41 protein-coding genes, 1 tRNA gene and 1 pseudogene are annotated in these 54,565 nt (G+C 37.0%); 35 read left to right on the forward strand and 8 right to left on the reverse strand.

What is annotated here, in order from left to right; genetic code table 11:
- Positions 1 to 149: 149 nt before the first annotated feature.
- The 5 genes from BANA01_RS22750 to BANA01_RS22770 all read left to right on the forward strand — a co-directional run bounded on the left by BANA01_RS22750 (position 150) and on the right by BANA01_RS22770 (position 6,881).
- Positions 150 to 1,094, forward strand: a complete 945-nt coding sequence (locus BANA01_RS22750; RefSeq protein WP_052106390.1) for a carbohydrate ABC transporter permease — start codon at positions 150 to 152, stop codon at positions 1,092 to 1,094.
- A 15-nt stretch (positions 1,095 to 1,109) separates the two neighbouring features.
- The gene (locus BANA01_RS22755) at positions 1,110 to 1,943 is read left to right on the forward strand and encodes a carbohydrate ABC transporter permease (protein WP_034675606.1); all 834 of its coding nucleotides are present in this window, start codon (positions 1,110 to 1,112) and stop codon (positions 1,941 to 1,943) included.
- A 123-nt stretch (positions 1,944 to 2,066) separates the two neighbouring features.
- Positions 2,067 to 3,410: an ABC transporter substrate-binding protein gene (locus tag BANA01_RS22760; protein WP_052106389.1), complete on the forward strand. Its 1,344-nt coding sequence runs from the start codon at positions 2,067 to 2,069 to the stop codon at positions 3,408 to 3,410.
- Between the two features lie 159 nt (positions 3,411 to 3,569).
- The gene (locus BANA01_RS22765) at positions 3,570 to 5,294 is read left to right on the forward strand and encodes a sensor histidine kinase (protein ID WP_034675600.1); all 1,725 of its coding nucleotides are present in this window, start codon (positions 3,570 to 3,572) and stop codon (positions 5,292 to 5,294) included.
- Positions 5,295 to 6,881 (forward strand): response regulator transcription factor, encoded by a 1,587-nt coding sequence (locus tag BANA01_RS22770; protein ID WP_063254854.1) that lies wholly within the window; start codon positions 5,295 to 5,297, stop codon positions 6,879 to 6,881.
- Between the two features lie 112 nt (positions 6,882 to 6,993).
- On the opposite strand, the gene BANA01_RS22775 is transcribed toward BANA01_RS22770, so the two are convergent.
- The gene (locus BANA01_RS22775) at positions 6,994 to 9,684 is read right to left on the reverse strand and encodes a polysaccharide lyase family 8 super-sandwich domain-containing protein (protein WP_052106387.1); all 2,691 of its coding nucleotides are present in this window, start codon (positions 9,682 to 9,684) and stop codon (positions 6,994 to 6,996) included.
- Positions 9,685 to 9,711: 27 nt separating this feature from the next.
- Positions 9,712 to 10,491 carry a hypothetical protein gene (locus BANA01_RS22780; RefSeq protein WP_052106386.1) on the reverse strand — a complete coding sequence of 260 codons (780 nt, stop codon included), beginning with the start codon at positions 10,489 to 10,491 and terminating at the stop codon, positions 9,712 to 9,714.
- A gap of 408 nt (positions 10,492 to 10,899) precedes the next feature.
- On the opposite strand from BANA01_RS22780, the gene BANA01_RS22785 reads away from it, so the two are divergent.
- The 7 genes from BANA01_RS22785 to BANA01_RS22815 all read left to right on the forward strand — a co-directional run bounded on the left by BANA01_RS22785 (position 10,900) and on the right by BANA01_RS22815 (position 19,551).
- The gene (locus tag BANA01_RS22785; protein ID WP_034675585.1) at positions 10,900 to 12,024 is read left to right on the forward strand and encodes a glycoside hydrolase family 88 protein; all 1,125 of its coding nucleotides are present in this window, start codon (positions 10,900 to 10,902) and stop codon (positions 12,022 to 12,024) included.
- Positions 12,025 to 12,053: 29 nt separating this feature from the next.
- The gene (locus BANA01_RS22790) at positions 12,054 to 12,416 is read left to right on the forward strand and encodes a heparinase II/III family protein (RefSeq protein WP_052106385.1); all 363 of its coding nucleotides are present in this window, start codon (positions 12,054 to 12,056) and stop codon (positions 12,414 to 12,416) included.
- The gene (locus BANA01_RS22795; protein ID WP_052106384.1) at positions 12,398 to 14,185 is read left to right on the forward strand and encodes an alginate lyase family protein; all 1,788 of its coding nucleotides are present in this window, start codon (positions 12,398 to 12,400) and stop codon (positions 14,183 to 14,185) included. The genes BANA01_RS22790 and BANA01_RS22795 overlap by 19 nt, the downstream gene beginning before the upstream one ends.
- Before the next feature lie 43 nt (positions 14,186 to 14,228).
- Positions 14,229 to 14,897: a YesL family protein gene (locus tag BANA01_RS22800; protein ID WP_034675582.1), complete on the forward strand. Its 669-nt coding sequence runs from the start codon at positions 14,229 to 14,231 to the stop codon at positions 14,895 to 14,897.
- Positions 14,878 to 17,466 carry a beta-galactosidase gene (locus BANA01_RS22805; RefSeq protein WP_034675580.1) on the forward strand — a complete coding sequence of 863 codons (2,589 nt, stop codon included), beginning with the start codon at positions 14,878 to 14,880 and terminating at the stop codon, positions 17,464 to 17,466. Before BANA01_RS22800 ends, BANA01_RS22805 begins: the two co-directional genes overlap by 20 nt.
- Before the next feature lie 47 nt (positions 17,467 to 17,513).
- Positions 17,514 to 17,909, forward strand: a complete 396-nt coding sequence (locus tag BANA01_RS29265) for an MMPL family transporter (protein WP_268875109.1) — start codon at positions 17,514 to 17,516, stop codon at positions 17,907 to 17,909.
- A gap of 403 nt (positions 17,910 to 18,312) precedes the next feature.
- Positions 18,313 to 19,551 (forward strand): multidrug effflux MFS transporter, encoded by a 1,239-nt coding sequence (locus tag BANA01_RS22815; protein WP_034676945.1) that lies wholly within the window; start codon positions 18,313 to 18,315, stop codon positions 19,549 to 19,551.
- Positions 19,552 to 19,767: 216 nt separating this feature from the next.
- On the opposite strand, the gene BANA01_RS22820 is transcribed toward BANA01_RS22815, so the two are convergent.
- On the reverse strand, positions 19,768 to 21,501 hold the full coding sequence (locus BANA01_RS22820; RefSeq protein ID WP_052106435.1) for a sigma-54 interaction domain-containing protein: 1,734 nt from the start codon (positions 21,499 to 21,501) through the stop codon (positions 19,768 to 19,770).
- A 349-nt stretch (positions 21,502 to 21,850) separates the two neighbouring features.
- Between BANA01_RS22820 and hutU the strand changes: the two genes are divergently transcribed.
- The 11 genes from hutU to BANA01_RS22875 all read left to right on the forward strand — a co-directional run bounded on the left by hutU (position 21,851) and on the right by BANA01_RS22875 (position 34,412).
- Positions 21,851 to 23,572 (forward strand): urocanate hydratase, encoded by a 1,722-nt coding sequence (gene hutU, locus BANA01_RS22825; RefSeq protein ID WP_082799642.1) that lies wholly within the window; start codon positions 21,851 to 21,853, stop codon positions 23,570 to 23,572.
- Positions 23,573 to 23,959: 387 nt separating this feature from the next.
- Positions 23,960 to 25,216 (forward strand): imidazolonepropionase, encoded by a 1,257-nt coding sequence (gene hutI, locus BANA01_RS22830; protein WP_034676951.1) that lies wholly within the window; start codon positions 23,960 to 23,962, stop codon positions 25,214 to 25,216.
- Between the two features lie 22 nt (positions 25,217 to 25,238).
- Positions 25,239 to 26,402: a M20/M25/M40 family metallo-hydrolase gene (locus BANA01_RS22835; protein ID WP_052106437.1), complete on the forward strand. Its 1,164-nt coding sequence runs from the start codon at positions 25,239 to 25,241 to the stop codon at positions 26,400 to 26,402.
- 137 nt (positions 26,403 to 26,539) lie between these two features.
- On the forward strand, positions 26,540 to 27,856 hold the full coding sequence (locus BANA01_RS22840) for a Na+/H+ antiporter NhaC family protein (RefSeq protein WP_034676954.1): 1,317 nt from the start codon (positions 26,540 to 26,542) through the stop codon (positions 27,854 to 27,856).
- Between the two features lie 55 nt (positions 27,857 to 27,911).
- A complete protein-coding gene (hutH, locus tag BANA01_RS22845) occupies positions 27,912 to 29,432 on the forward strand; it encodes a histidine ammonia-lyase (RefSeq protein WP_034676958.1) in 1,521 nt (506 codons plus the stop codon).
- 479 nt (positions 29,433 to 29,911) lie between these two features.
- Positions 29,912 to 30,106, forward strand: a complete 195-nt coding sequence (locus BANA01_RS22850; RefSeq protein ID WP_034676960.1) for a hypothetical protein — start codon at positions 29,912 to 29,914, stop codon at positions 30,104 to 30,106.
- Between the two features lie 210 nt (positions 30,107 to 30,316).
- A complete protein-coding gene (locus tag BANA01_RS22855; protein WP_034676962.1) occupies positions 30,317 to 30,730 on the forward strand; it encodes a hypothetical protein in 414 nt (137 codons plus the stop codon).
- A 314-nt stretch (positions 30,731 to 31,044) separates the two neighbouring features.
- Positions 31,045 to 31,989: a PIN domain-containing protein gene (locus tag BANA01_RS22860; RefSeq protein ID WP_063254855.1), complete on the forward strand. Its 945-nt coding sequence runs from the start codon at positions 31,045 to 31,047 to the stop codon at positions 31,987 to 31,989.
- Between the two features lie 170 nt (positions 31,990 to 32,159).
- Entirely contained in the window at positions 32,160 to 32,786 is a 627-nt protein-coding gene (locus BANA01_RS22865) for a Cap15 family cyclic dinucleotide receptor domain-containing protein (protein WP_063254856.1), read from the forward strand.
- Positions 32,783 to 33,151, forward strand: coding sequence for a mCpol domain-containing protein (locus BANA01_RS22870; RefSeq protein ID WP_063254857.1), 369 nt, complete (start codon positions 32,783 to 32,785; stop codon positions 33,149 to 33,151). The genes BANA01_RS22865 and BANA01_RS22870 overlap by 4 nt, the downstream gene beginning before the upstream one ends.
- 331 nt (positions 33,152 to 33,482) lie before the next feature.
- Positions 33,483 to 34,412 (forward strand): PIN domain-containing protein, encoded by a 930-nt coding sequence (locus BANA01_RS22875; protein ID WP_169803739.1) that lies wholly within the window; start codon positions 33,483 to 33,485, stop codon positions 34,410 to 34,412.
- A gap of 117 nt (positions 34,413 to 34,529) precedes the next feature.
- Here the strand turns inward: BANA01_RS22875 and BANA01_RS22880 are convergent, their stop codons facing one another.
- Positions 34,530 to 35,087 carry a recombinase family protein gene (locus tag BANA01_RS22880; protein ID WP_034672890.1) on the reverse strand — a complete coding sequence of 186 codons (558 nt, stop codon included), beginning with the start codon at positions 35,085 to 35,087 and terminating at the stop codon, positions 34,530 to 34,532.
- 345 nt (positions 35,088 to 35,432) lie between these two features.
- Here BANA01_RS22880 and BANA01_RS22885 point away from each other — a divergent pair, with 345 nt between their 5' ends.
- From BANA01_RS22885 to BANA01_RS22905, 5 genes are all read left to right on the forward strand, one after another.
- Positions 35,433 to 35,759 carry a DUF4357 domain-containing protein gene (locus BANA01_RS22885; RefSeq protein ID WP_052106273.1) on the forward strand — a complete coding sequence of 109 codons (327 nt, stop codon included), beginning with the start codon at positions 35,433 to 35,435 and terminating at the stop codon, positions 35,757 to 35,759.
- Positions 35,760 to 36,101: 342 nt separating this feature from the next.
- Positions 36,102 to 37,583: a type I restriction-modification system subunit M gene (locus tag BANA01_RS22890; protein WP_034672892.1), complete on the forward strand. Its 1,482-nt coding sequence runs from the start codon at positions 36,102 to 36,104 to the stop codon at positions 37,581 to 37,583.
- Positions 37,576 to 38,886 carry a restriction endonuclease subunit S gene (locus BANA01_RS22895; protein ID WP_063254859.1) on the forward strand — a complete coding sequence of 437 codons (1,311 nt, stop codon included), beginning with the start codon at positions 37,576 to 37,578 and terminating at the stop codon, positions 38,884 to 38,886. Before BANA01_RS22890 ends, BANA01_RS22895 begins: the two co-directional genes overlap by 8 nt.
- Positions 38,883 to 41,822: a type I restriction endonuclease subunit R gene (locus BANA01_RS22900; protein WP_034672881.1), complete on the forward strand. Its 2,940-nt coding sequence runs from the start codon at positions 38,883 to 38,885 to the stop codon at positions 41,820 to 41,822. The genes BANA01_RS22895 and BANA01_RS22900 overlap by 4 nt, the downstream gene beginning before the upstream one ends.
- 25 nt (positions 41,823 to 41,847) lie before the next feature.
- Positions 41,848 to 42,234, forward strand: a complete 387-nt coding sequence (locus BANA01_RS22905; protein ID WP_034672885.1) for a hypothetical protein — start codon at positions 41,848 to 41,850, stop codon at positions 42,232 to 42,234.
- 46 nt (positions 42,235 to 42,280) lie between these two features.
- On the opposite strand, the gene BANA01_RS22910 is transcribed toward BANA01_RS22905, so the two are convergent.
- Complete coding sequence (locus tag BANA01_RS22910; protein ID WP_034672887.1) at positions 42,281 to 43,012, reverse strand: M48 family metallopeptidase; 732 nt, start codon at positions 43,010 to 43,012, stop codon at positions 42,281 to 42,283.
- A 1,107-nt stretch (positions 43,013 to 44,119) separates the two neighbouring features.
- Here BANA01_RS22910 and BANA01_RS22915 point away from each other — a divergent pair.
- The 5 genes and pseudogenes from BANA01_RS22915 to BANA01_RS22935 all read left to right on the forward strand — a co-directional run bounded on the left by BANA01_RS22915 (position 44,120) and on the right by BANA01_RS22935 (position 47,621).
- On the forward strand, positions 44,120 to 44,359 hold the full coding sequence (locus tag BANA01_RS22915) for a helix-turn-helix domain-containing protein (protein ID WP_034672870.1): 240 nt from the start codon (positions 44,120 to 44,122) through the stop codon (positions 44,357 to 44,359).
- Positions 44,360 to 44,451: 92 nt separating this feature from the next.
- A pseudogene (locus BANA01_RS30860) lies at positions 44,452 to 44,697 on the forward strand (CHC2 zinc finger domain-containing protein); the annotation flags it as partial.
- Positions 44,698 to 45,053: 356 nt separating this feature from the next.
- Positions 45,054 to 46,394, forward strand: coding sequence for a virulence-associated E family protein (locus tag BANA01_RS22925; protein ID WP_052106272.1), 1,341 nt, complete (start codon positions 45,054 to 45,056; stop codon positions 46,392 to 46,394).
- A 265-nt stretch (positions 46,395 to 46,659) separates the two neighbouring features.
- Positions 46,660 to 47,196, forward strand: a complete 537-nt coding sequence (locus BANA01_RS22930) for an ERCC4 domain-containing protein (protein ID WP_034672904.1) — start codon at positions 46,660 to 46,662, stop codon at positions 47,194 to 47,196.
- Between the two features lie 29 nt (positions 47,197 to 47,225).
- Positions 47,226 to 47,621, forward strand: a complete 396-nt coding sequence (locus tag BANA01_RS22935; RefSeq protein WP_034672875.1) for a terminase small subunit — start codon at positions 47,226 to 47,228, stop codon at positions 47,619 to 47,621.
- 55 nt (positions 47,622 to 47,676) lie between these two features.
- On the opposite strand, the gene BANA01_RS22940 is transcribed toward BANA01_RS22935, so the two are convergent.
- The 3 genes from BANA01_RS22940 to BANA01_RS22950 all read right to left on the reverse strand — a co-directional run bounded on the left by BANA01_RS22940 (position 47,677) and on the right by BANA01_RS22950 (position 49,745).
- Positions 47,677 to 48,729, reverse strand: a complete 1,053-nt coding sequence (locus BANA01_RS22940) for a tyrosine-type recombinase/integrase (protein ID WP_034672877.1) — start codon at positions 48,727 to 48,729, stop codon at positions 47,677 to 47,679.
- 166 nt (positions 48,730 to 48,895) lie between these two features.
- A tRNA-Arg gene (locus BANA01_RS22945) sits at positions 48,896 to 48,969 on the reverse strand.
- A gap of 68 nt (positions 48,970 to 49,037) precedes the next feature.
- On the reverse strand, positions 49,038 to 49,745 hold the full coding sequence (locus BANA01_RS22950) for a YwaF family protein (protein WP_063254860.1): 708 nt from the start codon (positions 49,743 to 49,745) through the stop codon (positions 49,038 to 49,040).
- Positions 49,746 to 49,907: 162 nt separating this feature from the next.
- Between BANA01_RS22950 and mutS the strand changes: the two genes are divergently transcribed.
- Together mutS and mutL are read left to right on the forward strand one after the other, a co-directional pair.
- Positions 49,908 to 52,511 (forward strand): DNA mismatch repair protein MutS, encoded by a 2,604-nt coding sequence (gene mutS, locus BANA01_RS22955; protein WP_174524440.1) that lies wholly within the window; start codon positions 49,908 to 49,910, stop codon positions 52,509 to 52,511.
- A 12-nt stretch (positions 52,512 to 52,523) separates the two neighbouring features.
- Complete coding sequence (mutL, locus tag BANA01_RS22960) at positions 52,524 to 54,410, forward strand: DNA mismatch repair endonuclease MutL (protein ID WP_034672866.1); 1,887 nt, start codon at positions 52,524 to 52,526, stop codon at positions 54,408 to 54,410.
- Positions 54,411 to 54,565: the final 155 nt, after the last annotated feature.

Below are 54,565 nucleotides of genomic sequence, written 5' to 3' on the forward strand. Positions count from 1 at the left end.
GTGAACTAATTTCACTTGGGTTTTCATTTTGGTTGCTTTTGAAATCCAGAGAGGTAAAAATATTGCACATTTTTGTCAGAATCGTTAATTAATCAAAGAACGCTTAACCATTATAGTTGAAACATAAATAAAAAAAGGAGGCAACGTTCGTGGAACATAAAGTCATCAAATCGAGTGTACCAGTAAATTATGTTCACAAAAAAATATTTTGGACAGGCCGGAGAAAAGAAAGTTTATTTGGGTGGCTGTTCCTATTACCAGAGATTATTGGAATCTTGTTACTTTATTTATTTCCACTTATATTTTCACTTGTTCTCAGCTTTTCTGAATGGAATCTAGTTGGTGGCTTGTCATCCATACACTTTGCTGGATTCGATAATTTCCTTAAATTATTTCAAGATGAAAAAGTTATTATGGCATTAAGGAATAATTTTTTATTTACCATTTTCACTGTTCCAATTGGAATGTTTCTTGCGATTATATTAGCGGTCATTATTCATACCAAAGTCTACATGTCTAGTTATTTTAAAATTGCGTTTTTTATTCCTTATATTTCATCAATTATAGCAATTGGTGCTGTATGGAGTGCACTATTCCATCCGTCCCTTGGTCCTATTAATCAATTTTTAGCCGGATTAGGGGTCGAAAATCCACCGATGTGGTTAGCAAGTCCGAAAACCTCTTTAATTTCAATCATCATTATTACGATTTGGGCGGGAATTGGTTATCAAATAATTATCTACCTTTCTTCATTATCAAGTATTCCAGAAGAATTATATGAAGCTGCAAGTATCGATGGCGCCTCACAACTTCAACAATTCTTTAAAATAACACTTCCATTGCTTGGACCAACAAATGTCTTTTTATTTATCACATTATTGATTGGTTCGTTTAAGGTATTTGATTTGATTGCCTTTTTAACCCAAGGAGGGCCAAATAACTCTTCAACCGTAATTGTATTCCGTATTTATGAAGAAGGATTCCAACAATTTAATATGGGATATGCATCAGCGATCTCATGGTTACTGTTTATCATAGTAGGAATCATTACATTAATTAGCTGGAAACTGCAAAAACGATTTGTACATTATTAATGGGGGGGAATTAAAATGAAAAAAAAGCTTGATTTTAGTAAGATTTTATTCACAATTGGTATGTTAGTATTATCATTCTTTTTCCTCGTTCCATTAATTTGGATGATGTCGGCAGCATTTAAATTTGAAAAAGATGTAATGGTATTTCCTATTCAGTGGATTCCGAAAGATTGGAATCTAGTTGAAAACTTCAAAGCGGTTTGGATGGCTGAAATTCCTTTTTATAAGTTTTATTTTAACTCTATAAAACTAGCTACCATACAAACATTGTCGACACTAATTTTTTCTTCTATGGCTGCGTTTGCCTTTAGTAAGCTGCAATTTAAAGGCAGGGATTTCGTTTTTGCACTTGTTCTTAGTTTCATGATTATACCGGAACAAGCAACATTGGTACCAAGGTTTCTTTTGATAAAATGGCTTGGACTTTATAATACTCATGAAGGTCTAATCTTGATGGGGTTATTCTCAATCTACTTTACCTTTTTAATGAGGCAATACATGCTTGGAATTTCCAATGAATATATTGAAGCGGCAAAATTAGATGGTGCAGGATACTTTACGATTTATTGGAAATTAATTCTGCCGTTATGCAAACCAATTTTAGCAACAGCTGGTATTATCAAGTTTATTTGGATTTGGAATGACTATCAGGGTCCACTGATCTTCTTAATTAATAAAGAGCTTTATCCAATTACCTTAGGACTGCAATTATTTAAGGATGACTATGCGGATAACTTTGCGGTTCTAATGATGGCTTCATTATCTGCTATTATTCCACTTGTTATTATTTTTATCATTATGCAAAAGCAAGTGATTAAAGGGATTGCTCTTGGCGGTGTAAAAGGTTAAGAAGTGAGAATGAAACTAGTAAAAAAAGTGCACAAACTGTATCAAATTGTGCACGTAAAGAAAAAAGAGCAAGAAGTATAATTTGAAATGTAAACGGTTTTATAAAAATAGAGGGGGATCCAAATGAAATTAAAAAAGAAAGCCACTTTAGCTTTAAGTACCGCATTTCTAGCAATGACTCTACTATCAGCGTGTTCAGGCAGTTCAGAGTCAAATTCAAGTACGAGTGAAAAACCTAAAGACGAAAAAGTAACCATTAAGTATTACAACTGGGATAATGAGGTAATGCAGGCTTCAACGGAAAAATATATTGAACAGTTTGAAAAAGAGAACCCAAATATTGATGTGGAACATGTCTCGCTTGTCCCGGGGAATTCTCTTGAAACGCTAAAAAAGCTGGATGTATTAATGGCCTCAGGTGAATCTATTGATGTCTTTATGACTCCACACATCGACGCGATTTACCAACGTGCTGCGCAAGGTGTAGTTGCACCACTTGATGACCTATATAAAGAAAATAAGCTAAATCCAGAAGAAGAATATTATGTTAATCCTAAGTATGATGGAAAGTATTATGGAATTTTAAACAATATATCAACCAATTTTGTCCTACTTAATAAGGAAGCTTTAGATGAGGCGGGTCTTGAAGTCCCTAAAGCAGGTTGGACATGGGATGAATTTAGTGAATATGCTAAAAAATTAACAAAGGGTGAAGGCACTGAAAAACAGTATGGAGCATACTTCCATAATTGGGGATTATATGCGAATCCAATTGCTCAGGTGCACCTAAAGCATCCATTTATGACCGAAGATGGTAAAACTAATTTCACTGATCCTTCCTATGAATATTTCTTTAATCTAAGACGTCAAATGGAGAAAACAGATAAATCTATTAAACCTTACGCAGATGTAATCGGGGCGAAATTAAACTACCGGACAGAATATTTTAATGGCGACGCAGCAATGCTGTTAACTGGTACATGGATGATTGCAGATACCGGTAATACGGGGCAGTTTCCTCATGAATTCAAAACCGCTTTTGCACCAGTGCCAGTTCATTCAAAAGGTGATAAAAACGAAATTTATATGGGCGGTAACTATTTAGCCATTGGTCAAAGTTCAAAAAACAAAGAAGCTGCATTTAAATTTGCCCGTTTTATTTCTACAAACTTAACAGACGCAAGAACAGAGTTACCAGGTTGGAAAAAAGAAGATGCGAAACCATTAGTTGAAAAATGGATTGCAGGTAAAGAAGATTATTATGATGTAGATTCGCTAATGTCTACTTTATTTGACAGTACGGAAGCTTTACCGGCATCTGATGTTTCCATCACATACGCAGCAGAATTAGATAAAATTTTAGGTGATGGATTTAGTCAGTTTATCCTTGAAGATAAATCTGCAAAAGAAGTTCAAAAGTGGATGGCAGATGAAGCAAATAAAGTAATAAAAGAAAACGAAAAATAAATGTATTTACAAAAGGCTCTCAGGTGGAGGGCCTTTTCTTCCATTTAAAAACTAAATTGAGGTTAATAATGGTTAACCCGATTTTTTAACTAATTTGTTGTAAAATAATAATTGTAAACGTTTTTAATCTTAGTCTATTAAAAGGGTGGCAGGAATGATATGAACAAATTAAGCTATTATCAAAAAATACAGTCATCATTTATTATATTAATCCTGCTCCCAGTATTGGTTATTGCAATTTTGTCTTATAAAACAACAAAGGATAATGTAATAGAAAAAATACAACTATCCAATCGTTCTGTATTGAATTTAGTTTCCAAAGATATCACAAAAATAGTTGATGATTTAAATTATGTTACTCATTTTTATGTAAAAAATGATGAAACTATCCGGACTCTTAGTGATTTTAGCGAAACAGAAAAAATAGAGAGGTATCGGGACTATGATAACTATCAGAAGGTTGTCACTTCCTTTGATTATATATCTATTAAAATGTTAAATTCGGATATTCATATGTTTTTAGTTAATAATAAAGAATTTATCGTTCCTTATTCTGATGGTATCTCAGGTAAAATCGCTTCTTTAACAGTTTTGAAAGATCATTGGAATCGGTTTCAAAGTCGAATAGATGTTAATCAGACCAGTCATTTACAATCCTTGGGTTCGGTTAGTTATTTGAATGAAGATTTTGACTCTTATTACTACTTTAGTCGTGTTATTAAACATCCCCAAAATGGTGCACCTTTAGCGACATTAAATATAGGCATCTCGAATGAATATTTTAAACGACTATTTCAATCCGCCAAGACTGGTAAACTAGCATTATTTGATGAGAATGGAGAGTTGATTGAAGGGGACCCTGCAATATCATATAAGGGCGGGGAACAGAAAAGCGGAGACATTCGAGACGAAATTCTAATACCGATTTCAAAATGGAAGCTTATTCATGAGACCTCTGCTGAAGAAGTAACAGGACAAATTACCAAAAACTTTTTACTAAGTTCGGTTTTAATTGCTCTTTTCTTTTTTATCTTTTTATTCATTTCACTATTAATTGCTAGAAGACTTAATCGTCCTATTCAGAGATTGTCTTTTGTTGCTACCCAGTTTGGTCAGGGAAAACACGATGTCCGGTACATCCCTGACGGCAGAGATGAAATCAACCAATTGGGCAATACCATTAATCATATGTTAGATGAAATAAAAGGGTTAATTGAAAAGATTGAAAAAGAACAAGAAGAAAAAAGGAACATAGAACTTCAGGCATTATTCGCTCAAATACGGCCGCATTTTTTGATTAACACCTTAAATTCTATCAAATGCAGCTTATTTATAAATAATGACAATGAACATGCTGAAAAAATAAACGCCTTAATGAGTTTATTAAGAGCTTATATGAAAATAGATGAACCATCTACGATTGAAAGTGAATGCAAACTGTTATTTTATTATATAGAAATCATGAAGATGAGAACAGAAGTGAATGTACAATTGAAAGTTGAAGTGGAGGATCAAGTTAAAGATAGTAGCTTACCGAAATTATTACTTCAACCCTTTATAGAAAATGCCATTGTTCATGGATTTTCAGAAAAAACAGATGGAGAAATAACCATCCGAGCCAGCAAAAAGGATCAATGGATTTTAATCATGATAAGTGATAATGGAAAAGGGATGAGTGAAAATCAACTTTTAGAGTTAAATAAAATGTTAAAGATTGATGAGGAAGAAACTTCATATAATCGAGTTGGTTTGATGAATATTGCTAAGAGACTAAAGCTTTATTATGGTTCCAATACCGATATTGAACTGCAGCAAAATGAAAATGGAGGTATATCGATTGTTATTCAAATTCCGTTTGGTACAGATAAGGAAGGTGAGAAATAGATGATTAATATTATGCTGGTTGATGATGATGTACCAATGATTAAATATCTGCAACAACTAATCGATTGGGACGAACATGGCTTAAATGTTGTAGGCACTTCCTATTCAAGTGTAAAAGCCTTAGAAATGTTTAAACAGTATAAACCTGATTTGGTGATTTCGGATATTGGATTACCACAAATGAATGGTCTTGAACTAGCTGCGGAATTTAAACAAATCAAACCAGATGTTAGAATGATTTTTTTAACCTGCCATGAGGATTTCCATTATGCGCAAAAAGCCATTCAGTTAAATGCCGATCATTATTTGATTAAGGATGAGTTAACGAAAGAGCAGCTCGAAGAAAGCTTGAAAAATTCTATTAATAAAATTATAGAATCGTCTGTTAGTGTAGAAGGTTTATCCTATAAGGAGATACTCAACCGGAACATTGAAATATTGAAACATTCGTTATTCGACCGTCTTATTAAAAGAGATGCACCGGAAATGTTAATCCAGTTTGCAAACAAACTTGATATTAGTTGGCAATATCCTTCGTTTATTTTAGGGACGGGCCACTTATCCTTATCAACATTTATGGAAAAGTATTCCTTCCAAGATCTGTCGATAATTAAATATGGATTTTATAATATCGCTTGTGATATTGCGAAAAAATATCATGGTTTCACATTCTTTAATGAGGAAGAATCCATTGTTTTTGTTTACAACTTTCGCCAAAATATAAAATTTGATCATCATCGGTATATTCAATCTTTATTAATGGAGATACAAGAGAAAATAATTGAATTGTTAGGTCTGGAGATTTCTTTTATCTATTACCGTCAATCGTATGAGATAAAAAATGTTGGATTAGTTTTCCAACAGATGATTCACAATCGATATCGTTTTTTTTATAATACTATACCGATTTTGAATTGGGATAAGGAGACCAAACAACGTGCTTTTTGCCCCATCAGCCGGCTGCTGGATAATGAAATGAATGAACTTGTTATTGCTGTAAAAGAAAAAGACAGTAATAAAGTTAATGAAATTCTTTCAAATATCACTGAAACCGCCTTAGAAAAACAACTTGACCCTGAAGAGTTGAAAAAGGTAATGGCACGGAGAATCCGTTTAATTGAATTACAGTTTACTGAAACGGGAAATGAAGAGTTTTATTCGTTTCTTGAGGAGTGCATTAGACTAAGTGATGTAGTAAGACTTATAGAAAACAAGCTTACACAGCTTATACTATCGAATAGTAACAAAGGTAGAGCACGCAGCAGCGAGCCAAAGTTACAAGAGATTGACCAATATATTGTTCAGAATCTTTCGGAAAATGTTACCTCTACAGATGTGGCCGCCCATTTATATTTGAATCCGAGTTACTTCTCCCGTTATTTTAAACGATTAACCGGCGAAAACTTTACAGATTATGCTCATCGATTTAAAATCGGTGTTGCCGCGAAAATCCTTGAACAAACGGGAGAATCAGTAGAAGAGGTTGCCATAAAATGCGGCTATTCAGATCGAACCTATTTTTCGAAAGTATTTAAAAAGTATACGAAAATGACACCGAGAGAGTATCGAGCAAAGATACATTATTAATATATTAACAGGCAACTCCCTTTGGGAAGTTGCCTGTTTTTTCTGTAATGATTAACCAAGTAGAATGTGCGTGCGGGTGTTAAGTAAAATTAATGTGAGGTGCCACATCTTTTCAGTCCCAAGGTTTATTATTTAGGCTGAACCCTGCTGTTATACTTTGACCCATTGCTCCTCTAACATCAATCACCAGCTTGGTTTTAGCTGGACTGATTTTCTGTATTTGAATTCTAGGGTCTACAAAGATAGAAGACTTAATATTATAATCTAATTCTATCTCGATAATATCCTGCTTATGAGTAGGGTCACTTACCGCTATTTGAATCATATTACCCGGTATTTCTTTGAACATGACTGATGCTTTCTGATAGCTAGTAAGTTTATCAATGGTTATTTTTTCGTTTTCCCAAAAGTTAACACCAATGATGTTTAATTTCTTTTCTTTTACAGCCTGAACTTTTTCACTATTAGCTAAAACCTTAATGTCTGGATTCTCTGAGTATTTCGCCGTCTCTTCTTTTGATTTGTTTGGCAGAAGAACGTAGGAGTAGGTTCCGTTATTAGGATTTACTCCGTGATTGATGCTCATTTTCATATAGTTTCTTGTGATCAATTGTTCTGAGCCAGTTGTATTAATGTCTTTCCAAGAGCCGGTTCTAGCTTCTCTATGGAATTTTACGTCAGCGGTTTCTGGGAAGTAATAGCCAATATCGCTTCCTTTTGCATTTCCACTTAAATGTGCCCAGTTAACGCCTTCTTTTTCTTCCGTCCAGCCCAGTTTAGATGGCATTTGTTGATGATCGACATACAGTGCATTATTTCCATTGTCTAGTAACTTTCTATTTTCGACAATGGTTTCAATTGGACGTCCGTCATTACTCTGAATATCCGACCCAAGTGCAACGATTTCATTATCAAACATAAACCATGATTTTTTCCCTTTTAAGGTCATACCGTAAATACTTTGGTCTAGGAACATTCCGTTTGTCCCATATAGCCCTTCGATTGTACTGCCGCCAACCCAGGATTGAGGGGAAGTCTTTCCTGTACCTGCGCCTACGGGCAGTTGTTTTGTTGCATCAACCGTAGTACCTGGCAAACGATAGGAATCAACGGTTGGCCAGAAATCACCGCTATATTGCTGTAAATCATTATTGTATATATAGGTCATGCCTGAACCGGTATAAAACCCTTTTGTGTTTTCACCATTCATATTTCCTTCATAGGCACCAATCCGGTTAGAGTACATACTAATTCCAAAAACATATCCCGGTCTTCTATGAACGACCCTGTCCATGTTCGCAAAGTTATAGTGGCCGATTAGTTCTCCTCTTGGCTGAATACTAGAATCATTCATAATCTTATTTGCCATGGTAATAACAGGAATACGACTGAAGCGTTCAATCAGGTTGACGGAATCATTGGAAGATATCCAATATTTCACCATGCTTTCAAACTTTGACTTATACTCCTTTGGTGCAAATTCCATATACTGAATGATTCTCTCCATTGCCCCGGTGCCATGGCCGATATCTTGGACATTTCCTCTTGAGATGGCACGGCCATTTACCATATCCATCATTAGTCCGCGATAAATAACCGGTTGAAATGCATCCAAAATCATGTCGTATATATTGTTTAAATCTTCTTCATTTAATGTAAACGAACTATTGTCCAACAAATAAATCATATCTACCATAGATCCTATCAGTACAACACCATATGTTCCTGTATAGGCGATATTGTTATGGTCCACAAATGAACCATCAGAATAGAGTCCGTTTCCTGTCCCTGATTTTTTTATTTCAATCAATGGGAAATGATTCCGGCCGGCGATAACTCTTGCTTTTTCTTTCGAAATAATACCTTGGACTGCTGCGACTTTTGTTAAATCAACAAGATTTGCCCCTGTTGCTTCAACAATCCAGGTTGCTCCGCCTACTCCATAATAATGGGTTGGTCTTGGAACATAAGTTTTGATGGAATTCATATATTCGGCTAATTGTTCATCGCTTAAATATTCATATAATACGGCTGTAATATCATTGAGAAGTTGTGGCGAACCAATTTGCCAATCCCACCAATTGTTATAGTGGTTACCGTTATAACGGTTTTCGACCATCCAATCCAATGCCTTGATGATATCTTTCAAAAGTTCCGGATTACCTTGCAGTTCGGAACCTTTCGTGGAATAGGCACTAGTTAATGTCTTTAAATTTCTAAAATTGGTTGTTACATCTGCAGAATTTGTATTACTGGATGCATTCTCCCAGATGTATGTCCGGTCTGCACTATTATTCATATTCGCCCATAGTACTTTCGCATCTTCTGACAGTTTGTCAATTTTATGTTTTATCAGAGGGTTAGCTAAATCAATATAGGTATTCTGAATAACATAGTTAGCCCATTTCTTTCTCATCTGATCGTATTCGTCTTCTTCATACTGATCTACTACTATAGTAGCGGAGGCTTGATGGTTTCCATCCACTGTTGTTGCTGTAATGACAGCACTCCCCGGCTGCAAAGCCTGTATTACTCCACCATTGACTTTTACAATGTTTTCATTCGAAGAACTCCAGACTACCTGATGGTTGCTTGCATAAGAAGGTGATATGGTTGGAGTTAAAATTGTCCCATTGCCCTCATTTAGACGAACCTGACTGTGATCTAAAGAGATTCCTGTTACAGGGATATCTCCTTCAAAGATTGTAACGGTGGCTGTGGCATTAATGGTGGGATCGTTCTTAGAACGAACCGTAATTACGGCATCACCACTGGAAAGGCCAGTAACCTTTCCATTCTCCACACTTGCTACCGCTTCATTACTTGAGGACTATTCAACTTCTTGGAAGGTTGTGTTCTTAGGATTAAGGGTATAGTTAAGTTCAGAACTCTCTCCCTTAGGAATAGCGAGAGATTCAGGGGCCATGGTAATACTTTCGAGTGAAACAACTTCAGGTTTCATGCTCAAAGAATCCACCCAAATGGTTCCTGTTGAGCCATTACCTGCTGATACTTGTCCCGTAATAAGAATCACTCTGACATGATTCGTATCACTGCGTGTCGTGATGGATCCGGATAAGTTCACCCAATCAGATTCCCCGCTGTGATTTTTAATAAATGCAAGATCATTTCTTGCCAAAACGGTACTATCCTTTAATTGTTCTACCCGAAGAGTAACTGCGTTTTTCGAGCTATGAGGTGTTTGAATATCCTTTGTTTTGACTTTGGCATTAAAATGATAGATACTGTTTGGATTTACAGGGATGGAACTATAATATTGGAAAAAACCTACGGTCTTATTTAAATCTATTTGAACCATATTTTTTTCCTGGTCTTGGATGAGTTTTGCCTGTGGGTTTGCGCCCCCTGAGTTTGCCCAATTACGCAAATCCCAATTGGCTGGCTTTTGTCCATTTTCCCACATAGAAGCAAAGTTCCCTGCAGCTTCACTTTCGTCTAACTCATTATTTTTTAAGAGTTCTTCAAGGCTGACATCGGAATTTAGATTAGAAGGTGTTTCACTGTTTGCGATGGCAGCGTTTTCAATAAGTGGTATAGATAAAGGTACGATTAAGCAGATAACCAATACTAAATTTAATATTTTCCTCATTAATTCCTCTCCTCGAAAAAAATTAATACTGCTCCTATTAACTCTTTTTATCAACACAAGTCAATGTAACATCCAGTTTTTTTATCTGCCTCCTTTGCAAAAAGCTTTGGTGTAAAACAAATTAAAATTTCATGACCCCCTCCTAGTAACCGGTTAATAACTAATGTTAGTACTTAATCTAGTAACATATGGATGAAAATTTTTACCCATAAGAGAAGAATTTTGACAGAATCTTTTGACACCAAACATGTTGGTAGAACCTAAATGAAATTTCGAGGTAAAAATTGTGCACATTTTACTGTAAATCAGACATATTTCTTTGTTTCTTTTTCTTTTAGACTAAAAACAAAAGGCTAGTAGATATAGTTTAGGAATTGATTAAGGCTAAAAGATTAGGAGAATGTATTCATGTGGAAATTAGCGATTGAAGATGCAGTTAAAAAAACAAGAAAGAATATTGACCGTTTCGGTGAGTTATTCCCGCATGTCAGCATGGATGGTAAAAAATATGAGTTAAACGATAATGACGATTGGACAGATGGCTTTTGGTCAGGCATGCTGTGGATGTGCTATGAATATTCTAATGATCCAATATTTAATGTCAAGGCACAAAAAACGGTTGAAAGCTTTCAAAAACGCTTAAATAACAATATTGTTCTCAATCATCACGACATTGGGTTTTTGTATTCGCTTTCTTCCAAAGCCCAATGGATGATACAAAAAAATGAATCAGCGAGAGAACTAACTTTGCAGGCTGCAGATAAGCTGCTTAGCCGTTGGCGTGAGAAAGGTCAGTATTTGCAGGCGTGGGGGCTAAAAAACGATGAAATAGAAGGCGGACGAATCATTATTGATTGTCTGCTTAATCTCCCAATTCTCTATTGGGCTAGTGAACAAACAGGGGATCCTAAATATCGTGATGTTGCGGAAGCTCAAGCGGAAAAAAGCAGAACCTATCTTGTTCGCGGTGATGATAGTTCTTATCATACGTTTTTCTTTAATCAAGAAACAGGTGAGCCTATCGGAGGAGCAACCCACCAAGGATATACAAATGGGTCGACTTGGACACGCGGCCAGGCTTGGGGAATCTATGGATTTGCCCTTTCCTATCACTCTACAAAAAAATTAGTTTATTTAGAAACAGCAAAAAGAATGGCGAAATATTTTATTGAACATTTACCAGAAGATTATGTTCCCTATTGGGACTTTTATGCGCCTATTAATGACAATACACCTCGTGATAGTTCAGCCGCATCCATTGCTGTGTGTGGTCTTATCGAAATAATCCGTTATTTAAAGGAAGACGATCCAAACGCAGCATATTTTGAAGCAGCGATTCAAAGGATGATGAAATCACTTGTAGAAAACTACTCAACGATTAATGAAAAAGATGCGGAAGGGCTCCTAAAACATGGTTCCTATCATGTTCGGGGGAATCTCGCAATCGATGATTATATGATATGGGGAGATTACTTTTATCTTGAGGCTTTAATGCGTTTAGAGAAGAATCATAAAGGATATTGGTACGAATAACTATCCACAAACAGAGGGGGATAAATCGAATGAGCACACTGATAAACTTACTCAATTTAGACAATCCTATTCTTCTGCCTGTAAAGCAGGCGTTTAAGGAGTACAAACTCAGGGACTCTCTTCGTTTCTATCATAGTTATTTTCTAAATAGAGTCAATCCCAAGCTTTATTTTCACCATCATGAAATAGAAGGTCTTGTGAAACAGGTAAACAAGCATTATCCAGAAGCCGTTGAACGGGTATGGGCTGTAGCTGAACAAGTAGTCAATCGGGTGATTGTATTTCAAGAAGCATGGGATATGGAACGGTCAAATATTCCTGTCACATTCAAAGGAAAAATCGATTGGACCTATATCCCATCTGAAGATCCTGAATGGACGTATATGTGTTAAATAGGCATCGTTTTTTTATTCCGCTTGGTCAAGCATACCTATTAACAGGGGATGAACGGTATGCTAAAAGCTTCTGTGAACTGCTCTCGGACTGGATTGATTCCAATCCTAAACAATCAAATTTGACTACCCTGACATGGCGAACCATTGATGCAGGCATAAGGAGCGGCAACTGGATAAAAGCCTATGATTATTTTAAAAATAGTCCCCATTTTACTACCGAGATTTTTGAAAAAATGCTTCTTTCTCTATATGAACATGCTGAATATCTTGCCGATGAATTTTCGAATTGGAAAGCGATTAGTAACTGGGGTGTCATTGAGAACAAAGCTTTATTTGAACTATCAATTTTTTTACACGAATTAAATCAGGCAAGCATTTGGCAAAATCTAAGTTTAGAGCGATTAAAGGAGACTGCACGTCTCCAAATTATGAAAGATGGTATGCATTGGGAGCAGTCACCAATGTATCATAACGAAGTTCTTTTATGTTATTTAAAAACGGTTCACCTTAGTAAAAACAATGGAATTGATATCGATCCATTAATAATAGAGGCAGCAAGAAAAATGGCTTATGCAGATGTTTTCATGGCTAAACCTAATCATCATCAGCCGATGAAGGGGGATAGTGACAGTTTCGACCTGAGGGATATTCTTACTCGGGCGGCTATCCTATTAAGGGATCCCTTTTTAAAGTTCAGAGGTTTCCCAGCAATCGATTTTGAGAACTTTTGGGAGTTTGGGTTAGAGGGTATAGACATTTACGATAAGCTTCCTGCTGAGAAACCAACAGATCTTTCCGTTGGATTTGAGGATTCTGGGAACTTTTTTATGCGCTCCGGTTGGGAAGAAGATGCCCTATATTTGTATTTTCACTGTGGACAGTTAGGTGGCGGCCATGGACACTCGGATCTTTTTCATATAGACGTTCATGCCTACGGAAAAGAATTTTTAACAGACCCCGGCAGATTTAATTATAGCGATCGTTATCCCTTAAGAAGGGAATTAAATAGTGCCAAGGCTCATAATACCTCTCTCGTGGATGGAGTAGAATTTACGGAATGTAAGGACACTTGGGGCTTTGGTAGGATTGCAGTCCCGCTCATGACGAAGTGGACTAGCAATGAACAGTTTGATTATGTAGAAGGCAGTCATGATGGTTACCTTCATTTAGACGACCCGGTTTATACCCGAAGAAGAATTGTTTTTGTAAAGCCGTATTACTGGCTGCTGGTGGATGAGTTTGACTGTAAAGGTGAACATATCTTTTCCCAGAGCTTTCAATTTTCACCTGGTGAAATCGAGTTGAAAAAATCCACAAAAAGCTGTTTTACAGTAAATAGAGATGAAGCAAATCTCCATCTCATTCCGATTAGCCCAACTACAGTTACAGCTGTAATGAAGGAGGGGAATATCTCGTATGAATACAATCAGTTTGAAAAAAACATCAGTGTTCACTATGAAACCAAATCAACTGGCCCGACGGCTTTGATGCAGCTTATATATCCACAAAGACCAGCCGAAAAAGATATCCCATCTGTGAAAACAGTTGAAGTTTATGATTTGTTTGGAGACATCGTTGATCGGAAAGATGCACAAGCATTTAGAATTTTTTTACCTCATCTGGAAGAGGAGCATTTAATTATCGTATGTCATAAAAAGCCTTCCCTACACCGAATGTCTTATTGTATTGACGGGACTCAGATATTTGGCGAGATTGTTCTCATCAAAAGAAAAGGTATAGAGGAAGAAGTGATTCTCATTAAATAGTACTAGCATGAGGGAAAGATTTAACCGAAAAGGAGGAGTGGTAATGATGGAAATGAAGGGAATGCTTTCAGGGATATATCGAGTTTCAGAAAAAGTCATGCTGATTGCCTATACAAACATTTTATGGATCTTGTTTTCACTGCTCGGGTTTGTGCTAATTGGTATCATGCCTGCAACAGCTGCTATGTTTGCCGTCATGAGGAAGATGATTATGGAAGAGGAAGAGGAACAGATACCAATTTTTAGTTTGTTTTGGAATAAATATAAGCAAGAATTTGTGAATGCAAATCTTTACGGTTACTTATTTTTACTTATTGTTGTTGTTTTTTTACTGGATGTAATGTTATTTCAATCCTTAGATGGATGGGTATTTATCTTTCTGACAATCTTAGCTGCCGGATTATTGCTGGTATGTTTAGCCATTGTCCTTTATTTCATACCACTTTATGTTCATTATGACTTATCATTCTTTCAATATATAAAAACAGCATTCTTATTAACTTTTACACACCCAATCCAAACATTTATCATGATTGCTTCCGGTGCGGTCATCGGATTCATCTTATTGATGCTTCCTGGCTCATTATTTTTCTTTAGCGGAAGCTTGTTTTGTTTTATTTTAACGAAGATAGCTTTGAAGGTATTTGCTCAGGTAGAAGAACAAAAAAAGCTATTAGGAAGGGAGAGCGAGTATGGCCAGTATTCAATTTGATAAAAACAGCTGGATCATTGATGGGAATCGCGTTTTTATCAAATCGGCAGCAGTTCACTATTTCCGCCTGCCGCGTGCAGAGTGGGATGAACTGTTAAATAAAGTAAAAAAAGCAGGCTGTAATTGTATTGAAACCTATATTCCTTGGAATTGGTATGAGGAAGCTGAGGGTGTATGGGACTTTTCAGACGATAAAGATTTGGGAACTTTTCTAAAGAAGTGTGAAGAAAGAAATCTGTATGTCATTCTGCGGCCGGGGCCATACATTTGTGCGGAATGGGATTTTGGTGGTCTGCCATGGTGGCTGAGTTCCAAGGAAAACATGAAATACCGCTGTTATTATGAACCATTTTTACATTATGTAGATCGGTATTTTGACGAATTAGTACCGCGGGTCCTTCCCCATTTGATCACGAATGCAGGTACAGTCATTATGGTTCAAGTCGAAAATGAGTTTCAAGCACTTGGAAAACCTGATAAAAAGTATATGGAATATTTACGAGACGGACTCATTACAAGAGGAATTAATGTTCCATTAGTAACTTGTTATGGCGGTGTTGAAGGCGCAGTTGAGTTTCGGAACTTTTGGTCTCATGTAGAGGAACATGCAAAAATGTTAGATGAAAGATTTGATGGCCAGCCAAAAGGAGTTCTTGAATTTTGGGTCGGTTGGTTTGAACAATGGGGCGGGCCGAAAGCAAATCAAAAGACAGCAGGTATGTTAGAAAAAACGTTATATGAATTGCTGCGTGAAGGGTTTACAGCAATCAATTATTATATGTTTTTCGGAGGAACGAATTTCGATCATTGGGGCGGGCGTACGATTGGTGAACATACATTTATGATTACATCGTACGATTATGCTGCCCCCCTAACGGAGTTTTTGCAAGAAACACCAAAGTATCAGGTAATTAAACGAGTTCACAGCTTTATTGATTGGGTCGAACCGGTATTAACAAATCCTGGGAGTGTTGAAGAGTGTACCGCACTGCCTAAAGGGCTGCAAGGCAAAACAGTACAGAGTAAAGCTGGGAGTATTACATTTCTTACCAATTTGAAATCTGAACGTGCAATTCACAAAGTCTATAACCCAGAGGACCAATATCAACTAACTATTACTATTGAGCCAGATGCAATTTTACCTGTCATAAAGAATATAAAAGCAGGACGATTAGCAGGCAAAACAGTAAAGATTTTAGCACTTTCTGGATATACAACTGGTTTTTCAAATAATATCGGTACGGTCTATCATGAAACGGGGCAGCAATCCTCACTGGCTTTACAAGTTAAAAATGATGATGAACTTTCAATTTCCTGCCCATATCCGCAGCGTTACGAAAAGCTAGGCAGTGGAAAATTGCAATTTACATTCTTTCATGGGTCAAAACCGCAGGTGGTTTCAATTAAGAATGGTAAGAATGAGTGTTTTGAAATCGTCGTGAATGATCGAAAGACGGTGGAGGAGAATGACGAAATCTTTGCTGATAAAGGGGAGGTTACATTTGCATTTACAGATTGGTACCAGGCCCCAGAAAAAATCGATGAGTCTTTAGGAAGGGATTCAAATAAACCGCTGGACTTTAGTTCATTTGGACAATGGAGTGGATATTTATCGTACACAGCACAATTTGAATCTAAGGAAACTTGTCAAAAAACATTAATCCTACCGAGAATTGAAGATCCAGCACGAGTATTCCTTAATAATCAATATATAGGACTTGTGAATGATTTAGGGGCTGCCTCTATCGAACTTCCTGTTGAAAAAGGTATTAATAGTATCCGCTTTATGGTTCAAAATATGGGTCGTTACAATTTCACCCAGGCTTTAGGGGAACCGAAGGGAATAAGTGAGTCACCAAGTCTTGATGGACGGGTTGTTGACTTATTAGATGGCTGGAAAGTGGAGGGGATCGGTAAGACACATTCATTAAGAAATGTTCCGGAAATTGAGGGGAGAATTTCTTTTTTGAAGGAATTTGTCAATGATCAAGGCTACGATAAAGCCGTCCTTGTTGGAGAGGGTCTTCAAAGGTTGCGCTTGAATGACGGAATGCCAGTCATGCTCATAACGAACGAAACTGCATGGAATCGTTTCGATGCACCATATGGTGTGGCTGATGTAGGTCATCTTTTACATGATGGCTTTAACGAATTTGAATTTGATGGGCAGGGGCTCAAAGGAATTTCGAAATTAAAGCTTTATTTATACAATGAAGAAAAACAGATAAATCATTGGAAAATACAAAGCACTGCTCTTTTAAACGAACCAAAAGAATGGAAAAGGATTGATCATTTACTAAATCATGACCAGGTCAGACCATGTTGGTATAAAAACACCTTTACAACATCACTGCAATCTAGTGATAAGGATGTAAAAGTGAAGATACGTCTAGATGGGTTATCAAAAGGGACTTTCTGGGTGAATGGTTTTTGTTTAGGACGATATTGGCAAATCGGACCTCAGGAAGAATATAAAATCCCTGCTAGTATTTTAAAACAGGAAAACGAATTGATTATCTTTGATGAGGAAGGCTGCTCACCACATTTAGTAAATTTGGAAGCTTTCTAATTGATAGGAATAATGTTGATAAAACCGATGATTTAACTAACGGAATAATAGTTGCCTTTGCATGTTTAACAAACTTTGATCCATTTTTCTCCTTTATCTTTATTCTAGCCTTGGGAGTAGACTATAGTATAATCTTGATGATGTGTTTTAGGGAATACACACATATGCCACAGAGTGAGGCCATTGTGCTAGCTTCTAAACATGTAGGCGGTGTCATTATAGCAGCAGTCATCATCCTTGGAGGCACATTTGCCACACTTATGCCTTCTGGATTGTTACTGTTATCTGAATTGGCGTTAGCAGTTATTACAGGACTGGTTGTGCTATGCTTTGTACTTCTGCCAATCTTTTTACCAGCAATGATTGCTCTGCCAAGTGCGTTAACAAATTTATCATCTAGAAAAAAGGAAGCACAAGTAAGAATGGAGAATAACGTAATATAAATAACCTTTTTCAAAAAAAGATGTTAGGTAAGCCCGACAGAATTGGTCTGTCGGGCTACTTTTATAGGAGAACATTAAAATCAAATATTCATAAGTTTTCATTTATTAGACCATTGGTGTTTTTTTACCGACGTTAAATGATTATATTGAGAAATAGTTAAAATAAAAGGAAATTATTTAAAAGAGAAGGATTCATTCTGTTCTTGTGCTAAATCATGAATACCCGATTTGTATACCAAACATCTTTATAAAAATATTTCGCTTGACGAAGTAATTTGTCTTGTGCTATTTTTGTATGCATGTTGCATTCTTTAAACCAGTTATTCACAAATCGCTTTTTTTAATGCTGCTGAACTTTTTTTAAAAATATATATCAATGGTTTTATAGAAAGGAGAGTAATAGTTGAATACTTTAACAGGCGCGAAACGATTACAACTTGCTTTACTATTAGGGTCACTTGGTCTATTGGGTCCCTTTACGATCGATACGTACTTGCCATCATTTCCTACGATTGTGAACGACTATGATACAACAGCATCTCTCGTGCAAGTTAGTTTAACGACTTGCTTGCTTGGATTAGGATTGGGTCAATTAATTATTGGACCGATGAGTGATGTGCAAGGCCGCCGGAAACCGCTCAGGACTTTCCTCTTTTTGTATTTAATCGCTTCTATCATTTGTGCATTTGCACCTAATATTTACATTTTTATTGCTGCCCGTTTCATTCAAGGCTTTGCGGCAGCAGGCGGTCTCGTTATTTCTAGGGCAATCGTTCGCGATCTCTACAGTGGAAGAGAACTGACTAAGTTTTTCTCTATATTGATGTTAGTGGGTAATCTTGGACCAATCGTCGCACCGATTGCGGGAGCTATCATCCTGGCGTTTACAGACTGGTCAGGAGTTTTTCTAGTTTTATCTTGTATTGGAATTGTCTTAGTTTTAATGGTCTCATGGAAACTAGATGAAACCTTACCTGAGGAAAAGCGTGTCCCAAGTGATTTTTCACAGATCGTTAAGAATTTTGGTTCTTTGTTCAGGGATCGCGAGTTTACAGGGTATGCCTTTACACAAGGATTAATAGTTGCAGGAATATTTGCTTATGTTTCAGGTATTCCGTTTGTTTACCAAAATATTTACGGTGTATCTCCTCAAGTATTCAGTCTATTATTTGGTGTGAATGGTGTAGCACTGATAATTGGAAGTCAATTAGTTGGACGTTTAGCAGATTTTATATCTGAAACGACCTTCTTAAAGATCGGGTTATTTACGGCTAACATAGCGGGTGCTGTGTTACTTGCCGCTCTTCTGTTGAAGGCGCCACTAATTGCCGTTGCGATTCCTATCTTCTTGTTTATTGGATCATTAGCCATCATTTCTTCCACTTCATTCACATTAGCTATGGAGAAACAAGGCCATATAGCGGGAAGTGCCTCTGCGCTATTAGGTCTATTGCCATTTGTTCTGGGGTCTTTAACATCTCCACTTGTTGGAATCGCAGGAGAGTATTCAGCCATTCCAATGGGGGTTATTATGTTGGCAACTAGCTTCATCGCTTTATTGATTTATTTTGGAGTTGTCCGAAAATCCTTTAATGTTCAGCCAAGAAGAAAGCTTAAGGGGAATTTTCAAATTAAGGGATAATAGTATCGCCTGACTGATCATAGTCAGGCGTTTTCCATCCTGGAGAGTAAGACCAGGATTTAGGAATAATCTAAGTTGATTTCACAATAAATACCAAAGGATGCATTTGAGCAGCACAAAGAAAAAGCGTAATTATATTGCTTATCGTATACCTCCGACCTACGGTTTAGGAAACATTTACTATATCCTGCTAAGCTAAAATTTGGTATTCCTTTTTTAATTTTCTTTCTTCGCACCTTTGCCTTTACTTTTCAACTCATGTTTTTTGATATGATACTGTAAACTTTGTCGGGTAATCCCTAGAATTTTAGCTGATTTTGATATATTCCAGTCGTTTTGGTCTAAAACTCTCAGTATATAATGCTCTTGGGAGTTACTAAAAATAGATTTAAATGGGTTTTTCTCCATTTCTTTTTGTTTCCTGTTATTTGATGAACCTTTTGATACCAGTTTATTTCGCATGTATGCAGGAAGATGCTCATTATTTAATTCGCTTTCCGATCCACTAGTTTGTATGATAATATTTTCAATTAAATGCTCCAATTCCCTAGTGTTTCCAGGCCAAGGGTATTGAAGGAGTGTAGATTGTAATGTTTTTGAAAGCAAAGGCACAGTTTTGTTGAATTTTTTTTGATATTTTTCAATAAAGTGATTGATAAAAAATATGATATCCTCAGTACGTTCTCTTAAAGGCGGAATTAAAAGACTCGTATGAGCGATTCGATAAAATAAATCAAGACGCATCTTTTTTTCTTCTATCAGTTTAATTGGGTCCTCATTTGATGCACTAATAACTGTACATTCTACTGGGGAAACGGCATTCGAACCGACCCTTCGAACCATACGTTCTTGCAAAACTCTCATTAGTTTCGATTGAAGTGTAAGCGGCATAGAGTTAATTTCGTCAAGAAAAAGTGTACCATTTTTTGCATATTCGAATAGCCCAATTTGATTTGCTGCTCCAGTAAAAGCCCCTTTTACAGTTCCAAACAGCGTACTTTCCAATAAGGTTTCAGGAATGGCTGCACAGTTAACTGCTACAAATGGATTTTCTGCCCTTGGACTATGGTTGTGCATACTTTGTGCAAACAGTTCCTTCCCTGTTCCAGTTTCTCCCACAATTAACACATCGGTATTATGTAATGCAATATTTTGGGCTTCTAAAATGAGATTTTTTAAGGTGAAACTTTTGCCCTTAATATTTTCAAATGTAAAGGAGGTACCATTGTTAAATTGCCGGGAATCAGATTCAGAGGATTGGATAGTTTGCCTTTTTTGCTCGATTGCTTGGTGTAAGCGATTTTTAAGCTGTGATTCATTTGTACTTATTGAAAAGACAGCGATTGTATCTCCATCTCTTTGAATAGGGAAAGTACTATAATTCACATATCGGGGTACTCCGTTTACGGTTGAGTGAGCGCGGTATCGAGAAAATATGGGCTTTCCTGTATTGAAGGTATGTTTATGCTCGGAATATTGTGGATTATAATTATAGGCAGACCAAAGGTGCTTGCCCATAATTTCCTGGCTGTCTAATCCCTCAAGCTTTTCCTGTGCATGATTATATAAGACAATCCTGCCCTCATGGTCGCTCATCATGATTCCTTCATCTAAAAATTCCATTATTTTCTCAAGGCAGTATAATCGTGCTGTTTGATTTTCTATTAAATTCGTAATGTCCTCGATACAAAGGATAATGTAATCACTTTCCGCAGAAAATTTTTTAACCTCAATAGTGAGCTTTTTTTGATTCAAGGTTAGGGTAAACCTTTCATTCTCAACTAATTTTTCCCGCTTACAGGGCAAATGTTCTAAAATATGCTGCCTTTCAATTAGATCCAATTCAAGATCTGGAGGGAGATCGTACCATAAAATTTGGAAGGTGTCATTTAGGACAATCACCCCGTCAACAAAACTTTTAATTATAGAACCTATCGATTGTGCAATCATATTCTTTGCCTCCTATAAAAAATGATATTCGTTTATCAGAATATAACATTTATTTAGAATTTTATTAATAGTCTGCATGCAAATAATATCTGCACTTAGAAAAAGCAACCGTTTTCCATGTTGAATTATACTTTTATGGTGCTTAATGTCAATTGCACTGCAAAATCTATCTGCAGTACTTTTGAATATATTTCCATTTCTCTATTTGCTCTATCGAAAAATTAAGTTACCATACAGGCTTTTTGTAGAGGTTTTAAAAAATTCAGGGAATTTTAAAAGCTGGCACGCAACTTGCAATATCTAAAGTGAGTAGAGTTAATTCTATATTATTTTTTAGGAGGAAATGTATATGTCAAAGCCAGAAATTTTATATTCCGTTAAAGCACAAAGAGGAAATGTACTCCGTTGTAAAGGTTGGAGACAAGAGTCAATCCTTAGAATGCTTGAAAATAACATGGAAAATGCTGAGAAACCAGAAGAACTCGTTATTTACGGCGGGATTGGAAAGGCTGCACGTAACTGGGAGTCCTACCATGCGATTGTAAAATCGTTAAAAGAGCTTGAAGATGATGAAACACTTGTAGTTCAATCAGGTATGCCTGTTGCCGTCTTCAAAACTTATAAATATGCACCAACCGTTGTTATGGCAACAACCAATATTATGAAAGCTGACTGGCCAACTTTCTATGATCTCCAAGATAAGAACTTAACAATGTATGCTAACTATACAGCTGCTCCATGGGAGTACATCGGTACACAAGGCGTTATCCAAGGTACTTTTGAAACATTATCAGCTATTGCCCGTCTTCACTATAATGATTCCCTTGTTGGGAAGATCCTTTTAACTGCCGGTGCTGGGGGAATGGGAGGCAACCAAACAAGAGCAATGACCATGCATGGCGGGGTTGCGATTCTATGTGACTCTAACATTGACATTATTAATCGCAGAATTGAAAAAGGATTTATTGATTGTATCGCAGACACATTGGATGAGGCAATTTCAATGGCAAAGCAATATGCGGCAGAAGGAAAGCCGCTTGGTGTCGCGGTGGTAGGAAACGCTGCAGATATATTCGAGGAAGTTCTTCAAACAGGCTGGTTACCAGACATCTCAACATCAATGACACCAGCACATGACCCAATCTCTTACTTACCATCCGGTTACACTGTTCAAGAAGCAGAAGAACTTCGCGACACAAATCGTGATCTTTATTTAGAAAAAGCCCGCGAAACAATGGTCCGTGAGCTTAAGGCATTAATTAAATTATTGGATCTTGGCGTACACTCCTTCGAGTACGGCACGAGTATCCGTAAGGAATGTATCGATGCTGGGTTTGAAGCAAAAGAAGCAAAGCGTCTTCCAGGATTTGTTGCTGAATACATTCGTCCACTATTCTGCGAAGGACGCGGACCTTTCCGCTGGATCTGTTTATCAGGTGAAGCTGAAGATTTACGCAAAATTGATGAAATGATTCTTGAAGAATTTAGTGATGACCTGCTGGTAACCCGCTGGATTAAACTGGCAATGAAACATATCCCGATCGAAGCTTTACCTGCGCGTATTTGTTACATGGGCTTTGGGCAGCGGAAGAAATTCGCCTTAAAAGTAAATGACATGATTAAGAAAGGTGAACTTTCAGGACCAGTGGCATTCTCCCGTGACAATCTTGACTCTGGTTCCATCGTAAACCCAACATTCGAGTCTGAGAATATGAAAGATGGCGGTGACTTAATCTCTGACTGGCCGGTGTTGAATGGTCTATTAAATGCAGTTGGTATGTGTGATTTAATCGCATTACAAGCTAATTACTCGATGGGTGAAGCGGTTCATACGGGTGTAACGATGATTGCTGATGGAACTGCAGAATCTGATATGAGACTTGAAGTAGCAATGACAGTTGACTCAGGTATTGGAGTTGTACGCCATGCCCAGGCTGGTTACGAAACTGCCCGTGATGTAGCCAACGGAAAAGGAAAACTGACTGATGAAAGCATTAAGATTCCGCTATGGTGGTCACCGAAGGCAACATTTGGTCCAAAGGATCTTGAAAAGGAAAATGTAAAGGCTTAATTTTACTGATACTGTGAAATAAAGGCTGTCCCTAACGTAAAGGGGGATGAACCTGCCATTCAAAATCATCTTGATAAAATCGGTATGATCTTAGACTGGAATAGAACGTAAGGGACAGCCTTTCTTTTCATTAAAGAATCCCAAAAAACTCCGGTTAATTATTGAAAGAAGTGAACATATGAGTAAACTTCAAGAATCCGTTGAAACTTATCAGCCAGGGCTCAATCAAAATTCAGATTTTCTGGCGCCCATTCATTCCATTTCAAACATTATAAATTTGCTTTGCTGTTTTAATAAATTGCAAGTTTGTGATTTTGTATTAATGGGGGGAATATCACCTCTAGTACAACTAGACATGTTAAAAAAATTATGGAGGTATGGCTAAAAATGTCGAATACCAAAGTAAAGATAAAGGTAGATTTAGTAATCGCACAGGCAGCAGAAGCTTTAACCTGTGTTGGAGAGAGCATGGAAGACATTGGTATCATCACAACTGCCTGGATTGCGATTAAAGATGACAAAATAGTCGGAGTTGGCTCCGAAGAAGAGATCAAAGCCCAATTTGAATTTGAGCCGGGCAGTTTAATTGATGCTGCAGGCAAAGTTGTTGTTCCAGGCTTTGTTGACTCCCATACCCATTTAGTGTTTTATGGCACAAGGGTGGAAGAATATGCGGCTAAGATGACAGGAAAGCCGGAGCAGCTTGAAAAGCTTTCGATGACAAAAGGGCCGAATCGAACGATTGAGCTTACACGGAATACCTCTGCGGATGAATTATTTGAACAATCAAAGAAACGCATGCTGACAATGCTCGAGCATGGAATTACAACGGTGGAGAGTAAAAGCGGATACGGTCTAACGACAGAAAGTGAAATTAAAATTCTTGAAGTTAGCAGAAGACTCGGAGAAGAAACACCGCTTGATGTAATTAATACATTTTTAGGAGCGCATGGAATTCCTGAAAACCTGTCGAGAGAGGAATACGTGGAAGTCATTATTAACGATATGATTCCAAAAGTTGCTGAACGAAAACTGGCTGAGTTTTGCGATGTATGGTGTGATGATGGTTATTTTACAGCGGAGGAATCGGAAAGGATTCTTAAGGCTGGATTAGAGTATGGAATGAAATCAAAAATTCATGCAGATGCCTACTCTTATATAGGTGGCTCTGACCTTGCGGCTGAAATGAAAATGGTTTCCATTGATCATCTAAATTACACGCCAGTAGGAGTAATGAAAAAGCTTGCAGAGGCAAAAGTAACAGCTGTTTTAATGCCGGCCCTTGATTTTGCTGTAGGTCATAAGCGACCATTTGATGCTAGACAGATGCTCGATTTGGGAATGGACATCGCGCTGGCTACAGACCTTTGCCCGGCATCCTATACGCAATCAATGCAGTTTGTCATCACTCTAGCTTGCCGTTTGTATAAGTTTTCCGTGGAGGAAGCAATTAAAGCAGCCACAATTGCGGGTGCGAGGGCACTCAACCTCTATGACCGTGGAGTCATTCAGGAAGGAAAATTAGCAGATTTACAGATTTGGGATGTTCCAACCTATAAGCATGTGGCATATGAACTCGGAACTAATATCGTAGAAACGGTTATAAAAAACGGTAAAGTGGTTGTTAACCGCAAATCTAAATGAAGAGAAGTATGGAGGGATTCAAATGCAAACTAAACTTAAATCGAGAGCAGCTGAGCATGTAAATGGAGATCGTCTTTTAGATTTATTTTTGGAATTAGCCAAATTAAACGCACCGAGCACAAAGGAGCAGCAGGTCGCTGATTACTTAATTAAGGCTTTACCAGAGCTTGGGTTTACTCTTGAGTTTGACGAAGCACATAAAAATTTTAATGGGGAAGTAGGCAATCTGTTTGCTTGGCATGAAGGATCTGATCCAACAATTCCGCCATTATTCTTCTCTACACACATGGATACCGTTTTACCAACAGAGGGTTTGAATCCGGTAATTAAAGATGGTGTCATCCATTCTGACGGGACAACGATTTTAGGGGCAGACGACAGAGCGGCATTAGCGGCCTATCTTGAGGCCGTTAGAGCCATCATTGAGGGTGGTATTCCGCATGGTCCAATTGAATTTATTTTAACCGTAAATGAACAGCCGGGATTAGTTGGTGCCACCTATATGGATTACTCTAAAGCAAAAAGTAAAACAGGCTATATTTTTGATAGCAGCGGTGATGTCGGTCAAATCATTCTTAAAGGCCCTTATAGCAGTCGGATTTGGATTGAGGTTCAGGGTAATTCCTCCCATATTGCTCTCAATTCAGAAGAAGGTAATAGTGCTATTTTAATAGCGGCTGAAGGTCTCTCCAACATGAAACTTGGCGAAATTGAAGAAGGAACTCTGGCCAATATTGGGATTATTAACGGAGGTGAGCTTACCTCTATAATTCCGGGCAGTGTCACATTGGCGGGAGAAGTTAGGAGCTTTTCAGAGGAAAAGCTTAATGCTCAGCTAAAGCATATGGAAGAAGTAATGCACCAAGCTGCATTGAAAAAGGGTGCGAAAGTCAATGTGAGAACTGAGAAAAAGTATTTGGGATTTGAAATTCCTAAAGATGATATTTTAGTAAAAACAGTTTGGAGAGCTGCTGAAAATATCGTTGTAAAACCCTATTTAACAGAAACATTGGGCGGAGCAGACACGAATGTATTAAATGAAAATGGATTAACTTGTTTGACACTGGGACTCGGGTTTCAGAATATCCATTCTTTCAGGGAATGTATCAGCATTGAAAACCTACATAACACTGGCAGACTGACGGCTGCACTCATTGAGCAATGGTATATAAATCATAGAGAATAGATGGGCAAAGACAACGGTGCATGTACAAAAAATACTTTTTAAGCCCTAGCGCTACTTAAAAATTTATATATGACGCCACTTTCTTTTCAGGAATGAAGCGAAAAAAAGAAACTAGTCAAATTATGAGGGGGTCCTATATGTTAGATAATCCTGTACTAATATCTGTACTTGTATTAACGGTCTTGAGTCTTTTAAGGGTGCACGTTATTTTTGCTTTGTTATTTGCTGCCATTGTCGCCGGACTTGCAGCAAAACTATCGCTAGCAGAAACGCTTTCCACATTAATAGGAGGTATGGGGGGACAAGCGGAAACGGCATTAAGTTATATTTTACTTGGTGTGTTTGCAGCGATGATCGCTTACTCTGGAATTACCAAGATATTGATAGATAAATTGCTTGCAAAGAAAAAGCAAAGCAAATATGTATTATTGCTTATGATTGCCGGACTGACATGCCTCTCTGGAACCCTGATTCCAGTCCATATTGCATTTATCCCAATTTTAATCCCACCTCTTTTACTTTTCTTTAATTATTTAAAAATTGATAGAAGAGCTGTGGCTAGTGCCCTTACTTTTGGATTGAAAATGCCATATATCGTTATTCCTGTTGGTTACGGAATCATTTTCCATGGAATTCTTGCTGCAGAAATGAAAGCTAACGGAATGCCAATTGCTCAAACGCAAATCCCACTGGCTATGATTCTTCCAGCAATTGGCATGTTTGTCGGTTTATTCATCGCCGTCTTTTTTTCTTACCGCAAATCAAGAACATATCAAACAGGTCAGGATCCAGCTTTTGCCGAGGTCAGTGCAACCAGTGAAACGGCTGCAAGAAAGTTTGAGATAAGGGACTTTATCACGATAGGAGCCGTTGTCATGGCTTTAGCTACGCAGCTAATCGCCGGATCAATGGTATTGGGGGCTCTTGCAGGAATTCTAGTTATGTTTATCGGACGGATTGTTACTTTAAAGGATGGGGAACAAGTTGTCCAAGACGGTGTAAAACTGATGGGAGCTATTGCTTTTGTTATGTTAATTGCTTCGGGCTACGCAACCGTTCTTAAAGAAACTGGTGCAGTTAGTGAATTGGTAGGAGCAGTAAACTCTCTTATTGGGGATAGCAAGCTATTGGCGGCTATATTATTATTGCTTATCGGACTTTTAGTAACAATGGGAATTGGAACATCTTTCGGTACAGTTCCAATTTTGGCCACTGTGTTCGTACCGTTATGTATTATGATGGGCTTTAGTCCGTTGGCCACTGTGGCATTACTGGGAACAGCAGGTGCCCTTGGGGATGCCGGTTCACCTGCATCTGATAGTACACTTGGGCCGACATCTGGATTAAACGCGGATGGGAAGCATGACCATATATGGGATACATGTGTTCCGACGTTTTTACACTATAACATCCCGTTATTTGTGTTTGGTATAGTAGCAGCATTAGTTTTATAATAGAGTCAAAATACAGAATATTTTTGCGAAAGCACTAAAGGGAGTTTGATAACGAATGGGTCAAAGCAAATTAGTAGAACTGGAAGTAATAGAACTTGACGGAATGACTCTTGACCGGTACAAGATTGATAGTATTGTTAAGGGGGATGCAAGCGTTTCCATTCCTGAAGAAAACCGAAATCGAGTTCGAGCAAGTCGTCGTCGTATTGAAAAACAAATAAATGATGGAAAAGTGATTTATGGTGTCAATACCGGTTTTGGTAAATTAAGTGATATTGAGATTGAAAAAGAAGATATAGCAAAGCTGCAGCTGAACCTGCTGAGGGCGGATGCGGTTGGCGTTGGTGAGCCCCTGCCAACTCCGGTGGTAAGGGCAATGATGACACTAAGGGCTAACTCCTTAGTCAAAGGTTTCTCCGGAATTCGGGAAGAAACGCTAGATCTGTTAGTCGATATGATTAATGCTGGGGTTCACCCAATCGTACCTTGCAAAGGTTCAGTCGGTGCTAGCGGTGATTTAGCCCCACTTTCGCATATTGCAATTGTATTGATTGGAGAAGGGAAGGCTGAATATAAAGGAGAACTTCTTACTGGAGCGGAAGCACTTAAACGAGCGGGGCTTACAGCTGTATCGTTGGAGGCAAAAGAAGGGCTGGCTCTAATTAATGGAACACAAGCCATGACGGCAGTAGGAACCATTTCACTAAATGAAGCCGAGCGTGTAGGGTTAGCTGCAGATATGGCAGCCTGTTTAACAATGGAGGCTTTAAGAGGAATCATTTCTGCATTTGAAAGTGAACTGTTGGCAGTTCGCCCACATCCAGAGCTGGAATTGGTTGCATCCCGGATGCGAAAATGGCTTGAAGGCAGTAAAAGGATTACCCATCAGGGAGAAGTTCGTGTTCAAGATGCCTATTCGATTCGTTGTATCCCTCAGGTACATGGCGCTTCTTGGCAGACGATTCAATATGTGGAAGACCGCTTAAAAGTCGAAATCAATGCGGTTACGGATAATCCCATTATTTTAGAAAGTGGTGAAATCATTTCGGGAGGTCACTTCCATGGGCAGCCAATTGCATTAGCAATGGACTTTTTAAAGGTGGCTTCAGCGGAGTGGGCAAATATTTCCGAACGTAGGATTGAGAGGCTTGTAAATCCACAGTTAAGCGGATTGTCTCCTTTCCTTGCTGTAGATCCGGGATTAGAATGTGGGTTAATGGTTGCGCAATATGCTGCCGCTTCCCTTGTTTCTGAGAACAAAGTCCTTGCTCACCCTGCCAGTGTTGATTCCATTCCTACTTCTGCAAATCAGGAAGATCATGTCAGCATGGGTACCATCGCCTCAAGACAAGCAAGGGAAATTATTCATAATTCGGCCAGAGTCATTGCCGTTGAAATGATATGTGCCTCTCAAGCTATTTATCTAGAAGGGGCTGAAAGAGACCTAGCCCCTAAAACAAGAGAGTATCTGGAGGAAATCCGTGAAATTTGCCCTCCACTGGAAAGTGACCGCGCCATTTCAGAGCAAATTGAAAAATTGGCACAATTTATTTTAAGGGAAAATATTTTGCGATAAAATTTGATAAGTGCCCATAAAAAAATTATTGGCACTTATTATTTTGTTATAATGCTCCGCAGGATTTCTGCCAATCATCAGGCAGTCGGGGCATTGCATTGTCGAAAACTGCGTCCATACAGTGTAAGTAAAATACGCTATGTATGTGTATTGTCTCCGACTGATTGAACGGATAACAAACCACGATACATAGCGTTTTCGCTTTTTGACGTCCCGAAGAGGATTCGAACCTCCGACCTACAGTTTAGGAAACTGTTGCTTTTTGCTATTTATGTATAACCATTGATTTATAAAGGTTTGTATGACTGAAAGTGTGAATTAGTTCCTACAGCCTAGTATGTAGTTTGTCCTACATTCACTATTTTAATAGCTTTATTATTAATGTCAATGCAATCTAAGAAATTAGTGTTTTTTTATTTTTATAAAAAGAACGTATGATTGTTATAATGTTAATGAGGTGATTCCATGTCAATCACATTATGCTGACAAGGAAGGTTTTTGTTATAAAAGGTCAATCACAAATACAGGTTCAAGTGATGGCTGCTGCCGCTGGTCAGATCATTTATTTCACATTAGATGAACTAGAGAAAGATGATCTTCCAGAAGAACTTAAGCAATACTTAATGGACATTCTGCCTCAGATCAAGGCTGGTAGGTGGAGCTATGGGTGGTAATAAAATGATAGTGAAGAAGGATTCAGACACATGAGGATGATAAAGTTATACTTATAGAACCATAAAGGTCGAGTAAAATATAGAAAATCTTACTAAGAATGGGAAAATGCGAATACCATCTTTTGTAGACTGGTACAAATAAAGTTTAAACGAAGATGTGATTCCTATATAAAGAAAGATTATTTCTTGTAACATAATAGGAGTATTTATATGAGAGCAAAAAAAGATATGAATGCAATAAAAGAATTGGCAATTGTCGAGAAAAGAATTAAACAATTAAAGATAGATAGAAAAGCAGAAAAAAATCCTAGAAAACAGAAACAGATGTTGAAGACAATAAAGAGATTACAAAACTCAATACCGGCTCTAAGAGGGAAAATTTATAGAAACTCGAGAGATCCAATTCGTGATAAAGAAGTGGAAAAACAAAGAGAAGTAATACTTAAACAACAGCAAGAAGAAGAACGTGCTAAAATAATAAAAAATGACTTAGAGAACCGGAAAGCTAGAGTAAAAGTGTCTCATTTAAGGGATGATATAAACGAAATTTCTGACAAAGTCTGCCCATCTTGTGGTGTTCCTTATAACCACAGTTATGGTCTTAGCAGATGTAGGTGTAATTAAAAATCATAAAGAGCTTGGGATCTAACAGGAATTTATGCCACCAGCAGAGCGTACGAACCTATATATGCAGTAGCAAGTTGTTTCAGAGGAAGATAAATTTAGTTTTGTTGAGCCAATCAAGTTCCGGGCAAAGTATAGGAATTTAACTAAAGCTGGTTTGCTCAGGATTCCGTCCTTTGTTGAATGGAATTGAAAAGTTGTATGTGTGAAGTCGTAACGGTTTCATCTTTTTTTATTTTTGCTTCAGTGGATTTATTTTCCTGTAATAATAATCCTATGATATAATTTGAAAAAAACATAGGTGGGGGAAAATTTTGATTTGTATTATTCCGGATACTAATATTTTGTTAAATACAATAAAAGGAGATTATGATGAACTCAATTTCCTAAGTGCCTTACAGACATTAACAATAAGCAAGAAAGTAGTCTTGGCAATTCCAGAGCAGGTAAAAATTGAATGGGATCGTCACGTTCAAGATGTATTAGATGGTGCCAAGGTAACATTAAAAAATGATATTAGTAAAGCTAAAAAATTAAAGTTGTTTCTTCTTCCTCAAACAGCTGAAATATTTATGGAAACTATTGAGAAAGTGGATTCTGAAATCGATAAAATGGTAAAGTACCGAATATTAAGAAAGGTAACTGCGTTAAATGAATTAATCGAGAAGCATTCGATTATTATTCCAACAAAGGCGGAATATAAATTAATAGCTGCTGATTGGGCATTAGATAAGTTTGCTCCTTTTTTCGGTTCTAAGGATAAACAATCTAACGCAGCTAAAGATGAAAAAAGAAAAAACAGTATGGTAGACGCAATAATATTTCAAAGTGCAGTTGATCATTTTGCGAACAATACATACACAAAAGGTTATTTTCTAACTGAAAATTATTCGGATTTTAGTAAAGCCGGAGATAAAAAACAAATCCATGAAAATTTGTCACCACTAATGCCTGGAAATTTGAACTATGAAATTAATGTCGAAAAGTTCTACTATGAAATAACTAAGAGTACTGGATTTAAGAGTTATTCATATGAAGAATCAATGGCTATGATTAAACGTATAGAGGAGGCACAAAAAAGAATAGAATGGAGTATTCCATATCCCGATAATACTTTAGATTGCCCTCGATGCGGAAAAACTTTAGATGATAAACAGGATGGTCATTGGCACAACTCAATGTATGGCGGTGGTCTAAGTTGGTGGAGAAGTTGTCCCAATTGCGGTCTGCAATGGGATACAGGAGAATATTACGATTAATATTTTAAGAGCTTGGAATTATCCAAGCTTTTTTGCAGTTATATGCTATCCTTTTGCAACAAATCCTATAATTGGATTTTACTTCAAATTTGACTCTAAAGGAGTTATATTTAGATTGAATTAGTTATTTTATAGACTTTTGTGTTTTGGATATAAAAAAGGAGAAAACAATGAAAGCTGAAGAATCAAAACGAATTGTAGTAATTACCATAGTTATCAGTCTGTTGTTTGTAATTATACTTTCACTTAGAGGTGTCAACCTAGGATCGTTTGCTGGAATAAAGGCTGCGTCTTCTGCAACACTTATTCTTACAGTTTGGTGGTGGTTCTATTTTAAATATGGCTGGAAGATTAAGTGGTTAAATCTTATTTTATATAAAGAAAATATTAACGGAACATGGTTTGGAGAGTATCAGTCTACAGATTTAAGTAAAGGTAATATTTATACAGGGCAAATTTCTTTAGTAATAAAACAAAATTACCTAACAATAAAAATCACTTCTATTACAGAAAGGTATAAAAATTATTCATATAGTGAGGAACTAAATTTTCAAGATGAGAAGAATCGATTGATATATGTTTATTCACAGGAAAAATTAAGTCCAATTAATCACATCACAAGAAAGGGAACTTCTGAATTAGAGTTAACACTTAGTGATGATAAATCAGTCTTAGATGGAAAATTTTATACGAATAATGGTACAATTGGTTCTTTAGTATTTACCAAAATTTCACATAAACATATTATGTTTTTTGATAAAGCCAAAGAAATGTTTGAGGAGAGTGTTACAAAATGATGTACGCATATATTGATGGTGATGATATTGGTTTGAAAATTGAAAATAGTTTTATGGAGAACGATGAGGTCCGTTTAAAACATGTAAATGAGTTAGTGAAAGAAACCGTAAACAAAATTACTTATGAATTAGAATCAAATAATTACATAATTATATTCGGAGGAGCAGATGGGATTATATGTAAAAAAGAAAAAATTGAAGTACAGGAATTACTATTTTATCTTAGAGGAATTACGAAGGAATTAACTTTTTCAATAGGTGTTGGCATGTGTTTAAGAGACGCTTTTTTAGCTTTAAGGTATGCTAAATCTAGTGGAAAAGATATAGGAGCCATTTACCAAGAAGAATTTACGCTATTTAAATAAAATACACAGAGACTTCTCTAATTCAAACAAGGGACGTTTGTTATTTTAGAGTGATTAAAGGTTAACCTTTAATGATAAATAAGCCACCTCAAATGAGATGGCTTTTGTTGTAGAATAATAAAATTGATTTACTTTTATGTAGCTAATCAAGTGTAGGGTAAAGTATAGGAACTTAACTAAAGCTGGGTTTCTCCGGACCCCTCTTTTGTAAAGTGGTATATTAGTAATGATTATTAAAGGATGGAATCGAAATTGTTTCGTCCTTAGATTATAATATAAAAGTAATAATTTAATAATTTATAATATTATTGTAAGAGAAAGGTGAATGCTATTGCTTAGAAGTTATGGAGTAATACCACATGCAATTATCTTAGATACAAATGTTCTCATTGATCTCCTATCTCCCGATAAATATACGGATGAACAATTTTATACTTTAATTTCGGGCAGCAACTTTTTCGGTGATATTCTTATACCCCGGCAAGTGCTTGATGAGTGGAATTATATAAAAGATAATACAACCGAGATACACCATAATAACATTGGAAAAAATGCAACTGAAATAATGAAGTTAATTAAGAAGTTTCCGAATCAACTAGGTAAAAATGAGACAGAAGAAGTAATTAGTAACCTTCAAAAAATGGCACGACGTAGTTATGAATATACATACGGTACAAGGAAAAAACAGATAGATAAGTTTATAGCAGACTTTGTAACTATTATTGATACTAGAAGTAATAAACTGGATTCAATTGTAGTTGATTTAGCTATTAAAAGTTTTGAGCCATTCTTTGCAAACGAACATGGCAATCCGAAAAACGAAGCAACAGATGCTTTGATTTTCTTTGGGATAGTTAATTTTATGGAAAAAAACCGGAAAGACTATAATAAAGTTGTTTTTGTATCTTTTAATAAAAATGAGTTTGCGGAGAGGGGCAACCCGACAAAATTACATACTAACCTTGCAGAATATTTTAATTCATTAGATATTCACTTTACCAATCATCTAAAATCTGCATATGAATTTCTTGAATTAAGCCCAGAAGAATATTCATTAGGAGGACAGATCGCAAAAGCTAACAAGGACAGAGAAAATTTCTTATCTGACGATTATTTTATTGTATGCCCAAAAGAAGGGTGTAATAATGAAGTTCATATTAATTTAGATACTATATTAGTTGGAAAAGAGTACTATTTTGTATGTAGAAAATGTCAATCTACTTGGTCAACTGGGGAAACGCTATATGACCAATTGTATTAAGAAGGGATATTAAATTTTATTACAAACTAACAATATTAAGGAGCAGGGATTACCCTTGCTCCTTTTCAATTAAGAAAAACTCAGTTTTTTGGGATTTTTTCACTTTCCTTTTTAAACCTACTCTTTAGCTTTAGAATAAATAGTCGACCTTGGAACACCGGTCATTTTTACAATATCATTAACGCTTAGTCCATTTGATGCTCGGTCACTATAAAGCTTTAAAGCCTTCTTAACGTCCTTCTCAGCCTTTCCAACACGCCCCATGTGCTTTCCCTGTGCTTTTGCTCTCTCACGACCCTCTGCAGTTCTATCGGCAATTAAATCACGTTCAAACTCGGCGATAGCTCCCAGCATTGTGAACATGAGCTTACCAGCTGGTGTCGAAAAATCAATCTGTTCTTTTATGAATACCAATGATATTCCACGACTTTGCAGCTCTTTTGCGATTTTATGTAAATCGAAAGTGCTTCTGGCCAACCGGTCCAGCTTGTAAACAACAAGCTTGTCACCTTCTCTAAGGTAATCTAAAGCCTTCGTAAGTTCCTCCCGGTCGCTTTTGGCTCCACTTTGTTTTTCCATAAAAATTCTCTCGCAGCCATATTCATTTAGTTTGTCGATTTGCAGTTCTAAGTCTTGGTCTTTGGTTGATACCCTCGCATATCCAATCGTAGCCATTTTCATTTTCCTCTCTTGGTGTCTAAAAGTCTTATATCTTTTGTACTTTATATTTTAGACTAACTTCTAGACAATAACAATAACAAAAATAGCAACAACATCATGTATGTTTTTCTGTATCCAAAACTTATAACTTTGAGACTATGAATGTGGAGTTTTTTAGTAGGTGGAATGAACAGTTTGATTTTATAAACCATTGCTTAGTATCCCTAAAATAAAAACGGTAATGGAAAGAGCCTATTAGGGATGACACTGTTGAGTTATGTGATCGAATTTTATTTACATAATGAAATTAAAATTATGTGGTAAAATGTTTAAAAAACTTTCAAAGAAAGAGGAATGGTAATGGATAACATTTTTTATGCTGTATCACTTAATGGGGTGTCTGGTTCCGGCTATCCTAAACATAACGGATTTCTTGTCGTGAAAGGATCTAAATTTTCACAGGAAATAACACTTTCGATTAGCAACGGAATTGCGGAATTAAGAAAGAAGTTAATCGAAAGTAATATCTTAGTTAAGGAAGAGAACTATTTAGTACTGACGCAAGACTATTTGTTTACAAGTGCGTCTACTGCCTCCTCATTATTGTTTGGAAGAAGTTCAAATGGTTTGAAAGAGTGGAAACTTTCAAATGGAAAAACATTAAAAGAAGTATTAGGAAAAAATTAAAATAAAAAGCACTTACAAAAAGAGCTGTAAGTAAGTGTGGGCTGTAGGATAACAGGTAGTAAACATACCGTTTAATGGTTATCTGAAACTTGCGTTGAACAATATTAAGAGTTTTTTAAATATATGATTTTTGATTACAAAGTGTGTTTGTTATGTCTTTTTATGTCTAGTTACTTTACTAGGCTTTTATTATTTAACGATGGAAATGTAATTAATATGAAAAGTGAAAGGATTTTGTATAGATAGTTCAAATGTCATGTTAAAATAATATTGTGGGTATTATTTACAGTAATTATCTTTGCTAATATTAAATTTTTCCAAGTAAAAAGGAGCGAATTCATTTTGAGTAAATTAACACAACAGCAATTGGAATCTCATCTTTGGGAATCAGCGAATATCTTAAGAGGCTCCATTGACTCATCTGATTATAAAAACTACATATTTGGCTTATTATTTCTAAAGAGATTAAATGACGGATTTGTGGAAACAGCAAAACGTATTGAAGAAGAAGAAGGGGACGATTACGGCTGGTATGATCGTGATGAACATCAATTCTTCGTTCCAGAACGTGCTAGATGGGAAAATATTCAAGCTCAGACTCAAGACATAGGTGATACCATAAACAAAGCTTTTGAGGCTCTTGAAGAGGATAACTCTTCACTGCAAGGTGTATTAGCGACGATCGACTTCAACGATAAGGAAAAGTTACCGGACCGTTTACTAATGCAGCTAATTAATCATTTTTCTGCAATCGACTTAAGCAATGCCAACCTTTCTGAACCAGACATGCTTGGTCGTGCCTATGAGTACCTTATTAAACAATTTGCCGATGACGCTGGTAAAAAGGGGGGAGAGTTCTATACACCTAGTAAAGTTGTTGAATTGATAGTAAAGCTAATTAAACCAGAGGAAGGAATGCGTGTTTGCGATCCTACGGTTGGCTCTGGAGGTATGCTTATACAGTCAGTCGACTACATAAAATCAAAGGGTGGAAACCCGCGTAATTTAACGCTGCATGGTCAAGAACGTAACTTAAATACATGGGCAATTTGTAAAATGAACTTGTTGTTGCACGGATTGAGTGACCACCGTATAGAAAAAGGTGATACTATCCGTGAACCAAAGTTGCTAGAAGGAGGAGAACTAATCCTCTATGATCGTGTAATCGCCAATCCCCCATTTAGTTTAAGTAATTGGGGAAGAGATGAAGCTGAAAGTGACGAATATGGTCGCTTCCGTTTTGGTATTCCACCAAAAGATAAAGGTGACCTTGCATTTGTACAGCACATGGTGGCGACATTAAATCATGAGGGTAAAGCTGGAGTGGTAATGCCACACGGGGTTTTGTTCCGTGGTGGAACAGAAGGAAATATCCGTAAAGGGTTGCTAGAAGAAGACTTGCTTGAAGCGGTAATCGGGCTACCTTCAAACCTTTTTTATGGTACTGGAATCCCAGCGTGTATTTTACTGCTTAATAGGAACAAAGAAGAAAGCAAAAAAGGTAAAGTGTTCTTCATAAATGGAGCAGAAGATTATCAAGAAGGAAAGAATCAAAACACCCTTCGTGGCCAAGATATTGAAAAAATAGTTTCTTCTTTTTATAAATGGGATGATGTGGAGAAGTACTGCCGCTCAGTGAGCCTTGATGAGATAACAGAAAATGAATATAACCTTAATATTACTCGTTATATCGATACTGCTAAAGAAGAGGAACACATTGACGTAGCTCAAGCATTGGCTACTCTTCGAGAAATTGAGAATGAACGTGATGAGATTGAAGAGAAGATGTATAGTTATTTGAAGGAGCTTGGATATAATGGGTAACTATAAAAAAACAAACTGGAAAAAGGAAAAGCTAAGGGATATTTGTTCTGATATTACGATTGGACTTGTTAAAACAATGACAAAAAGTTACACGGAGGACCCGGACGGTGTACCTTTAATCAGAAATTCAGATATCAAAGAAAATAAAATTAGAAAAAATGGTTTAATAAGGTTAGAAAAGGATTTCGCTGAAGAAAATAAAGGGAAAAAGTTACAACTTGGCGATATTGTAACTGTTCATACAGGAGATATTGGGACTTCTGCTGTCATAGATGAAGAATTGCACGGTTCACACGGATTTGCGACTTTGAATACAAGAGTAAATAAAGAAATAATAGATGAATATTATTTATGCTATTATTTTAATTCCTCCTATTTTAAAAACCAGGCGTACTCTTTATCAACTGGAGATGGAAGAAATAACTTGAATTTAAAAGACTTTATTAAAACAGTTATCCTTTTCCCTGAAAATAAAAAGGAACAAAAAAAAATTGTGGAGTATTTAACCACAATAGACAGTGTAATAGAAAAAACAGAAGCAATCATAAACCAAACTGAAAAAGTGAAAAAAGGGTTAATGCAGCAACTGCTTACAAAAGGAATTGGACATTCGAAATTTAAGAAAACAGAGATTGGCGAAATTCCGGCGGTGTGGGAAGTAAAAGACTTAGATAGTATGTTTGAATTTTACGGTGGAATGCCTTTTTCACGAGCTTCTCTTGGAGAACAAGGTCCATACTATCTTCACTATGGCGATATTCACAAAATTGATAAAAAGGTATTTGACACAACGGTAGATTCTTCTTGGCTTCCAAGGTTAGCTATTGAAGAAGGAAGGATCAGAGAGAATAGTTTATTAAAAACAGGTGATATAGTTTTTGCTGACGCTTCAGAAGACACTGATGGTATTGGAAAGAGTGTTGTTATTAAAAATGATGAGAATAAGGTATTCATTTCTGGACTGCACACCATTATTGCAAAAGATAAATTACCTATGCTGGATATAAATTATAAACAATATTGTTTTAATAACTATGCTGTTAGAAAACAATTTATCAAGATAGCAACAGGTGCAACAGTTTACGGGATATCAAAATCGAATATTAAACAAATATACATTCCTATCCCACCACTAGAAGAGCAAAAAAAGATAGGGGCTATTTTACAGTCATTAGATGATAAAATTCAACACGAATACAAGAAATTAATTCCTTTAAATGAAACTAAAAAAGGGATTATGCAAGTACTCTTGACCGGAGTAGTACGAGTTAAACTTAATTCCGAAGAGGTGATAACCTCATGAAAACTACAAGTGATTGGAACGAAAAGACTCTTGTTGAGAACCGCTTTATCAATCAATTAAAAGAAATGGGCTATGAACATATTCATGGTCCTTCTCTAGATATTGAACGAGAATCACAGGCTGAAGTTATATTAAAAGGGCGTTTGGTTAGAGCTATTCAACATTTAAACCCTTGGTTATCGGATAAAAACTTGAACAAAATAGTACGTTCAATTACTCATATCCAAGCGACCAGCTTAATGGAAGCAAATCAATCATTTCATGAAAACCTCATCAACATGATTTCCATACAACAAGACCTAGGTAAAGGGAAGAAGAATCAGACCGTAAAATTGATTGACTTTGAACGTCCGGAAAATAATGATTTTTTGGTTGTTGATCAATTTACGATTTCGAATGCAAGAGGAACCATTCGCCCTGACATTATCATTTTTGTAAACGGCATTCCATTGGCGGTTATCGAATGTAAAAGCCCGACATTATCACCAGATGAACAAATTGGGCAAGGTGTAAAACAGCTTTTACGTTACCAGGACCAATGTGAGCAATTGTTTCATTGCAATCAAATATTGATTGCAACAAGTAATGACCGTGCAAAAGCTGGAACTATCGGAGCTAGGGTGCAGCATTATGGTGAATGGAAAGACCCATATCCAAGAACAATGGCAGAAATAGGAGATAACCCCTCTGCACAGGATATTCTTGTCACCGGCATGTTCCCCAAGGAAAATTTACTCGACCTTATTCAAAACTTCATTGTTTATGAGCCGGTAGAGGGACGCACTATCAAAAAATTAGCAAGATACCAGCAGTATAGAGCGGTTAATAAAGCCATAAATCGAATTTTACATACGGAGGATTCTCGTAACCGTGGCGGCGTAGTTTGGCATACACAGGGAAGTGGAAAGTCGCTTACAATGGTATTTTTAGCCGTTAAACTCCGACGGATAAAAGAATTAAAGAATCCAACCATTGTGGTTGTTACTGACCGTAAAGATTTAGACGACCAGATTGCTAATACCTTCCGTCGGTGCGGTTTCCCAAATCCTCAACAAGCAGCCTCGGTAGCAAAATTAAAGGATTTATTGCAGCAAGGTCCTGGAACAACGGTAATGACCCTAGTACAGAAATTCCAGGAAGACGCTGAGAAAAATGAATACCCAGAATTAACAAGAGCTGAAAATATATTTGTCATGGTTGATGAATCTCACCGCACCCAATATAGTGGTTTAGCCATGAATATGAGAACAGCCATGCCTAATGCATGTTACCTCGGTTTCACAGGAACACCAATTGATAAAGAAGATAAGAGCACTATCCGAACATTTGGTACATACATAGATAAATACACAATAGAACAGGCAGTTGCAGATGGTGCCACAGTTCCTATTTTTTATGAGGCAAGAATGGTCGATTTGCATGTCCAAGGGGATTCTCTGGACGATTTATTTGACCGAAAATTTCGTGATTATGGCGAGGAAGATCGTGAGCGGATTAAAAAGAGATATGTAACAGAAGAGGCGATTATTTCTTCTCCAAAGCGAATTAGAAGAATTGTGCTAGATATGATTGATCATTATGAAAAACACATTAAACCCAATGGATTTAAGGCTCAAGTTGTTGCGGTTACTAGGGAGGCAGCCGTCACTTATAAAGAAATGTTTGATGAATTAAGTGATTATGAATCCAAGGTGATAATTTCTGGCGGTCATAATGACGAAGAACGAATGAGAAAACATCATATTTCCAAGGATGAAGAAAAGAAAATCATTGAACGATTTAAAAAGCCTATGAGTGATGATTCGCTAAGTTTTATTATCGTTTGTGACAAATTATTAACCGGCTTTGACGCACCAATTGAACAGGTAATGTACCTTGATAAGCCATTAAAAGAGCATAACTTATTACAGGCTATAGCTAGGACAAACCGTACTTATGATAAAAAGACCTATGGGCTTATTGTTGATTATTTTGGGGTTTCGAGGTTCTTAGAACAAGCATTGGGGATCTTTGCGGAACAGGATATTAAAGGGGCATTGCAAAGTGTAGATTCCGAGATACCACGCCTACAATCGAGGCACCGGAAAGCTATGAGGTTCTTTGATTATGTAAGAAAAGATGATCTTGAGGGTTGTATCCAAATCCTAGAACCAGAAGATGTACGAAATGAATTTGATACAGCTTTTAAGAAGTTTGCAGAAAGTATGGATATGATATTACCAAGTCCAAAGGCAAAACCATACTTAAACGATTTGAAATACCTAGGAAAAGTTCGGCAGTTAGCAAAATCCCGTTATAGGGAAGATAGTATGGACATTTCTGATTGCGGTCAAAAAGTAAAAGAGTTAATTGAAGAATATTTATATACGACCAATATCGAGGTACTGCATGAACCAATCGACATATTATCCAATAAATTTGAAAAACGGCTAGAGGAAACATCCACGCCAGAGGCAAAAGCTGCGGAGATGGAACACGCTATTCGTCATGAAATCAAAGTGAAAATTGATGAGAACCCTGTTCTTTATACTTCCCTGAAAGAATGCTTAGAGGAACTAATACAAAGGCGGAAAGACCGTCAAATGACCATAGAGGAGCTTTTAGAGGAATACAGGGAAATGGTCAACGCAATGCGGAATACCGCTCAGAAAAGCCAGGAACATGGTTTTACAAGAGAGCAATACCCATTCTACCAAATGCTAGAACAACAACTCCCCGGTGAAGAAGATAAGGAGTCATTAAAGGAACTAACCCATATTATTACCGAGGATGTACAGGAACAAGCGGTGATTGAATGGACCGAAAAAGAAGATGTAAAAAGGGAAATGCGGAAGAAGATAAAGCGGCAGCTACGAGCGAGTAAGTGTCCAAAAGAAAAAATTGAGGGATTGACACAGCAACTGATGGACTTAGCAGAAGTTCATTATCGAAAATAACCCTTGTTCAGAAAGGTGCCCTTTGATGTTAAAGATGAGTGTTCAAATGGAAATGACAGTTAGTCAACTCGATTGGTTATCAAGACCCTTTATAAAAAAGGAATACCCAGATTACGAAGTAAAATTTAAAATGCGGATACCAGAATCAAATTTTTATACTGAGCCTATTACCTACGATCCGGGACCAATAGGGTCATATAGATTTACCACCCCAGAAGAAGAATACAGACTTATTCAATTAGAGAAATGTGGAATAGAAGGGCAAATTGAAGGTCAAGAATTTAGAAAATATGTGCTCGAGCTTAAGAAAGAAATTGAAAAGGAAATAGGGGAAATAGGGATAGATAAAAATCGCTTTTTTATTGAGGTAACTTTTGAGGCTGAAGAACTACCAGACTTTCGAGTATATTAAATTGAGAAGACCCTAGGATTACACCCCAAGGGTCTTTATTCAGTATCTAGTTTAATGAAAGTAATGGTCCATTAATTCGCAACCATTCTTTTCTTTGTTCATAATCCGGAAGAATTGACCGTACAAAACGCCAATAATCGGTTGAATGGTCCGGGTATCTAAGATGTGCTAATTCATGAACAAGCACATAATCAATCACTGACATAGGAGCCATTATTATTCGCCAGTTTAAATAAATAGCCCCTTCTTTAGTGCATGTACCCCAGCGTTTTTGCTGCTCTTTAAAGGCAATTTTTGTAGGTTCTAGTTCCATTTTAGGGCAATAGACTTTTAGCCTTTCCTCTATTTTTCTACTGCCTTGTGTAATGTACCATTCTTTAAAAAGGCTGCTTAGCCTAATTACTTTATCGTCAGCGTTCATATTATTTGGAATTTCTGCAATAAAACGACCTTGTTTAAAGTTCAGAGTAGGGTTATTCAAGGTTTCACTTTTATGTACCTTTAACCGATAATGTCGTCCTAAATAGGCGAATTTTTCTCCGCTTACATACTCCTTTGGCGGCGGTGCTGCAGCAACCTCATTAAGTTCATTTTTCTTCTTTAATATCCAGGGAGCTTTCTTATGAAGTATGCCCTCCAGCTTATCAGAATGAATTCCATGAGGTACAACTAGCTTAACACCTTCATTAAGACAAATAGAAAGCGAAACGTCTTTTTTTCCTTTTATGTATTCAACTGAATAGTCGATAGTGGTTTGCCCGTATCGAAAACTCTGCATGCTGTAAAACCCCCTGTCCTTCAGTTCATATTTTATAGACAATATCCGCCGGGGTCAAACCAGCGAGAAGGGGTATATTATAATAATTGCAAATGGAACTTTTAAATACTATTTGATTCTACCTTAAAAAATTCTTCTAATTCTTCACTTGTTGCTGCAAACTCAATTTCGACAATATGAAATTGGTTACCTTTACGTGTTACATAATACCACTTGAAAAGATCAAATAATGCTAGGTCTTTTATTTCTTTTTCTTCACTCCATAATGTGGTTCCGCTCTCAGCCTCGAGTAAGAAATCTATTAGGAGATTACCCTTTATTATTTTTCCTTTTTGCTTTTAATTCCCGTCCTTTCTTTTACATAAAATTATTTACTATCAGTAATGTTTCGACAAATATTCCGTTTTCACCTTTTATGATTTATGAACATAATGCTTGGTGAAAATAAATCATATTATTGTTTTTGAAAGAGGGATTATATGAACGAATTACTTGAGGCTAAATTAACAATTTTCTAGAGTTAAAACGCAGCTGCTTGATCTTGCTGTGAGCTCATTTCAGATGATACCTCGGATAAAGAATATGCAATTAAAAGGATTCTTTCTGTTGTGGAGTATATGGATGAGCATGATGTGGCGGTCAAAGAGATAACCGCCGAACTTCCAAAATCCAGGTTAATTTAAACTGCACGGTCGTTCCCATACTAAGCTTTCTGAAAAACATAAGGAAAAAAATAGCGTTTTTGGGGATTGTGATTTTTTCTAATAATATTGTGATGGGCAACCGAGAAATTTATAGTTGTACGTGGTACTGTTACTAGTACTAATGCTGTTACTGTTACTAGTATTAATGTTATTACTGTTACTAGTTTAAACGAAAAATGATATTTATTGTTTTAAATTGCTGATGAAAATTGTTGTATTATATAAATTTGTAGTTGTATTTGTTGATGAAAAGTACTTGCAAAAAAAACTCTTGCCAACCCCTGTTTCGGGGTTGTACTATTTTTTTAAGGGTTAATTAATAGGAAAGCATTACCAATATTTAAGGCGTAGTTTGTCTTTTAATTGGTAAGCTTTCCTATTTTTTTTTGCGAGGTGATTTAAAATGAAAAATCCATTACTAGCAATCAGAGAAGAGAAGGGACTTACGGTTTCGGAGTTTGGTATTTTAGCAGGAGTTAGTCCAATGACCATTCAACGAATAGAGCAAGGGAACGTACAGAATATAACATCGGATGTACTCGATATCCTTGTAGGCTGGGGATATAGCAGAGGACAGTTTACAAAAGATTATGTGAAGTGGAAAATGTTCAAAATCAAACAACTCCAAGAAAAAATAAGGTAACAGAATGATTGTGAAGAAAAGAATACCCACCTAGCTGGGGGGCGTGGTGGGTAGTAAGATGAAACTGCATTTTGAAAGCAGGTGACTTTCATATGAATAATAATAACATAAACTTCTCGTTTTTAGCCGAAGAGGTAAAAAAACGCTTAGATATATTAGAAGTGGCTAATCAAGAGGGGCTACACCTTAAGAAAACAGGAAGGAATTACTTTGCAAACTGCCCATTTCATTCTGAGAATACCCCTTCCTTTTCTATAAGTCCTACAAAGCAAATTTTTAAGTGTTTTTCATGTGGAAAGGGTGGCAACGTAATTACTTTATTAGCTGCCCTAAGAGGTGTTAAAAACGGGGAAATAATCTATCAATATGCTAAAGCTTTCGGGCTTATCAATAATTCCAAATCGACTGTCAAACAACAACAAGAAATACAACTACGTGCTGTTAAGTACGAGTTCAAAAGGAGAGAGGAGAAAAACTCCAATGAAGTTTACCGATTCTTATGTGACCAGGTCCATGCTTTCAGAAGGGCTATGAAACAAGCAGAAAACGAAGAACAAGTGAGTGCACTTCAAAAATTTTATCAGATATATGACAAACTACCTTACTATATAGGCTTATTGGAAGATTTAGATGGTAAAAACGGAGATAATGCTCAAGTAAAAGCGTATTTCGAGGGAGAGGAGCTAATGCAGGAATGGAATGGTCGGATAAACAGTTAGTCATGATTAATAATCTTAGAGAAATGCAACCCCAGGAAAAGCAAGAAGTCCGAATATCGGGGGATTGGCAAGAAGAATTGCAAAAATCTGATAAGGGGAAAGTTTTAAGCAATGCTAACAATGTATTAGTAATTCTCCAAAATGATGAAAAAGTGAAGGGGAAATTTGCTTTTAATCTATTAACCAATAAGACAGAAATCGTTGGTAAGGTACCTTGGATTCGGTTGACTGAAGACAAGGGAATGACAGATTACGATGATTCTTGTTTAAGAAACTATTTATCTATTCATTACGGCGTAAAAGGTAGGGAGATTGTGTATGACGCCTTGAATCAAGTTGTTGCTAATAAAAAATACCACCCTATAAGGGATTATCTATTAAACCTTGAATGGGACGGAAAACCTCGTTTGACTCATTTGCTAATTGACTTTTTTGGTGCTGAAAATACTGAATTAATTAGAATGCAGACCCTGTTAACATTTGTGGCAGCAGTTAAAAGAGTACTTCAGCCGGGGTGTAAATGGGATTATGTACTTACATTAAAGGGTGACCAAGGATTAGGTAAGTCTTCATTTTTCCAGAAGTTAGCCGTAATGAATGATTGGTTTAATGATTCCTTAGATGATATGCGGGGAAAAGACGCTAAAGAACAACTTGTTGGGAATTGGATTATTGAACTAGGTGAAATGGCGGCGGTAAGTAAAGGTGACCAAAAAAGGATTAAACAGTTCATCACATCAACATATGATCAATATAGACCTGCTTACGGTAGAAGAACGATTACTGTACCAAGGCAATGTATTTTTGTGGCAACGACTAACGATGAATTACCTCTAAAAGATGATACAGGTGGCAGACGTTGGTGGATAGTTGATGTTGAAGAAAAATGGTTTGAAAAAAAATTTCCGTTAGAAGTTGACCAAATATGGGCTGAGGCTGTCTATTGGTACCAAGAAATGGAAGATAATAACCAGCCATTAAAATTGCCGGATCATCTGGAAAAAGAGGCAAGAAAAATACAGACTCAAAATACAGACAAGGGACATTATGCGGGTATTATCGAAGAAGTTCTTCAAAGGGGATATTACGAGGAATATGACCGTATGGCTGGCGTGTATAAAAAGGTACCTATAAATGAAACTTGTGCCTTACATGTGTGGGAAAAAGTTTTAGGACGATATAGAGACCAATTAAACTCTGCACATGCTAGAGATATCAATGCTGTATTTAAAACACTCGATGGCTGGGAACTGCGAGGAAGAATTAAGTTTGGCGAATACGGCAAACAAAATGTTTATAAGCGAAAGGACAGTTAGGACAAATAAAGGACAGATAAGTTTGGTATCTGTCCTTCTGTTCCCGCCTTACAGCCACAAGGGATAGAGTAGTTAAAGGACAGATAGGACAAATGTTTTCTATTAAACTATAAATTTATTAATAAAACATTTACTAGACTAAGTAGGTTTTATCTGTCCATCTGTCCTCATGATGGCTCACGCCTAGAGCCACAAGGCATAGAGCCAGGACATATACTCGGACAAATATCTGTCCTTTAATAATTAGTAGGATAGGGTGATTACTATTAATGCCTTTTACTATAAATATACGGATGAAGAAATAAAGGAACTTTTACGTAGCTTGTCTATTCTTGTTGATACCAGAGAAAAACAGAATCAGCATATCCTCCAATACTTTAATGATAAAGCTATTCCTTATGAATCTGTAAAATTGGATACCGGTGATTATAGCGTCATGCTACCAGCGAATCCGGGGCTAGGTATAATTCGTAACCTTTATTTCCCGGTAGCCGTTGAACGGAAAAACTCCTTGAATGAATTGGTCCAGTCCATAAAGGATAGAACTAGGTTTGAAAACGAGCTCGTACGCAGCCAGAAATTTAGATTCCTACTTATGATCGAGGACCCTAGCGGCTATGAAAATATCTTACGAGGAAATTACCAAAGCAAGTACGACCCTAAAGCTCTTATGGGTTCGTTAAAATCTTTTGAAACAAGGTATGGTTTTACTACAGTATTTATTCCTAAAGAAGTAGCCGGTCACTATCTGTATTACGAGTTTTACTATTTTGTAAGAAATTACTTGAAAGGTGCTCTCTAGTAGTTTAAGTCGGAAAGGTGGGCTAAACGATGGATAATTGCTTAACGAGAAAACAACAAGCCTTCGTTCTAGAGTATATTAAAGACCGCAATGGCACACAAGCAGCAAAAAGAGCCGGATACAGTGAACGAAGGGCGTCTGAAATATCTTGGCAGCAACTACAGAAAACTACAGTTTTGAAGGCTATACAAGAACTCCAGGACGAGATCGAGCAACAATTAAGAATGCGATTTGTTGAAGACGCTATAAAGGCAAGGGAAGTTCTGAGGGGAATACTGGATAATCCGGACAGTACAGACCGGGACAAAATTACAGCTGCTCGTGATTTACTGGATAGAGCTGGATTTAAACCGGTTGAGAAAAAGGAATTAAGTGGTTCCGGTTCGGGGAATCCAATTGAAATAAAGTTCGTTGACCCTTCTTAAGGTTATGGATTATTAATAAGATAAAGCCACCATTCTTCTGAATGGTGGCCTACAATTATAACCTTTTACCTTTACGGTTAAATAACCTTCTTACAGGAGAAAATTTATTGTGCTGTTGCCTTAGATGTTCAGAATCCATTTGGATGTACTTTCTGGTTGTCTGAATATCTGCATGATCCAATATTTTTTGAAGTGTGAAAACATCTCCACCATTTAAAATGTAATTTCGAGCAAAAGTATGACGGAGCATGTGAGGGTGCAATTTTGGTATATCTAATTTCTTTTTTAGACGATTTAATCGTTTTCTAAATGCGTCAGCAGTAAAATCATCACCGTAGGCGTTCATAAAGATTCGGGAGCCTTCACCAAAATATTGTTCGGTTTCATCTACCAGCTGTCTTAATCTTTTTGATATCTCTCGGCTAATGGGTATTTCTCTATGTTTTCGGTTTTTAGCGATTTCAGAGGGGACAATTAGAGTATTTTGTTGGAAACCAACATTGTCCACGGTCAGCGACATTGCCTCATTAATTCGTAAACCGGTGTCTAATAGTAGCAGTACTAACGTTTTATCCCTCCATTGAGCAAATTGTTTATCATCATATGAACCTAGAATCATATCAATTTCAGCGTCCGCTAGCCCTTGAACTTCTTCATGTTCATCATCTTTAACCAATGGGATATTACCGGTTGGATTTTTGTTTATAATCCCTTCATCTACCAAGAATCGGAAAATCGCTTTCAAATTTCTTAACCGAATATTAATCGTGAATACAGATAAGCCTTTTTTAGTTTTCTCTCGTTGTTCGTCACCTTGATAAGGTAATCGGTCGTTTTTTAAATAATTAATATAATTCCGTATTAGTGTACTTGTGATTTCATCAATATATCCAATATCGTGACTTAACCAATCCCGGAAATATCTAACCGTATCATGATAACCTTTGATAGTACTTTTCCGTAGCCCCTCTGCCTCCTTCGCATGAATGAAGATTTCGACAGCATTTTCAATAGAATATCGGACTTCTGGTGTCTGTCGGTCACGACGGAACTGTCGGTCATTAGTCGATTTTGTTTGTCCCCGTTGTGCAATAAATGTACGTCCCATAAGTTAATTTGCCCCCTATTTGAATGGCTGCATGTCCTAAAGTCACAAAATTTCAGGTCCTACAGTGTGCCAAAAAAACAGCAAAAAACGCTGATTATACGCTACATATTAACCGATATAAAATAACGGTTAAATAGCGTAAGAACAGCGTTTCAAGGCATTTGTACGTCCCGAAGAGGATTCGAACCTCCGACCTACAGTTTAGGAAACTGTTGCTCTATCCTGCTGAGCTATCGGGACACTTTTATTGGGAACGTTACTTATTATAAATAGTTAGAGGTAAAAGGTCAATAAGCAAATACCCAAAACTAACCAAGTCTTTTTTTTCGGAATATTAACCAAACGATAAGACTAAGGGATATTAATAAAAACTCCATTGATAAGATGTACCAAGGATACGGCCCTAAAAGATCCAATAGGCTTGGACTCTTCGGTTTATAACTTAAAAACATATAATTTCCGTCGACTGCTTTATTTATGACCATAATGATTGGCATTAAAACATTCAAAAAGACGAACAATTTTACAACCGACCAAATGGTTGGTCGATAGCCTACCACCCAAGTGAAATAAAAGACCACCCAAATGTCCATTAAATGGGTATAAAAAAAATGAAAAAAGCGAAAATGAGGAAAGTCAAAATTTAATAATGGTGTAAAGATAGCTTGAGAAGCTCCCAATAAAGCTGTAAATAACAATATTTCATATATGATTTTTTTCCTCGTTAATAATAACAACACCGATAATACCAGGCTGATACTGCATAATTCTAATGGAATGGCATGACTGACGTCCCACATGTCATTGACACTCATCCAAATATGGTACGTTACTTCTATTAGTAGTAGAGATAACCCTGCCGTTACCTCTGCTTTTCTCCACTTAATATCCTTTAGAGTTTCTCTATTGATATAAATTAAGACAGCGCCTAAAAATAGAAGGGTTATAATCACAAAATGGCTGATAGAAAACATTTCAAAATTAAATTCCTTATAACTGCCTCCAAACCATCCCATGAGGACCACCCTTTTCGATTTTGTACTATAAATTATATGCAAGGAAGTAGAATCCACGAACATTATCATTAAAAGAAATTTCTACCTAATATAAGTTTACCTGATATATGATATAATAGTTTGTCGAAGATACTCGAAATGATTAAACAAGTGGAGGTCATTATGGCTGGTTATACGCCGATGATACAACAATACTTAACCGTGAAGGCAGATTATCAGGATGCCTTTTTATTTTTTCGCTTAGGCGATTTCTATGAAATGTTCTTTGATGATGCCATCAAAGCATCACAAGAATTAGAGATAACGTTAACGAGCAGAGAGGGCGGCACAGAAGAACGGATCCCAATGTGCGGAGTACCCTATCATTCTGCACCGAACTATATTGAACAGCTTATTTCAAAAGGCTATAAAGTGGCGATATGTGAGCAGATGGAAGATGCCAAGCAAACCAAAGGCATGGTAAGACGGGAAGTTGTCCAGCTTATCACACCGGGAACGGTAATGGATGGCAAGTCATTAACCGATAAAGAAAATAACTACATCGCTTCAATTTCATATTTTGATGATCAAACCTATGGTTTTGCCTATACCGATCTTTCAACAGGTGAAAGCAAAGTTACCCAGTTGTCAGGTAATTTTGATGAAGTTTTAAATGAACTTGCAGTTTTAAGTACAAAAGAAGTGGTTGTGGCAAGTAGTTTTGACGCTGAACTACAACGGAAAATGCGGGAACGTGATGTCTTAGCCATTTCGTTTGAAGATAATAGTTCAATAGAGATGAATTTTTCCAATCTCTTGGACAATCTCAATCAAGATAAGCTAAAACAAAGTGCAGCGAGGCTGTTTCACTATCTATACCGCTCCCAAAAGCGAAGTCTTGACCACCTACAGCCCGTGACTACTTATCAAATCCATCAATATATGAAAATTGATTACTATTCAAAACGAAATCTTGAATTGACAGAAACTATTCGCTCTAAAGGGAAGAAAGGCTCCTTACTGTGGCTGTTGGATGAAACGATGACCGCTATGGGCGGCAGGATGCTGAAAACGTGGATAGATCGTCCATTACTGTCTCAAGATGAAATTGAGCACCGTCAAACCATTGTAGAAGTATTGATGAACAAGTATTTTGAACGTCAGGAGCTGCGTGAAAAGTTAACCGAAGTTTATGATTTAGAGCGGTTGGCGGGCCGTGTGGCATTTGGAAATGTGAATGCCCGCGATCTTGTTCAATTAAAGCGCTCATTAATGCAGATTCCGTATTTAAAACAAATTCTTCATGGAATGGAGCATGAAGTTGTAAAACAGATTGCCGATTCACTTGATCCTTGTGAAGAAGTAACAGATTTATTAGAGCTGGCCATAGTTGATAATCCTCCTCTTTCACTGAAAGAAGGGAATATCATCCGCGACGGATACAATGATCAGTTGGATCAATATCGTTATGCCAGCCGAAATGGGAAAACCTGGATTGCTCAGCTTGAACGTGAAGAGCGGGAAAAGACGGGGATTAAATCTCTAAAGGTAGGTTTTAACAGAGTATTTGGTTACTATATTGAGGTTACCCGTGCAAACCTTCATCTGTTAACCGAAGGACAGTATGAACGCAAACAAACCTTAACCAATGCAGAACGCTTTATCACCCCGGATTTGAAAGAAAAAGAAGCATTAATTTTAGAAGCAGAAGAAAAATGCGGAGAGCTTGAATATGAACTGTTTACGGAAATTCGTGAGATTGTCAAAGAACATATTCCACGCCTTCAGGCTGCTGCAAAAGCAGTAAGTGAACTTGATGTGCTCCAATGCTTTGCAGAAGTGAGTGAAAACCGCCGCTATGTAAAACCGCAGTTTTCCACAGAAGGTAAAGTGGTTATAAAAGAAGGCAGACATCCTGTGGTTGAAAAAGTGTTGAATGCACAAGAGTATGTCGCGAACGATTGCTTTATGGACGGCGACCGTGAAGTTCTTCTTATCACGGGTCCAAACATGAGCGGTAAAAGTACGTACATGCGTCAAGTTGCTTTAACTGCCATCTTAGCGCAGATTGGCTGTTATGTACCGGCAGATGAAGCGGTTCTGCCTATTTTTGACCAAGTGTTTACAAGAATTGGGGCAGCGGATGATTTGATCTCTGGCCAAAGTACGTTTATGGTCGAAATGCTTGAAGCTAGAAATGCCTTGACTAATGCCACGCAAAACAGCTTAATTTTATTTGATGAAATTGGCCGCGGTACTTCTACCTATGATGGAATGGCATTGGCTCAAGCGATTATTGAATACATCCATAAATATATTGGTGCGAAAACACTGTTTTCAACTCATTACCATGAATTAACCGCTTTAGACCATCAGTTAGAGAAATTAAAGAACATCCACGTTAGTGCGATTGAACACAATGGAAAACTTGTTTTCCTTCATAAAATAAAAGAAGGACCGACGGATAAGAGTTACGGAATACACGTTGCTCAATTAGCAGAGCTTCCGAAGGAATTAATCAATCGTGCCAATGAAATTTTATCAGCACTTGAAAAACCAGATGTACAATCTGTACAACCTGTACCTGTAAAAAGTGCAGTAAAGCAAATCGAAGAGCATCCGGCACAGCTGTCATTTTTTGATGAACCGAAAGAGCCAAAGAAACAAGAGCTTTCTTCTAAAGAAAAGAAAGTGATTGATAAAATGAAAGAAATAGATTTATTAGATATCACTCCGCTTCAAGCGATTAATCTCTTGTACGAGCTTCAAAAGAAGTTAAAAAGCTAGGAGGTGACACGTATGGGTAAGATTATCCAGCTAGATGACGCGCTATCCAATAAAATTGCAGCAGGTGAAGTAGTTGAGCGTCCGGCTTCGGTTGTAAAAGAATTAGTAGAGAACGCCATTGACGCTGGCAGTACGGTCATTGAAATCGAAGTAGAAGAAGCAGGACTTGCAAAAATTCGAATTACCGATAATGGGAATGGAATTGATGAAGAAGACGTCTTACTTGCCTTCCAACGTCATGCGACAAGTAAGATTAAGAACGAAAATGACTTGTTCCGTATTCGCACCCTTGGGTTTCGTGGGGAAGCTCTGCCGAGTATCGCTTCTGTTTCACGACTGGAGATGAAAACCTCGACCGGTGATGGTGCAGGAAATCGTGTAGTGATTGAAGGCGGCAAGGTTGAAGTCTATGAGAAAGCTTCAAGCAGACGCGGAACGGATATAACCATCACTGATTTGTTTTTTAATACACCAGCACGCTTGAAGTATATGAAGACTATTCATACGGAGCTAGGGAATATTACGGATGTCGTGAACCGACTTGCGCTTTCCCATCCAGAAGTTTCCTTCCGGTTAATTCATAATGAACGTAAGCTGCTGCAAACGAACGGTAATGGTGATGTCCGCCAAGTGCTTGCTTCCATATATGGAATGGCGATCGCGAAACAGCTTGTACCAATATCTGGGGAATCGTTGGATTACAAAATTAGCGGCTTTGCCTCGATGCCTGAGGTAACGAGAGCCTCGAGAAATTATATTTCTACAATGATCAATGGGCGTTTTATTAAAAATTATGCCTTAGCCAAAGCGATTCAGGAAGGGTACCATACATTACTTCCTATCGGAAGGTTCCCGATTGTTCTTCTCAATGTCGAAATGGACCCGCTATTAGTGGATGTCAATGTCCATCCATCTAAAATGGAGGTACGAATCAGTAAAGAAACAGAACTAAATGAATTGGTTACAGGTATCATCAAAAATGCCTTTAAATCGAAGATCTTGATTCCATCAGCTTATACGCAAGAGAAAAAAGAGATACCAAAGTCAGAACAGACTACGTTAATTCTTGATGAACGAACGAATGATACGCCTGCGCCGCGTAGTAAAGAAATAAAATGGGAAAAGCCAGCCTTTTTAAGTCCTACCATTCAAGAAAAGGCAGAACCTTTAAAGGTGAATATTGAACCTTTGCTGCAGCCAAGAGTAGAAGTGGAAAACCATCCACAAAATTGGGAATATGAAGAACCTGAAATAAATCAGGAATCTGAGACAGAGCAGCATACAGCAGTTACTCACGAGGATGATATAATAGAAAGCAGAATACCTCGGTTATATCCAATTGGACAAATGCACGGAACGTATATATTCGCACAAAATGAAAATGGTTTATATATCATCGATCAGCATGCTGCCCAGGAACGGCTAAAGTACGAGTATTTTCGTGAAAAGGTCGGGCAGGTCCATGCTGAGCTCCAGGAATTACTTGTTCCCATCACACTGGATTATTCAACGGATGAATATCTAAAAATTAATGAAAATCGTATGGAATTAGAGAATGTCGGGGTTTTCCTAGAGGAATTTGGATTGAACAGCTACATCGTTCGCTCCCATCCGCAATGGTTTCCAAAAGGAGAAGAAAAGCAAATCATCGAAGATATGATTGAGCAGCTTCTATCGATGAAGAAGGTCGATATCAAAAAGCTTCGCGAGGAAGCTGCAATTATGATGAGCTGTAAGGCTTCCATAAAAGCCAATCGTCATCTGCGTAATGATGAAATTCAAGCGTTACTCGATGACTTGCGAAAAGCTTCGGATCCGTTCACCTGCCCGCATGGAAGACCCATTATTGTTCATTATTCGTCTTATGAAATGGAGAAAATGTTTAAACGGGTAATGTAAGCATGTATCGAGTGTTTTCTTTTTATAAGAAAGCACTCTTTTTTTTAGGCTTTGTTAAAGATGGATATTAATTTTTAAACAGAAGATCCTTATGAGGGACAAATCTCGCTCGGAACTTTTAAGATTAGCCTTTCATCACGCTGATGAAGGACAAA

Source organism: Neobacillus niacini NBRC 15566, from assembly GCF_001591505.1.
Taxonomy (GTDB): Bacteria; Bacillota; Bacilli; order Bacillales; family Cytobacillaceae; genus Neobacillus; species Neobacillus niacini.

Coding starts and splice junctions, on each gene's coding strand:
- BANA01_RS22760 (WP_052106389.1), top strand. CDS start 2,067: ATGAAATTAAAAAAGAAAGCCACTTTAGCTTTAAGTACCGCATTTCTA.
- BANA01_RS22870 (WP_063254857.1), top strand. CDS start 32,783: ATGATGTACGCATATATTGATGGTGATGATATTGGTTTGAAAATTGAA.
- mutS (WP_174524440.1), top strand. CDS start 49,908: ATGGCTGGTTATACGCCGATGATACAACAATACTTAACCGTGAAGGCA.
- BANA01_RS22800 (WP_034675582.1), top strand. CDS start 14,229: ATGATGGAAATGAAGGGAATGCTTTCAGGGATATATCGAGTTTCAGAA.
- BANA01_RS22770 (WP_063254854.1), top strand. CDS start 5,295: ATGATTAATATTATGCTGGTTGATGATGATGTACCAATGATTAAATAT.
- BANA01_RS22855 (WP_034676962.1), top strand. CDS start 30,317: ATGAGAGCAAAAAAAGATATGAATGCAATAAAAGAATTGGCAATTGTC.
- BANA01_RS22785 (WP_034675585.1), top strand. CDS start 10,900: ATGTGGAAATTAGCGATTGAAGATGCAGTTAAAAAAACAAGAAAGAAT.
- BANA01_RS22790 (WP_052106385.1), top strand. CDS start 12,054: ATGAGCACACTGATAAACTTACTCAATTTAGACAATCCTATTCTTCTG.
- BANA01_RS22820 (WP_052106435.1), bottom strand. CDS start 21,501: ATGATTGCACAATCGATAGGTTCTATAATTAAAAGTTTTGTTGACGGG.
- mutL (WP_034672866.1), top strand. CDS start 52,524: ATGGGTAAGATTATCCAGCTAGATGACGCGCTATCCAATAAAATTGCA.
- BANA01_RS22910 (WP_034672887.1), bottom strand. CDS start 43,012: ATGCAGAGTTTTCGATACGGGCAAACCACTATCGACTATTCAGTTGAA.
- BANA01_RS22895 (WP_063254859.1), top strand. CDS start 37,576: ATGGGTAACTATAAAAAAACAAACTGGAAAAAGGAAAAGCTAAGGGAT.
- BANA01_RS22885 (WP_052106273.1), top strand. CDS start 35,433: ATGGATAACATTTTTTATGCTGTATCACTTAATGGGGTGTCTGGTTCC.
- BANA01_RS22900 (WP_034672881.1), top strand. CDS start 38,883: ATGAAAACTACAAGTGATTGGAACGAAAAGACTCTTGTTGAGAACCGC.
- BANA01_RS22925 (WP_052106272.1), top strand. CDS start 45,054: ATGGAATGGTCGGATAAACAGTTAGTCATGATTAATAATCTTAGAGAA.
- BANA01_RS22850 (WP_034676960.1), top strand. CDS start 29,912: ATGCTGACAAGGAAGGTTTTTGTTATAAAAGGTCAATCACAAATACAG.
- BANA01_RS22915 (WP_034672870.1), top strand. CDS start 44,120: ATGAAAAATCCATTACTAGCAATCAGAGAAGAGAAGGGACTTACGGTT.
- BANA01_RS22840 (WP_034676954.1), top strand. CDS start 26,540: ATGTTAGATAATCCTGTACTAATATCTGTACTTGTATTAACGGTCTTG.
- BANA01_RS22795 (WP_052106384.1), top strand. CDS start 12,398: ATGGACGTATATGTGTTAAATAGGCATCGTTTTTTTATTCCGCTTGGT.
- hutU (WP_082799642.1), top strand. CDS start 21,851: ATGTCAAAGCCAGAAATTTTATATTCCGTTAAAGCACAAAGAGGAAAT.
- BANA01_RS22865 (WP_063254856.1), top strand. CDS start 32,160: ATGAAAGCTGAAGAATCAAAACGAATTGTAGTAATTACCATAGTTATC.
- BANA01_RS22805 (WP_034675580.1), top strand. CDS start 14,878: ATGGCCAGTATTCAATTTGATAAAAACAGCTGGATCATTGATGGGAAT.
- hutH (WP_034676958.1), top strand. CDS start 27,912: ATGGGTCAAAGCAAATTAGTAGAACTGGAAGTAATAGAACTTGACGGA.
- BANA01_RS22940 (WP_034672877.1), bottom strand. CDS start 48,729: ATGGGACGTACATTTATTGCACAACGGGGACAAACAAAATCGACTAAT.
- BANA01_RS22835 (WP_052106437.1), top strand. CDS start 25,239: ATGCAAACTAAACTTAAATCGAGAGCAGCTGAGCATGTAAATGGAGAT.
- BANA01_RS22755 (WP_034675606.1), top strand. CDS start 1,110: ATGAAAAAAAAGCTTGATTTTAGTAAGATTTTATTCACAATTGGTATG.
- BANA01_RS22780 (WP_052106386.1), bottom strand. CDS start 10,491: ATGAGGAAAATATTAAATTTAGTATTGGTTATCTGCTTAATCGTACCT.
- BANA01_RS22880 (WP_034672890.1), bottom strand. CDS start 35,087: ATGGCTACGATTGGATATGCGAGGGTATCAACCAAAGACCAAGACTTA.
- BANA01_RS22950 (WP_063254860.1), bottom strand. CDS start 49,745: ATGGGATGGTTTGGAGGCAGTTATAAGGAATTTAATTTTGAAATGTTT.
- BANA01_RS22765 (WP_034675600.1), top strand. CDS start 3,570: ATGAACAAATTAAGCTATTATCAAAAAATACAGTCATCATTTATTATA.
- BANA01_RS22905 (WP_034672885.1), top strand. CDS start 41,848: ATGTTAAAGATGAGTGTTCAAATGGAAATGACAGTTAGTCAACTCGAT.
- BANA01_RS22935 (WP_034672875.1), top strand. CDS start 47,226: ATGGATAATTGCTTAACGAGAAAACAACAAGCCTTCGTTCTAGAGTAT.
- hutI (WP_034676951.1), top strand. CDS start 23,960: ATGTCGAATACCAAAGTAAAGATAAAGGTAGATTTAGTAATCGCACAG.